At 35.0% G+C, this 42,170-nt stretch carries 29 protein-coding genes, 1 tRNA gene and 1 pseudogene (1 of these 31 only partly in view); 24 read left to right on the forward strand and 7 right to left on the reverse strand.

Annotated features, from left to right (window positions below; all coding sequences use genetic code 11):
• Nucleotides 1-1,053, reverse strand: partial view of a hypothetical protein gene (locus FA045_RS16895; protein WP_136878265.1) — the 5' portion only. 1,341 nt of this gene lie to the left of the window's left edge; 1,053 of the gene's 2,394 nt are visible here — the first part of the coding sequence; it begins with the start codon at nt 1,051-1,053; the stop codon falls past the left edge of the window.
• A gap of 401 nt (nt 1,054-1,454) precedes the next feature.
• A complete protein-coding gene (locus tag FA045_RS16900) occupies nt 1,455-4,388 on the reverse strand; it encodes a M16 family metallopeptidase (RefSeq protein ID WP_136878266.1) in 2,934 nt (977 codons plus the stop codon).
• 134 nt (nt 4,389-4,522) lie between these two features.
• Here FA045_RS16900 and surE point away from each other — a divergent pair, with 134 nt between their 5' ends.
• The 18 genes from surE to FA045_RS16990 all read left to right on the forward strand — a co-directional run bounded on the left by surE (nt 4,523) and on the right by FA045_RS16990 (nt 30,476).
• Nucleotides 4,523-5,356, forward strand: a complete 834-nt coding sequence (gene surE / locus FA045_RS16905; RefSeq protein WP_136878267.1) for a 5'/3'-nucleotidase SurE — start codon at nt 4,523-4,525, stop codon at nt 5,354-5,356.
• Between the two features lie 7 nt (nt 5,357-5,363).
• The gene (locus FA045_RS16910) at nt 5,364-5,630 is read left to right on the forward strand and encodes a stationary phase survival protein SurE (protein ID WP_136878268.1); all 267 of its coding nucleotides are present in this window, start codon (nt 5,364-5,366) and stop codon (nt 5,628-5,630) included.
• Between the two features lie 50 nt (nt 5,631-5,680).
• A complete protein-coding gene (gene lpxB, locus FA045_RS16915; RefSeq protein WP_136878269.1) occupies nt 5,681-6,793 on the forward strand; it encodes a lipid-A-disaccharide synthase in 1,113 nt (370 codons plus the stop codon).
• Nucleotides 6,794-6,857: 64 nt separating this feature from the next.
• The gene (locus tag FA045_RS16920) at nt 6,858-7,505 is read left to right on the forward strand and encodes a hypothetical protein (RefSeq protein ID WP_169305082.1); all 648 of its coding nucleotides are present in this window, start codon (nt 6,858-6,860) and stop codon (nt 7,503-7,505) included.
• Between the two features lie 71 nt (nt 7,506-7,576).
• A complete protein-coding gene (locus FA045_RS16925; RefSeq protein ID WP_136878270.1) occupies nt 7,577-8,581 on the forward strand; it encodes a LacI family DNA-binding transcriptional regulator in 1,005 nt (334 codons plus the stop codon).
• A gap of 371 nt (nt 8,582-8,952) precedes the next feature.
• Nucleotides 8,953-11,973, forward strand: coding sequence for a SusC/RagA family TonB-linked outer membrane protein (locus tag FA045_RS16930; RefSeq protein ID WP_136878271.1), 3,021 nt, complete (start codon nt 8,953-8,955; stop codon nt 11,971-11,973).
• An 11-nt stretch (nt 11,974-11,984) separates the two neighbouring features.
• Nucleotides 11,985-13,640, forward strand: a complete 1,656-nt coding sequence (locus FA045_RS16935; protein WP_136878272.1) for a RagB/SusD family nutrient uptake outer membrane protein — start codon at nt 11,985-11,987, stop codon at nt 13,638-13,640.
• Between the two features lie 212 nt (nt 13,641-13,852).
• Nucleotides 13,853-16,324, forward strand: coding sequence for a glutaminase family protein (locus tag FA045_RS16940; RefSeq protein ID WP_136878273.1), 2,472 nt, complete (start codon nt 13,853-13,855; stop codon nt 16,322-16,324).
• Between the two features lie 14 nt (nt 16,325-16,338).
• A complete protein-coding gene (locus tag FA045_RS16945) occupies nt 16,339-17,232 on the forward strand; it encodes an ROK family protein (protein ID WP_136878274.1) in 894 nt (297 codons plus the stop codon).
• 23 nt (nt 17,233-17,255) lie between these two features.
• Nucleotides 17,256-18,671, forward strand: coding sequence for a glycoside hydrolase family 125 protein (locus FA045_RS16950; RefSeq protein ID WP_136878275.1), 1,416 nt, complete (start codon nt 17,256-17,258; stop codon nt 18,669-18,671).
• A 166-nt stretch (nt 18,672-18,837) separates the two neighbouring features.
• Entirely contained in the window at nt 18,838-19,398 is a 561-nt protein-coding gene (locus FA045_RS16955; protein WP_136878276.1) for a discoidin domain-containing protein, read from the forward strand.
• A 126-nt stretch (nt 19,399-19,524) separates the two neighbouring features.
• Nucleotides 19,525-22,692, forward strand: a complete 3,168-nt coding sequence (locus FA045_RS16960) for a SusC/RagA family TonB-linked outer membrane protein (protein ID WP_136878294.1) — start codon at nt 19,525-19,527, stop codon at nt 22,690-22,692.
• A 13-nt stretch (nt 22,693-22,705) separates the two neighbouring features.
• A complete protein-coding gene (locus tag FA045_RS16965; RefSeq protein ID WP_136878277.1) occupies nt 22,706-24,538 on the forward strand; it encodes a RagB/SusD family nutrient uptake outer membrane protein in 1,833 nt (610 codons plus the stop codon).
• Between the two features lie 61 nt (nt 24,539-24,599).
• Nucleotides 24,600-25,583: a hypothetical protein gene (locus tag FA045_RS16970; RefSeq protein WP_136878278.1), complete on the forward strand. Its 984-nt coding sequence runs from the start codon at nt 24,600-24,602 to the stop codon at nt 25,581-25,583.
• A gap of 110 nt (nt 25,584-25,693) precedes the next feature.
• Nucleotides 25,694-26,686, forward strand: coding sequence for a basic secretory protein-like protein (locus FA045_RS16975; protein ID WP_136878279.1), 993 nt, complete (start codon nt 25,694-25,696; stop codon nt 26,684-26,686).
• A 40-nt stretch (nt 26,687-26,726) separates the two neighbouring features.
• Nucleotides 26,727-27,392, forward strand: a complete 666-nt coding sequence (locus FA045_RS16980) for a basic secretory protein-like protein (protein ID WP_136878280.1) — start codon at nt 26,727-26,729, stop codon at nt 27,390-27,392.
• An 83-nt stretch (nt 27,393-27,475) separates the two neighbouring features.
• The gene (locus FA045_RS16985) at nt 27,476-28,141 is read left to right on the forward strand and encodes a basic secretory protein-like protein (protein WP_136878281.1); all 666 of its coding nucleotides are present in this window, start codon (nt 27,476-27,478) and stop codon (nt 28,139-28,141) included.
• Nucleotides 28,142-28,181: 40 nt separating this feature from the next.
• Entirely contained in the window at nt 28,182-30,476 is a 2,295-nt protein-coding gene (locus FA045_RS16990; protein ID WP_136878282.1) for a GH92 family glycosyl hydrolase, read from the forward strand.
• A gap of 43 nt (nt 30,477-30,519) precedes the next feature.
• Here the strand turns inward: FA045_RS16990 and FA045_RS16995 are convergent, their stop codons facing one another.
• Entirely contained in the window at nt 30,520-30,906 is a 387-nt protein-coding gene (locus FA045_RS16995) for a response regulator (protein WP_136878283.1), read from the reverse strand.
• 263 nt (nt 30,907-31,169) lie between these two features.
• Here FA045_RS16995 and FA045_RS17000 point away from each other — a divergent pair.
• Together FA045_RS17000 and FA045_RS17005 are read left to right on the forward strand one after the other, a co-directional pair.
• Nucleotides 31,170-31,243 (forward strand) — tRNA-Ala (locus FA045_RS17000).
• A gap of 95 nt (nt 31,244-31,338) precedes the next feature.
• On the forward strand, nt 31,339-32,535 hold the full coding sequence (locus tag FA045_RS17005; RefSeq protein ID WP_136878284.1) for a tyrosine-type recombinase/integrase: 1,197 nt from the start codon (nt 31,339-31,341) through the stop codon (nt 32,533-32,535).
• 6 nt (nt 32,536-32,541) lie between these two features.
• Here the strand turns inward: FA045_RS17005 and FA045_RS17010 are convergent, their stop codons facing one another.
• From FA045_RS17010 to FA045_RS17020, 3 genes are all read right to left on the reverse strand, one after another.
• Entirely contained in the window at nt 32,542-32,859 is a 318-nt protein-coding gene (locus FA045_RS17010) for a hypothetical protein (RefSeq protein ID WP_136878285.1), read from the reverse strand.
• Nucleotides 32,860-33,284: 425 nt separating this feature from the next.
• On the reverse strand, nt 33,285-35,930 hold the full coding sequence (locus FA045_RS17015; protein ID WP_136878286.1) for a hypothetical protein: 2,646 nt from the start codon (nt 35,928-35,930) through the stop codon (nt 33,285-33,287).
• Nucleotides 35,927-36,796 (reverse strand): GLPGLI family protein, encoded by an 870-nt coding sequence (locus tag FA045_RS17020; RefSeq protein ID WP_136878287.1) that lies wholly within the window; start codon nt 36,794-36,796, stop codon nt 35,927-35,929. The genes FA045_RS17015 and FA045_RS17020 overlap by 4 nt, the downstream gene beginning before the upstream one ends.
• A 449-nt stretch (nt 36,797-37,245) precedes the next feature.
• Between FA045_RS17020 and FA045_RS17025 the strand changes: the two genes are divergently transcribed.
• The 4 genes and pseudogenes from FA045_RS17025 to FA045_RS17040 all read left to right on the forward strand — a co-directional run.
• Nucleotides 37,246-38,640, forward strand: coding sequence for a vitamin K epoxide reductase family protein (locus tag FA045_RS17025; RefSeq protein ID WP_169305083.1), 1,395 nt, complete (start codon nt 37,246-37,248; stop codon nt 38,638-38,640).
• A 558-nt stretch (nt 38,641-39,198) separates the two neighbouring features.
• Nucleotides 39,199-39,603: a mobilization protein gene (locus FA045_RS17030; RefSeq protein ID WP_136878289.1), complete on the forward strand. Its 405-nt coding sequence runs from the start codon at nt 39,199-39,201 to the stop codon at nt 39,601-39,603.
• Nucleotides 39,588-40,778: a relaxase/mobilization nuclease domain-containing protein gene (locus FA045_RS17035; RefSeq protein WP_136878290.1), complete on the forward strand. Its 1,191-nt coding sequence runs from the start codon at nt 39,588-39,590 to the stop codon at nt 40,776-40,778. Before FA045_RS17030 ends, FA045_RS17035 begins: the two co-directional genes overlap by 16 nt.
• Nucleotides 40,779-40,780: 2 nt before the next feature.
• Nucleotides 40,781-41,884: pseudogene (locus FA045_RS17040) on the forward strand (YWFCY domain-containing protein); the annotation flags it as partial.
• Nucleotides 41,885-41,988: 104 nt separating this feature from the next.
• Here the strand turns inward: FA045_RS17040 and FA045_RS19240 are convergent.
• Nucleotides 41,989-42,170, reverse strand: a 182-nt coding sequence (locus FA045_RS19240) for a hypothetical protein (protein ID WP_449415939.1), incomplete at its 5' end; no start/stop codon positions are given.

The raw sequence follows: 42,170 nt of genomic DNA on the forward strand, positions 1-42,170 counted from the left end.
GTTATTATTTTTAATAACCACTGACAAGGTATCTTTTACAACAGCTTTTTGAAGTTGAAGTGTAATACCTTTTTCTAGCGCTTTAGGTAAATAATAAACGCTATCAGCTAAACCAGAATGAATTAATTTTACACTGTAAATAGCACTTTCTTTTGGACTTAATTGAAAATTGCCAATGCCATAGCTGCTTGTTTCAACGGTGTCAATTATTTGGTTATTTTCCAATAAAAATGCTTTGGTAGCAACAGGCATTTGCTGTTGGTCTTTAATTTCCAAGCCAATTTTAGATTGTAAACCCGATACTAAATTTCCGCCCTCTGGATAAAATTTTACACTTGCTTTTTGCTTTTTTACTGGTAGTGCTAAGCTTAAAAAACTGGTGTCTTTCTCATTGCTTAACCTCACATATAAGTTTGGATCAGCCAAATCGCTTTTTGCTGGTAAAGTAATAAGTAACTGTCCTGAAGCATCTGTTTTTGTTTTTGTAGATTGATTGCCGTATTTGTAATTGATTTGAAGTGGCTTGGGTAAAAAGCGATTGTCTTTTGTGGTTGCCGCTAATAGTACCTGATGGTTGTTCTTGCTGTCTGAAACATCTTCCAAAATTTTAAGAGATGCTTTAAATGCTGGATCGATGTTGGTTTTAATGGTTATAGATTGATGAAAAACTGCATTCGGTAATCCATTAAATAGTTGATCTGTATAAGCTAAAAAATGGTAATCTCCCGTTAAAATAGAATCGGGTAAAGTGATGCTTCCAAATGCTAATCCTTTATCCATTAAAAATTTATCTTGAATAATGATCGTGCTATCTAAATCTCTTACCAGACAAATCGATAATATTTTATGCTCACTAGAAGGTGTTATTTTATCTTTTAGCAAGTAACCCGTAAAATAAACAATTTCATTGTTGGTGTAAACATTTTTGTCGAAGTGTACAAAAAGATTGGTAGTGGGTTTTGCCTTGGCTAACCAATTCATTTTAAGCGCTATGCTATCTTGGGCAAATGCTGTAGTAGAGAAAAAGAATAAAAGACAGAAGATTACTCTCATTTTTTAAAAATAAACGAATTTACCTGCAATGCCAAATATGCGTTCTGTAGGAGCTGCTTTTAGTTTATTGCACTACTTAATTAAGTTAAACCCAATGGTAGCGAACACGTAGGGGCAACCCTTGTGGTTGCCACGAAGTAAAGCGGACAGTGGGACTGCTATTGCCATAGTATGCTGACATTATTTTACGAAAAAAAAAGCGACTTCCATTAAGAAAGTCGCTTAAAGTCCTTTAAGGCTTTTTGTCAGGCTGAGCGTAGTCGAAGCCTAGTTTTATGTTAGTGTTGGCGGGGACGCCAACGCTGGAGCTTTTTTATGTTGGCGTCCCCGCCAACATTTTAACCATCTTAACTTGATGATATTGATACAGCCACGGTGGGCGGGCACTCAGAGTGACAACCTTAATACCCAAACAATTGCTCTAAGGTTAAAGTTGTTACTTCACCAAATTTTTGCATGTCTTCTTTTTTAACTTTTTTATCTGAAGCCACAATTAAATAGGTATAAGGTTTGTTGGCTACCTTTTGAGTATGGAAATCTTTAATTGATTGGAAAGTAATTGGTTTTAATTCTTTATATAAATCAATTCTCGAATCGTAATCGTAACCTAATTTTTTATCTGCAAAATAGTAAGCAAATACCTGATCCTTAATTACTCGAGTGGTTTCTAAATTATTAATAACATTAACTTTTGCACCATCAAAAGATTTATCGCTTTGCGGCAAATCGTTTAACAATTCATTCATTCCGTTAACTGCATCAGTCATTTTATCTGCTTGGCTACCTACATAAGCAATCATATTGTATTGTTTATCGGCCTTATCAGGAGAAACGTACTGCGCAAATGTAGAGTAAGCCAGAGCTTTAGATTCTCTGATGGTTTGGAAAACAATAGAGCCCATACCGCCACCAAAATAGCTATTAAAAACCTGAATGTTTGCTGCATCAGTTTTGTTGTATAAACCAGTGTTTCTTAACCAACGGATTTCTGATTGCACCATATCGTAATTGGCAAAATATACTTTGTTAGTATCTTGCTTGGTATAAGCGTAAACTTTTGCTGGTGCTGCATCCGTAAACTCTTTTGGCAATAAATGTGCTTTTTTAATATCGGCAGTAAAAGCGGTTAAATCTTTTGGCCCGTAGTAGGTGATGGCGTGCTCGTAATTGGTTAAATTTTTAATCAAATAAATCAAATCATCCGATTTCATGTTTTTCACCTCATCATTACTTAACACATTATTAAACGGATTTATGCTGCCGTATTGAGCATAAGAAGTTAAACCATTCATAATTTGAGCTTTGTTTAACTTATTGTTTTCACGGCTTTTTAAAATTGTCCCTTTTAAATCTGCCAATGCTTTTTCGTTAGGTTTAACATTTGTTAAAATGTGCTCAACTAGGCTTACTGCTTTATCAAAATTCTCTTGTAAACCGCTAATGTTAACTGTTGTTACTTCTGTGCCAACAATTAAGCTGTAAGTACAGGCAATATCATAAAATGCTTTACTAAGCTCTTCAGTTGCATATTTTTCGGTACCTAAAAACGTTAAATAGCTAGCTGCGTAAGGCAAAAGTTTGTAATTATTAGAACCAATATTAATGCGGTAGCTCATTCTAAAAATAGCGTTATCTACATTTTTGGTAGTTAATACCTCAGCTATGCCTGTTTTGCCAAAGGCGATGTCTTTTTTGTAGTCTAAAAATTTAGGAGCAATAGGTTTAACAGGCATTGCTAAAGTATTTTTTACAAAATCAGAAGTTAAACCAGCATTAGCATTAATTGGAGTAATGGTTGGCTTTTCTACTTTAACCAAGTTTTTATCTTCGCCTTTGCGTTTAAAACCAATTACATAATTGTCTTTAAAGAAAGAATTGGCGAAAGCAATAATTTGGGCTTTGGTAAATTTAGCGGTAGCATCAATATCACCTAAACTTTTATCCCATTTGGTGCCACGGTGTAAAACAAATTGGTTCGATAATATTTCTGCTCTATTGTTGTTGCTATCAAAAGCTTGTAGAAAGCTTAATTTTTGGTTAGCAACAATTGCTTTTAACAAACTTTCATCAAACTCACCTTTTTTCAATAATTCAATTTGGCCTAAAAGCAATTGCGAAGCTTCCTCTAAAGTTTGTCCGGCACGTGGTGATGCCGATAAATTGAACACGCCATAATCTTTCATTTGCTGATAACTTGCACCAGCTCTTAATGTCTTTTGTTGTTTATTTAGGTTGATATCAATTAAACCGGCTTTGCCATTCATCAATATGCTTTTAATTAAACTTAGCATTAAACTTTCTTGGGTATTGTCTGCAAAACCGCGGTAGTAAATTTCTACCATTTCTGCACTCGGACCAAAAACTTCAACTTTTTGTATCGTGGTTAAAGGTTTTTCTGGAGCAGGAGTGTAAAGCGTCAATGGTTTATTTACCATGTAGCTAAAAGTTTTTTCTACTTTTTTAATCATTTCATCTGGATTAAAATCTCCAGTAAAAATGGCTGCCATGTTATTTGGCACATAATATTTGTTGTAGTAATTTCTAATTTCTACTAACGATGGATTTTTTAAGTGTTCAATCGTTCCAATTGTAGTTTGTTGCCCATAATTATGAGTAGGAAACAACAATTCCATCATCGCCTCATCTAATTTGTTCGGGTCGCTATCTAAACTGCGGTTTTTCTCTTCGTAAACAGCTTCTAGCTCTGTATGAAAAATACGGAAAATTGGTTTACGGAAACGTTCGCCTTGTATGGCTAAAAATTTATCAACAGAGTTGGATGGAAAATCTTCGTTGTAAACCGTTTCTTCGTACCAAGTATGTGCATTTGTAGAGTTTCCTCCAATACCTTGCATCATTTTATCGTATTCATTAGCGATTGAAAAATTAGATGCTTCGCCAGATGTTTTGTCTATTTCTTTATAAATTTCTTTACGTTGTGCAACATCAGTTGTTTTATTGTACTTTTCGTAAAGCGCATCAATTTTATCTAACAAGGGTTTTTCTTTTGCCCAGTTATTGGTTCCAAACTTATCAGTTCCTTTAAATAAAACATGCTCTAAATAATGTGCTAAACCAGTTGCATTTCTAGGGTCGGTATTGCTACCCGCTCTAACAGACATTCTAAATTCTATATTAGGCTCTTTGGTATTGGGCGATAAAATAACCGTTAATCCATTTTTTAAGGTGTAAAATCTCGATTTTGATGGGTCGTTAGTTACATATTTGTAAGTATAACCACCAGAAGAGGCTGTTTTCCACTGGTAGGTAGATTGAGCCATTAAATTGGAGCCTGCAAACAGCAAGCAAACTATTAAAATAAGTTTGTTTTTCATTAGAGTTGGAGATTGATTGATTTGCTAAAAATTAGACATTAACAAGTAAATATAAGATGATGAAATGAAATTTTCATCCCAAAAGGATTAAATATATTGATTTGCCTTTAAATAATTCTCGTATTTTTACCAGTATGAATAAAGACACTAAGAAACCAACCATTTTAGTAGTTAATGATGATGGAATAACAGCACCTGGTATTAAAGCTTTAATTGAGGTGATGCAGGAAATTGGAAATGTAGTGGTAGTTGCACCAGATGGACCTCAATCTGGTATGGGGCATGCCATTACTATTGGTAAACCTTTACGATTTGATAAAGTAGATTTATACCCTGGTGTAGAAATGTACAAATGTTCTGGTACACCAGTTGATTGTGTGAAATTAGCTGTAAATATTGTTTTTAAAGGCAAAAAGCCAGATTTATGTGTTTCTGGAATTAACCATGGTTTAAATAATTCTATCAATGTAATTTATTCGGGCACCATGTCTGCTGCGGTAGAAGGAGCTATCGAAAAAATTCCATCAATTGGATTTTCTTTAGATGATTTTGCACAAGATGCAGATTTTTCACATTGTAAATCATTTATCAAAACAATAGCCTTACAAGTTCTTTCTCATGGTTTGCCAGAGGCGACGTTATTAAATGTAAACTTCCCGAAAGGAGCTAACTTAAAAGGTATAAAAATATGCCGACAAGCAAATGCCAAATGGGCTGAGGAATTTGATAAGCGTGAAGACCCGTATAAGAGACCATATTATTGGTTAACTGGGGTTTTCGAGAACTACGATAAAGGTGAAGATACTGATGTTTGGGCTTTAGATCATGGTTATGTTTCTGTAGTGCCAGTTCAGTTTGATTTAACAGCACATCACGCAATTCCTATTTTAAATTCATGGGATTTTGAAAACGTTGGTAATGATAAAAACAAAGTATCCAATAAGCTAAAGGGCGATCAGTTAGGTTAATTATCAAATGAAAATCGCTAATATTAAAAACACAGTGTGGAATGGTTTGCTTTTAGGTTTTATTGTACCCATAATTCCTGGCGTAATCGTTTGGTTGGTGATGCAAAATGTTTTAGTGCTTAAAAAAGCAGATTGGTTGTTAATTTTATGTGTTGCTTTAAACGCATGGCTGATGAATTATTTTTTCAAACAAAATAAAGATAACGTCGCCAGAGGAATTATAAGCGTTACTTTTTTATGGGCGTTTGCCTTTTTCTATTACAAAGTATTTTAAGTTATGAAGTTCAGTCTCATATCTCAAATCTCAATACTCACCCCTCATAAATGAAATACTACTTAGTTGCAGGCGAAGCCTCGGGCGATTTACATGGTGCCAATTTAATGAAGGCTTTAAAGGTTGAAGATCCGAAGGCTGAATTTAGATATTTTGGTGGCGATAAGATGCAAGCCGAGGGAGGAAAGTTAGTAAAGCACTATGCCGAAATGGCTTTTATGGGTTTTACCGAAGTGGTAATGAATTTACGCACCATTTTTAAAAACATGAAGGCTTGCAAGGCAGATATTTTAGCTGATCAACCAGATGTTTTGATATTAATTGATTTCCCAGGATTTAACCTAAAAATTGCTGAGTTTGCTAAAAAGCAAGGGATTAAAGTTTGTTATTACATTTCGCCTAAAATTTGGGCTTGGAATCAAAAACGGGTATTAAAAATTAAAAGAGATGTAGATCAGATGTTTTGCATTTTACCATTTGAAGTAGATTTTTACAAAAAATGGGGGATGGAGGTAAATTATGTTGGCAATCCGTTACTAGATGAAAAGGCACAGTTTACACCAGATGTAGACTTTAGAAAACATGAAGGACTATCTGACCAAAAAATTATTGCATTATTGCCCGGTAGCAGAAAACAAGAAATAGAGCGTTTATTGCCCGATATGTTGAGTGTAACTGATCAATTCCCAGATTATCAATTTGTAATTGCAGCAGCGCCTACATTTAATGAAACTTATTATCATCAGTTTACAGGCGATAAAAAAGTAAAGTTGGTGTTTGCTCAAACGTATAACCTATTACAAAATGCACATGCTGCTTTAGTAGCTTCGGGTACAGCAACATTAGAAACGGCATTATTTAGAGTGCCCCAAGTTGTGTTGTACAGAGGAGGAGCAATTTCAGTCGGCATTGCCAGATTAGTAATCAAAATTAGGTTTATCTCATTGGTAAATTTAATAATGGATAAAAAAGTAGTGGAAGAATTGATACAGGAAGATTGTAATACAGCTAATATCTCAATTCATTTAAAACAAATTGTGGATGGGAAAAAACGGTTTGAAATGCTCAATGATTATGAAAAATTGAGCTTATTAATGGGTAAAGAGGGCGCTTCTGAACGTACTGCAAAATTGATAGTAGAGGATACAAAGTTTTATAAATAATTTTTAAAGTATTCTTGTAATGTTTATTTGTAATGAATATCATTGCATCTTAAATAACATTTATATGATGAAAAATATCTTCTTAACACTCTCATTAATTCTATTAGCTTTTTGGGCAAACGCCCAATTTGAAGGTTCAAAACAAGTATTTGAAAGCCCCAAATTAAAATCAGAAATTTCAAGCCACAAAGTCGTTGCAATTCTGCCCTTTAACACAAAAATTACTTACAAGAAGCAACCTAAGAATTTCAATCCTGAAGCAAATAGAGATCAGGAAAAAACGATGTCTAAATCTATTCAATCTAGCATGTATACTTTTCTGTTAAGAAAGGGCAGTAATTATTCTGTCGAATTTCAAGACGTTGATAAAACGAATATCTTGCTTAAAAAAGCAGGCATGTTAGATAAACTAGATGAGTTTACAAAAGATGAAGTAGCTAAGGCCTTAGGTGTGGATGCAATATTAGGAGGGAGTTTTGAGACAGAACAGACTAAATCTGAGGCCGGTGCAATCGCATCAGCAGTTTTGTTTGGTGGGTTTGGTGGTAAAACTGGAACAGGTAGCCTCACATTAACATTAAATAATGGTCCAACAGGAGATTTGCTTTGGAGGTTCTTCAAAACAATGGATGATGGTATCACAACATCAACTGACGATTTAGTGGAAAGAATGATGCGTAAAGTCTCAAGGAATTTTCCTTACGCGAAATAATTCATAATCTCTCAGTAATCGCTTATATTTGGTTAAATGGAATCTAAATTAGCATCGAAGTTTAACCAAATATGAAAGCGCTCTCTATAAAAGATATTGCTCTAAAAGCCAATGTGTCTATCACAACGGTCTCATTTATCATTAATGGTAAAGCAAAAGAAAAATCTATCAGCGATGCTGTAATTAAAAAAGTACAAAAAATAATTATTGATAGTGGTTATAAGCCCAATCAAATAGCCCGAAGTTTACGAACAGGTAACTCGAATATCATCGGTTTAATCATCGAAGATATATCTAACTCATTTTTCTCTCGTATTGCTCGTTTAATAGAAGATAAAGCCTATAAAAAAGGCTATAAAATTATTTATTCGAGTACCGAAAATAATGTAGAAAAAGCACAAGAATTAATCAATCTCTTTAAATCAAGAAAAGTTGATGCCTATATTATTTCTCCAATAAAAGGAATAGAGGAAGATATTCAGATTTTAATGAATGAAAACAAACCAGTTATTCTTTTTGATAGAAATTTACCTCAGTTAAATACCAATTATGTTGGAGCAAATCATTTTGTAGCCTCGTATCAAGCGGTACAAAGCTTTATTAAAAATGGCAAGCAAAATATTGCTTTAGTAACTACTGATATTGATGTACAACAAATTATTGAGCGTTATGATGGTTATAAAAAAGCAATTGTAGATTATGCTTTGCCTTACCAAGAAAGTTTAGTTTTAAAAATTCCTTTTAACCAGGCCGAAGCCAGTACAATTAAACAAATTAAAACGCTGTTTAAAAACAAAGAGGTTGATGCCGTTCTATTTGCAACAAATTATTTAGCCATTAGCGGTTTAAAAGTTTTAAAAGAGCTGGATAAAAAAATTGATGAGAATTTCTCGGTAATAGGCTATGATGATCATGAAGCATTTGAATTACATACACCAAGTATATCCACCATTCAGCAGCCTTTAGAAGAAATTGCTGAAACAATTATTAGATTAATTTTAGCTCAACTTGCTGCAAAAACCAAAATCCCAGATCAGCAAATCATTATTCCCGCAAAATTAATTATCAGAAATTAATGCTTTATAATTGTCTAAATAACGATTATTATTTTGTAACAGAATAGTTACTGTCGTATTTTTTTGTAAGCTCCTAAATAATTGCTATTATTAAATTGATAAAACGATTTACTTACTTTATTTAAGCGAAGTTTTAACGATAACCAAATACTGTATGAAACATCTTAAAAAGGTTGAAAAGGCTGAACGCTTTTTTTTTCAATGTACACTAAAACGTTTTAGTGTTTATGTTTTTTCTGCGTTTAAATATTTGTATCTGCAATTTCGCTGCTCACTTTATCGTGTATTATTTAGTTCAAAATATCTTAATGCTTAACTTTTTACACCAGTAGTCTACAAATAACCTAATCCATAATTTAAAAAAACAGCTAATGAAAATTTCTTTACTTAAAACTAAAGGGCTCTTTGCAATTATGTTGCTCAGTGTGCCTGCGTTTTCAATGGAAACATGGAGTGTCATCCCCAATGGTACCATTGAATTCAAAATGCCATGGCAGCCTGTAAAAAAGGCAGGTATTGTTACTGGTACTGTTTTAGACAATTCTAACCAGCCAATACCAGGTGTGGGTGTTAAAAACATCACCAATGGTAAAAGCGCAATTACCGACGCTAATGGTAAATTTAGAATTGAAACTACCAGCGATAATGATGTATTAAGATTTACATACATCGGCTTTGCAGCGCAAGATATAAAGGTTGGTATGCAAACAAACCTTAGTGTTAAATTGGTTGAATCAGAAAACACCAAGTTAAGCGAAGTAGTAGTAGTAGGTTACGGTACGCAAACCAGGAACGAAATTACCTCTGCTATTACTAAAGTAGATACTTCTCAGTTTAGACAGAGTGGATCTAGAAATGTACTTGATTTATTAATAGGTAAGGTAGCTGGTTTACAAATTACCAGAACAGGCGGTACAAATCCTAACTCTGGAGTTGGTGTTCAATTAAGAGGGGTTACAACCATTGCAGGAGCAGCATCACCTTTAATAATTGTGGATGGGATACCTGGTGGTAACTTGGATCTATTGCAGCAAGATGATATCGAATCATTCAGTATTTTAAAAGATGGTTCTGCTGCGGCAATTTATGGTACTAGAGCAAACGCTGGTGTAATCATTGTAACCACTAAAAAAGGGAGAAGAGGTCCATCACGTTTTGATTACAATTCATTTGTAAGAACAGAAACTTTAGTGAAAAGACCAGATTTTATGACAGCCGCACAATACCGTGAGCGTTTAGCGAGTGGTCAAGTTTCGGGTACTGATTACGGAGGCGATACTGATTACTTCCAAGAGTTGATCAATAAAAACAATGTTTCTCATAACCATAACTTTGCCGTATCTGGTGGAGGCGAAAGCTCATTTTACAGAGCTGCGGTTAACTTTAGAGATGTACAAGGTTTTGCTAAAGAAAACTCAAGAAAAGAATATGGCTTACGTTTAAGCTTAACACAAACTGGGTTAGACAATAGGTTAACTGCACAATTTAATGTGGCGGCTAATTTTAACAATGCCAATTTATTAGGTGGTGGTGGTTGGGAAAATGTATTGACAAGAAACCCAACAGAGTCTTATTATAACCCAGACGGTACGTACAAATTTACCAGAAATATTACCAATGAGATTGCGAGATTAGAACAAGAAAGAAGTGGGTTGCAACAACAAACTTCATCGGTTGATGGAAAACTTGATTTTCTAATTATCCCTGGTCTAAAAGCTTCTGTTTTTGGTGCACACGTTAGAAACTGGTCCATTAACAGCGAATACAGAGATAAAGCAAGTCAGAACTCCGTTGAAAATGCACAAGCACCAAATGGTGGTTATGCAAGTAGAATTACAAATTTGAATCAAAATTTTAACGTAGAACCTACTTTAGAATACAATACCATTATTGGTACAAATCATAAAATTACCGCAGTAGCTGGTTATTTTTACAGATATGAGGTTAATGAAGGCTTTAATGCGAATAATAGAGGTTATTTAAATGATATTGTTGAAGATAATAACTTAGGAAGCGTACCTGTTGTTTTAAATCGCATAGCCATTGGTAGTTATAAAAATGACAATACATTAGTTGCTGGCTTTGCAAGAATTAGTTATGCATTCGGCGATCGCTTTTTCGCACAAGCTAGTATTCGCCGCGAAGGTTCATCTAGATTTGGAGCTAATAATAAGTATGCAACTTTTCCAGGTATATCTGGGGGTTGGAATGTTAGCCAAGAAAATTTCATGAAAAACGTGAAGTTTGTAAATAACTTAAAATTAAGATTAGGTTATGGTGAAACTGGTAATACAGGTGGTAATTTGGCTTCATTGGTAACTTTAGGTGGTGGTGGTATTTATTTATTCCCTACTGGAGAATATTTACAAACTTATGGGCCTAATAAAAACCCAAATCCAGATTTAAGATGGGAAAAGAAAAAGGAAACAAACTTAGGTATCGACTTTGCTATTTTAAATAATAAATTAACAGGTTCAATTGACTTATATAACAGGGTTGTTCAAGATTTAATTGATAATTACACTTCACCACAACCTCCTTTCATTACCAGTCAGATAACTACAAATGTTGGTACCATTTCTGCAAAAGGTATTGAGTTAACATTAGGTTACCAAGCAGTTAAAAATAGAGATTTCTCTTGGAACATTGATTTCATAGGTAGCACTACAAGAAATAGATTAGATAGATATTCTAATGATGAATATAAGAGAGATTTAAAGACTTTTAGCGCAATTGGTGGTTTTGGTGCATTAGGTGATGCGGTAAGAACTTATGAAGGTAGAAATATTGGTGAGTTTTGGGGCAAGAGATTTGCAGGTTTTACACCTGATGGCAAATGGACTTTCTTTAATCGTGCTGGAGGTGTAGTTCCAAATTCTCAAATCAATACTTCAGCATTTCGAGACATTACAGATTTAGCAGTAATTGGTAATGCAATTCCTAAATATTATTTGTCACTAACAAATAGCTTTACTTATAAAGGTTTCGATTTTAGGTTCTTTTTAAGAAGTAAGTTAGATTATGATATTTTAAATACCACAGCTTTATCTTATGGTAACAAAAATGGAGTTACGAATTTAAACTTACTGAATAGTGCTTTTGATAAATACGCTCAATTAAACGATACTTACATGTACTCAGATTATTATATAGAGCGTGGTAGTTTTGTGAAATTGGATGAACTTACCTTAGGTTATACTTTTAAAACTGGATTAAAATCTATCAGAAATCTAAGAGCTTATGTAACTGGTCAGAATTTAGCTACTATTACTGGTTATACCGGTAATGATCCTGATTTTGTTGCGGATACAGGCTTAAACCCTGGTGTGGATTCAAGAAGTCCTTACCCTGCTACAAGACAGTTTTTATTCGGTGTTGGTTTTGGCTTTTAATAATTACGAAAATGAAAAGATATAAAAAAATATTGCTTACCTGTCTAATCACTGCTCCCATATTTTTAATGAATGGCTGCAGCAAATTGGAAGAAAATGTATATGATCAGTTACTTACTGATAATTTTTACAACAATAAAAATGAAGTGTTATCGGCTGTGCTTAGGCCTTACACCCATGCAAACGCATGGGTAACCCCTTCTGGACAAGATGGTTGGTGGCGCCCTGCAGAACTATCTGGAGATCAATTGGCATGGCCAACTAAAGGTAGACACGGCGAAGATGGTGGTAAATGGAAAAGATTACATTACCATACTTGGTTAGCAGATGATGGGCCATTAAACAATGCTTGGTCATTAATGTATTGGGGAATGGGTTTATGTAATGATCCGATCGAAAACTTAGAGAAAAGAGAGATTTCTAGAATGGGCATTACTCAAGTAGAAAAAGATGCTTACATCGCAGAACTAAAATTGCTAAGAGCGTTTCACTACTTAAAATTGATGGATCTTTTTGGAAATATTCCAGTGGTTACACAAGTAGGTATCCCTGCTAAACCAGCAACTTTACCAAGAAAAGATGTTTTTGCTTTTATCGAAAAAGAGATCAAAGAAAATATTGACAAAGCGCCATTACACTCTAAACAAATGACTGGTAGAATGAGCCAAGCAGGTGGTTATGCCATGTTGGTAGAATTATACTTAAATGCTGAAGTTTGGACAGGTACACCACGTTGGGATGATTGTATCGCGGCAGCTGATAAATTAATTAATGGTGCAGCAGGCGGTCAAAATGGAGCAATGGCTTTAGATCCAAATATCTTCGATCAGTTTAAATCTACAAATGATTTATCTAAAGAAGCTATTTTTTCTATCGCCTACGAATTTAGAAATGCAACTTTTGAGCCTTCTTGGACGGGTGAGTTTTATCACTTTCAACAAGGGTTAATTTATGGTGGTAATAGAAATGGTAACGATGGTGTGGTTGTAATACCAGGTGTATTTGATACTTTCGAGAATACTGATTTAAGAAAAAGAGGTTGGTTGTTAGAAGGACCAATGGTTAGGTTTGATAACGGACAGCCAGCTTTAGCAGCAGGTGGAAACGAATATAGCGGTCAGCAAATTGTTTTTGTAGATAACATCAGAAAAAACAAAACCAATTCTACCGTTTCTAACATGAGCGAAGGTGAAGAAAACAGTGGTGTTAGGTTTAACAAATACAAGTTAGGTAACCAAATTGCTGGTGTTGTAAATGGTACAGCTGTGCCAATTGATTTAAACTACAACAATACCGATTGGAACATTTACCGTTTAACTTGGGTTTATTTTGCAAAAGCTGAAGCTTTAATGCGTAAAGCAGGTAATGTTGCTACTATAGATGCAGTAACGTTAATAAATACAACCAAAAGAAGAGCTTATGCCGCAGCAGATTTTGTTCCTTACACTATTGCTACGCTAACCATGGATGAGTTATTAAAAGAGCGTGGAAGAGAATTTATTTTTGAAGGTTTTAGAAGAAATGATTTAATTCGCTTCGGCAAATTTACCACTGCATCGTGGTGGGATCATCAACCATCTCAACCATTCAGAACTTTGTTCCCAATCCCTCAAGTACAAAGAACATTGAATATTAATTTAACACAAAACCCAGGATACCCACAATAACAATTATAACAACTAAAGGCGCTAAATTTTAGCGCCTTTTTTTATTAACCTCAAAATAAAAGGTGAAAATTGTTTTAAAATTTTACAAGTGTATCATTAAAGTTACTATCTAATTTAATTATTAAGCAATAAATGTTTTATTATTGAACTACTAAAACGTTTTACTAACCTAACCAATTCTCCTAAAGATTAACCATCTCATTAACGGCATTATGAAACAATTATTTTTGTTACTTATTTTTTGCATTAGCAATAATTTAGGCATAAATGCACAAGATATCGCTCCTGCTTATCCGCTAATTACTCACGATAGTTATTTTAGTATATGGTCTTTTGGTGGCAATTTAAATACAAGCTCAACAAAACACTGGACAGGCAAAGAACAAAGCCTTTTAGGGATTTTAAATGTTGATGGAAAAAATTATCGCTTTTTAGGTGCAGAATCTAAAAACTATAAAGATATTTTAGCAACTGCTGAAGATGCACCTCATAGTGTTTCTTATAGTTTAGATCAGCAAAATGAAAAAGATTGGTTTAATGCTAATTTTAAAGATGCCAATTGGAAAAAAGGAGAAGCTCCTTTTGGTGATGGAGAAAATGTTAAAACCAAATGGACTACAAATGATTTATACTACCGTAGAAAATTTACAGTTTCAAATCTATCAAGCCATAAAAAATATTTAAAACTTAACCATGATGATAATGTAGAAGTTTATTTAAACGGTAAACAAATCTATAAACGTAATGGCTGGGTAAATCAATATGTCTATCTGCCAATAGCAAATGGTATATTAAAAAATGGTGAAAACATTTTAAGCATCCATGTTAAAAACACTGCTGGTGGAAGATATTTAGATGCAGGTATTGTTGAAGAAATACCTCAAAATGCTAGCATTTTGTTAGCAGAACAAACCAATGTAAAATTTGATGCAACAACAACAGCCTATTCATTTAAGTGTGGTGCCGTAAATTTAGAGGTAACTTTTACTTCTCCTTTATTGCTAAATGATATTAAATTAACGGCAACCCCAGTAAGTTATATCAATTATGCTGTAAAATCATTAGATGGTAAACCGCATCAAGTAGATTTATATTTTAGTGCTTCATCAGATATTGCTGTAAATACCTCTAACCAAGCTGTAGCTGCAAGTCAGACAACGGCAAATGGTTTAGCTATTCAGAAAGTTGGAACTGTTGCTCAAGAAATTTTAAAGAAAAGAGGCGATGATCTTCGAATTGATTGGGGATATTTTTATGTTTCGGCACCAGAAAATTTTAAAACAAAACAATACATCGCACCACAAAGTGAAAGTTTAACTCATTTTATAAGTAAAAAATATCCTTTAAATAGTCAGTATCAAAATGCGAAAAAATTAGATTTAGTAACCATTGTTCCTTTTGGAAAAGTTTCTAATATAGTATCAGAAAAATACATCCTTTTAGGTTATGACGATATTAAATCGATAACCTATTTTGGTGAGCAACTACCGCCAGTTTATAGAAATGATGGCCAAACTGATTTTGTAAATGTGTTATCTCAAGCTAACAAAAACTATCAAGCTCTAAAGCTCAAATGTAATATTTTTAATCAGAAACTATATTCAGATGCCCTTAACGCAGGGGGTAAACAATATGCTGATTTATGTAAAATGGCTTATCGCCAAAGTATTGCTGCGCATAAAATTGTTTATGCTCCAAATGGTGATCTTCTTTTTCTCTCAAAAGAAAATTTTAGTAACGGTTCAATAAACACGGTTGATGTTACCTATCCTTCTGCTCCACAATACTTAATTTATAATCCAGAACTACTGAAAGGGATGTTAAACGGAATTTTCTATTATTCAGAAAGTGGTAAGTGGAAAAAACCTTTTCCTGCACACGATTTAGGAACATATCCTTTAGCAAACGGACAAACTTATGGCGAGGATATGCCAGTTGAAGAAGCAGGAAATATGATTATTTTAACTGCGGCCATTGCTAAAGCAGAAGGCAATGCAAACTACGCATTAAAGCACTGGGATGTATTAAAAATTTGGAGTGATTATTTGTTAAAAGAAGGGTTTGATCCTGCAAATCAGTTATGTACTGATGATTTTGCAGGTCATTTAGCCAGAAATGCAAATTTATCTGTTAAAGCAATTGTAGCCTTAGGAGCTTATGCTCAACTGGCAGAAACGTTAGGCAAAAAAGAAGAAGCGAAAAAAGTAAAAGATGCCGCTTTAGAAATGGTAAAAAAATGGATGGAATTAGCCAATGATGGCGACCATTATGCCTTAACATTTAATGATAAAAATACTTGGAGCCAAAAATATAATCTGGTTTGGGATAAGCTCTTGAAACTAAACTTATTTCCAGAAGAGGTATATCAAAAGGAAATAAAATTCTATTTAAGTAAGCAAAATACTTATGGCCTACCTCTTGATAGTCGTAAAACTTACACTAAATCTGATTGGATCATGTGGACAGCCACATTAACAGATAACCAAGTAGATTTTCAAAAATTTATAAGTCCCATCCATCGCTTTGCGGCAGAAACACAAAGTAAAGTGCCTTTGAGCGATTGGCATGAAACTACAAACGGAAAGATGATTGGATTTCAAGCAAGAAGTGTGGTGGGCGGGTATTTTATAAAAATGCTGGCCGATAAATGGGCAGCAACTGATAACAAGAATTTAAATAAATAGCATAGTAATAAAGAATGGAAAAACCTACGGTATTAGGTGTAGATATTGGTGGATCGCATATAACGGCTGCAATAGTAGATTTAGATAAAGGAACTTTAATTAAAGACTCTATTAAACGAAACGAAGTAAACTCACGAAATGACAAAGAGGCAATTTTAACTGCATGGTGTAAAGTGATACGAAATGCTAACGGAGGTAATTTAAACGAAAATAGCAGAATAGGGATTGCAATGCCAGGTCCGTTTGATTACAAAAATGGTATTTCTTTAATTAAAGATCAGGATAAATTTAATTCACTTTTTGGATTGAATATTAAAAAGGAATTGGCAGAGCGATTAAATATACCTTCATCCAACATCAAGTTTGTTAATGATGCTGCATCTTTTATGCACGGTGAGGCAAATTACGGAGCTGCTAAAGGATTTAATAACGCATTAGGCATAACATTAGGCACTGGATTAGGATCTGCAACCTCAATTAATGGAATAGCTAAAGATGCAGAATTATGGAATTCGAAATTTTTAGGTGGTATTGCCGAGGATTATTTATCAACCAGGTGGTTTATAAAAAAATACAAGGATTTAACCGGAAAAGAAATTGACGGTGTAAAAAAATTGGCTAGTATGGTTAAGGTAGATCCGTTTGCGAAACAAATTTTTAATGAATTTGGTAGAGCATTAGGTCATTTTTTAGCCGATTTTATAAAAAATACGGGATCAGAAGTTGTGGTTTTAGGTGGAAACATTGCAAAATCATTTGATTTGTTTGGCCCGCCATTGATAGAAAATTTAAAAGCATTTCACCTCGATACTGTTGTGAAAATTACAAAGCTAAATGAACATGCTCAATTAATAGGTGCAGCAAGTAGATGGAAAGCGATTGTTGAAGAAAAAGTTATTCAGCAATAATTTGATTTAAGAAGGCTATAGATATGAAAAGAAGAACATTTTTACAAAATACAAGTTTATTAGGAGCTGGTTTATTCGCTTCGAAATTCTCTTTTGCAGTAGCACCAGATTTTCCGGGGGTTAGAGTAGAAGCTAGTAAACGTCATTTTACAAGTGTTGCAGTAGAAAGTGCGATTAAAAAATTTCAAGCTAATGTAGCCGATAAAGAACTGGGGTGGCTTTTTGAAAACTGTTTTCCAAATACTTTAGATACCACGGTTACCTATAGTTTACAAAACGGAAAGCCAGATACTTATGTTATTACTGGAGATATTGACGCGATGTGGATGCGTGACAGCTCTGCCCAAGTTTGGCCTTACTTACAATTTGCTACCGAAGAAAAAAAGGTAAAAGATTTAATTGCCGGAGTAATTAATAGACAAACTCAATATGTCTTAAAAGATCCTTATGCCAATGCTTTTTATAATGATGAGCAGAAAGTTGGAGAATGGAAGTCGGATAAAACCACAATGAAACCAGGTGTGCATGAGCGTAAATGGGAAATCGATTCACTTTGTTATCCAATCCGCTTAGCTTATCATTATTGGAAAAAGACCGGAGATAAAACACCTTTTGATGCCAACTGGAAAAAAGCAATTGAGTTAATCCATCAAACCTTTGTTGAGCAGCAACGCAAAACCAATAAAGGCCCCTATCGTTTTCAAAGAGAAACCGTACACCCTACCGATTCACAACCCATGAGCGGTTATGGTTTTCCGGTAAAACCAGTAGGATTAATTTGTTCGGCATTTCGCCCTAGTGATGACTCGACTGTTTATCCTTTTTTAATACCATCAAACTTTTTTGCGGTAAGTAGTTTAAACCAAGCTGCAGAAATGGTTATTGCTTTACATGGTGATAAAGCTTTGGCAGATAAATTAACAGCTTTAGCCAATGAGGTAGATGCAGCTTTAAAAAAGTATGCCATAAAAGATCATCCCGAGTTCGGTAAAATGTTTGCTTTTGAGGTTGATGGTTTTGGTAGTGCGTATATGATGGACGACAGTAATGTGCCAAGTTTATTGTCTATGCCATATTTAGGAGCCATGAAAGTAGATGATCCGATTTATAAAAACACCAGAAAATTTATTCTTTCAGAAAATAACCCCTTCTTTTTTAAAGGTACAGCGGCAGAAGGTGTTGGTGGTCCGCATGTTGGGCAAGACATGATTTGGCCAATGGCAATTACCATACAAGGCTTAACTTCTGTTAGCGATGCTGAAATTAAGAAATGCATCACCATGTTAAAAAATACACACGGTGGAAAAGGTTTTATGCATGAAAGTTTCCATAAAGATGATCCAAAAAACTTTACCCGTAGCTGGTTTGCCTGGGCAAATACTTTATTTGGCGAGTTTTTATGGAAGATATATAATGAAAAACCACATTTATTAAAGTAAAATTTATGAGAAGGCATTAGATACTAAAATCAAAATAATGTCTATTTAGTAAAACGTTTTAGTTAAAATTATTTATTATAACCTATTATTTACCAATTACATAATCAATAAAAATATTAACGAGAATTTAATTTTTAACAACCCTAATCTAAACAAACAACAAAACATGACTTTTTTAAAAATCGCGAAAGGAGCTGTTGGGCTGTGTGCCTCAATAGTTTTACTCACAGGATGTCTCAAAGAAGATTATCCGAGCACAGAATTATTTACTTGGAAAGCTAAGGTAGATGTTACCGATAAGGCTGTGCTATCTGTAAACTTAGAAAATGGAGCAGGCCCAACCGGTGGAGAGGGTTCTCTTAAAGTAGTAGATAACAATTTTACAAGTAAGTTTTTGATTAACCCTTACCAAAGTAGTTTGTACATGCAACTTACTTTTCCTCAACCTCAGCAAGTAGCTTCTTACACTTTAACCTCTGGCGATGACGCTCCAGGTAGAGATCCGAAGGATTGGAAATTTAGTGGCTCAACAGATGGCTCTACTTGGGTTGATTTAGATGTGAAAACTGGCGAAACATTCTCTGGTAGAAGATTGACTAGAACGTTCAGTTTCAAAAACAAAATTGCCTATAAATTTTATCGCATCAGCATTAGTGCTGTAGGAAGTGGTTCGCTATTTCAATTAACAGAATGGAGAGTAATAGAAGTGCCAGAAGAATTACAATAATTTAAATGTTTTTCATTAATGAAGAAATGAGATCAATATTTAATCAATCTTATTAACAAACCAAAAACCATATTTATTAATAACAAACTAATTATGACAAAAAATTATACAAATTTAACCAAGCTTATGCTCGGGTTTAAAAACTGTAGATTTATTGCTTTAGCTTTTACGCTAGCTTTATGTGCCAGTTTTTACTCATCGGCTATGGCAAGTTCTATTAAATTTAACAGGGTTAATACATTAAAAAACAATCCATTTGATATAACTATACGTGGTATTGTTAAAGACACAACTGGGGCGCCGCTACCAGGGGCGGGTATTAAAGTTAAAGGACTTTCTACGAGTGCTTCAACTGATGTAAATGGTGCTTTCACCATTTCAGTTCCCAACCAAAGTTCAGTGCTGGTAGTAACTTACATCGGTTATGATACGCAAGAAATTACCGTTGGATCTAAGACATCACTTGAAGTTATCATGAAAGAAACAGTTGGCGCTGATTTAAAAGAAGTAGCCATTGTGGGTTTTGGGGTTCAAAAGAAAGAAAGTTTAGTGGGTGCACAATCTTCTGTTAGTGCGGCAGAGCTTCGCCAACCAGTTTCTAGTATGAGCCAGTTATTGGCCGGCCGTATACCTGGTGTGGTAAACGTAACCAGAAATGGTGAGCCTGGTGCAACCGGATCAGATATTTTTATCCGTGGTATATCTTCATTAACTTCTAATGATCGTGGTCCACTGGTTATTATAGATGGAGTACCAAACCGTAACTTAAATGATATTAGTGTTTATGATGTTGAAAATTTTACAGTATTAAAAGATGCTGCTGCAACGGCTGTTTACGGTATTAGAGGAGCAAACGGCGTAATTTTAATTAACACCAAGCAAGGTAAAATAGGTAGCCCTAGAATTAATGTTGAATATTTTGAAGGCGTAAGCAGGTTTACGAAAAGACCAGAATTAATTGATGGTGTAGATTATATGAATTTAGCCAACGAAGCTAAATATTCAGATTATATTAGAGGAGGAGCTGCGGGGGCATTTACCCCAGCATATTCAATTGATGCCGTACAAAAAACCGCTGCAGGAAATGACCCAATTTTATATCCTAATGTAAACTGGTTCGATGCAATTTATAATGATATCGGTAGAAACAGATCTGCAACTGCAAATTTATCTGGTGGTGTAAGTAATGCAAAATACTATGTATCATTAGGTTATTACGGCGAAGATGGGTTGTTTAAAACGGATGAAGCTGTAAATTCTGCAGTTAAACAAAATTTTAGCAGATACAATGTTAGCGCAAACTTAAACTGGGATATTACAGGTACTACTAAGTTAGATTTAGGGATTAAAGGAATTTTAGCTCAAACTAACTTCCCAAGTAATTTAGGTGCAGAAACTATTTTTAATCAAGCGTTTTTAATTAACCCAACATCATTTCCTATTCTTTATCCTAATGGAAGTTTACCAGGTATAAGTCCACAGGCAGATCAGCGAAACCCATACGGAGATGTTACTAGAAATGGTTATAGAATTGGCTATAACAATCAATTGTATTCAAATCTTCGTTTAACCCAAGATTTAAAAGAAATAACACCAGGCTTGTCAGTTACCACGATGTTCTCTTATGATATTAACAATAGTAATGCGATTGCTAGAACTAGGAGAGAAACGTTATACAGAATAAATCCAACAGATCCTTACATTACGCCAAATGATCCAGCTTCTGGTTATAAATATGGATTAATTTTACAAGGACAAGATTTCTTGAATTATGGTATAAGTAATGGTGGTGATAAAAAAATGTATTTCGAAGCTGCGGTAAACTATAACCGTACCTTTGGTAAACATGCTGTAACAGGTTTAATGTTATATAACCAAAATGATAACACAACTCCATTTGCCGGTAACTTAACACTGTCATTACCTTATAGATTTCAAGGTGTTGCCAGTCGTGCTACTTATGCTTATGATAATAAGTATTTCTTTGAGGCAAACGTTGGTTATAATGGTTCAGAAAACTTTGCACCAGATAAACGTTACGGTTTCTTCCCTGCAATTGGTATTGGATGGTTGCTATCAAATGAGAAATTCTTCGAAAAATTAAAGAATACTTTCCAAATGGTTAAGTTTCGCTACTCTGATGGTATTGTTGGTAGTGGTGGTAATGGCAACTATGTTGGTAGCGAAGGTGAGCGTTTTTACTATTTAACTAAAGTTGGTACAGCTAGTGGTTATACTTTTGGGCAAGCAGGAAACATATCTCCTGGAGGCTTAGGAGTAACTGCTTACGGTGTTGATGTTACTTGGGCAGAGACTCGTAAACAAGATTTAGGTTTTGAGTTAAAAACTTTCAATAACAATTTAACCTTAATTGTAGATTTTTATAAAGAAAGAAGAAAAGATCAATTTATTAGCAGAGGTACAGTACCAAATTACATCGGTTTAGCTAATACGCCTATTGGTAATTTAGGTATCGTAGAAAACAAAGGTATTGACGGTACTATCCAATACGATGCAAAATTAAGCAGCAATTGGTCTTTAAATTTAAGAGCTAACGCTACCTTCAATAAAGATAAAGTTATCGAGAATGATCAAGCGCCAACAGCTTTCCCTTGGTTAGAGCAAAGAGGAACTAATATTTTAGCCTCAACACGTTTTGGTTATGTAGCCGAAAAGTTGTTCGAAACTCAAGAGGAAATTAATGCTAGCCCAACACAGTTTGGTACATTAATGCCAGGTGATATCAAATACAAAGATTTAAATGGTGATGGAAAAATAGATTCATTTGATAGACAAATCATTGGTAGAGGAGATATTCCAAGCACTACTTACGGTGCGGGTTTCTCATTAACGTATAAAAACTTCGATTTTGGAATGTTCTTCCAAGGTCAACACAATGCAGATATTATCTTAAACATTCCTTCTTTTGCTAATTCGGGTGGTTTAGGTAATATGTTAGCAGTAGCTACAGATCGTTGGACACCTAGTAATCCACGTCAGGATGCAGTATATCCTCGTTTATCTTATGGCGGTACCAATAACAACAATTACCAAGCAAGCACTTGGTGGCTAAGAGATGTAAATTTTTTAAGGTTAAAAAATGCAGATTTTGGTTATACACTTAAAGAAGGAATTAAGCCTTTAGGAGTTAAACGTTTAAGAATTTATGCAATGGGTTATAACCTGTTAACCTTCAGTAAGTTTAAACTTTGGGATCCTGAATTATTAACAAGTAACGGTACGAGATATCCGTTAACTTCAAACTACTCATTAGGTTTAACTGCTAATTTTTAAAATTTAAAAAAAAATGAAAAAAATATCAATATATGCAGTTGCAGTTTTGCTAACAGTTAGCAATTATGGCTGTAAAAAATTTCTAGATCAAGTACCTGATGATAGGCTTACTTTTGAGCAAATGTACGAGAGAAAGAATACCGTAGATCAAGCCTTGGCAAATGTTTACTCTACTTTACCAGATCAAAATCAAGATCGTTCGGCAAGCGGAAGCGGAAATATTGGCCCATGGACAGCAGCATCTGACGAAGCAGATTACACGCTACCAAATTTCACAGAAAATGTAAATACTGGAGCATGGGATGCAACTAGTGGACAAGTAAATTACCATTGGCAAAATTATTACAGAGGCATACAAGCTGCAAGTACTTTTATGGCTAATGTATCAAGATGTACAGATTGTAATATCGGAGGAATAGATCTAGTAAATCGTTATTTAAATGAAGCTAGAGCATTAAGAGCAATCTATTACTATCATTTAGTACAGCAGTACGGGCCAGTTGTTTTGTTAGGTAATGATCCAATTGCTTCTGATGCGCCACTTGCAGAAATTAGTAAACCTCGTAATTCAATGGATGAGTGTATTGATTACATTGTAAGTGAATTAGATGCTACAATTCCATTGTTACCTCCAACGCCACAAGCTAACGAAGATTATGGTCATATTACTGCTTCAGTAGCTGAAGCGTATAAAATTAAAGCATTAATCACAGCAGCTCGTCCGTTATTTAATGGTAACACAGATTATGCATTATTAAAAAACAAAGATGGGAAACAGTTAATTAACCAAACTTTTAGCGCTGCTAAATGGACAAGAGCAGCTACTGCTGCTAAGGCTTTTTTAACAAATGCGAACTATTCAAACTATGCATTATACACAGTAGGTTCAACACCAACAGGTTTGCCTAACACTGCCTTTAACAGAGCATTTATAGCTACAAGAGATGTAATGTTAAATGGATGGAATAATGAAATTATTTTTGCTAGAGGAGGAGATGTAACTTTTTATCAATATTCTTTAGCTCCAAATCATTTAGGCGCTTCTGGCGGAGATAAAGGCGGTTCGTTTTTGTCGCCATCGCAGCAGTTAGTAGATGCTTTTTTTACAGCTAATGGCTTGCCAATTCAAGATGACCCATCTTATAATGCAACAGGTACATCAGCTTATCAAGCTCCAGATCCAAATGATCAAGGTGTAGCTAGAACAATTAGCAATATGTATGTAAATCGCGAACCACGTTTTTATTCAAATATCACCTATACTGGTCGTAAATGGATCAATCCACAATCTAATATTGTTACCGATTTTACAAATAATGGTAATGCTGGTAAAGGTAATATTGCCAATAACGATTATACCAAAACAGGATATGCTTCTAGAAAACATCTTACGGTAGCTGGTTGGACAACAGGAAGACCAGTTTTTTCTAAGATTAGATTAGCAGAAATTTATTTAAATTATATAGAGGCACTACAAGAATCAAATCCTTCAGATCCAGATATCTTAATTTATTTGAATAGAATTAGAACCAGAGCTGGTGTTGCACCTTATGGTTCAGGTAATGGTGCAATTGCAATTCCTACAAATATGAGAGAAGCAATTCGTAGAGAAAGAAGAGTAGAATTGGCTTTTGAATTAGATCGTTACTTCTATACTCGTGAATGGAAAATTGCGGAAACAACTGATACCCAAATTAGAGGAATGAACATTACTCAAAATGCACCAGGATTTTATACTCCAGTTGTTATTGAGAATAGGGTTTTCCAAAAGAAACATTATTTATGGCCAATTCCAAACGCTGAAGTTCAAAAAGTACCTGTTATTGTACAAAATACAGGTTGGTAGTTAATTATAGCACCGTGAAATTTATTCACGGTGCTTATTTTAAAATCATACACTAAACATTATGAAAAATATTTTCTTATTTTTTGGATTAGCGTTAACAGCTGTAATAATTTCATGTAATGCAAAAAAGCAAGACTTAAATGTAGTTACTCCAGCACCTCCAATTGTACAAGTAATTGATCCGCCAGGTGCGCCACCAAAAACTTGGAAAGAAAATTGGTTTGAGCACGTTCAACTGCTAAACCGCGTTCACTATGATACCAGCGTTGTTGTGTATTACGATGGAGATGTTAAGCCAGCGGTTACTTGGCCAAAAACCTATATGGCAGAAGCTTGGAACTATACAAAAAAGCATTACGGCAAATTTGGTGATGACAGCCGTTTATTTGTGATTTATCACTCGGGTAAATATGGTGGTGGTCATCCAGGTACGTATTTAAGCGACCGTCATGGTTTTAAAAACGTAACCGATTGTGGAGGTAATGGTTTAGATGCTTGGGTTTTGGGGGTAGATAATGACATTGATTTATCAACTCATGAAATTGGTCATATTGTAGAAGGCGCCTCTAAAGGGGTAAAGGAATCTCCAGCCTTTGATATTTGGCATGATAGTAAGTGGATGGAAATTTATCAGTATGATGTTTATCTTGGCTTAAATAGAACAGCCGATGCCGAGCGTTGGTACAATAAAATGATGGCGGGATCTGATACTTATCCTAGACCAGGAACGCAATGGTTTAAAAATTGGTTTTTACCAATTTACAATAATTATGGTCAAGTTAAAGTGCTAAATGGTTTTTTTACCATGCTATCTTTACATTTTCCCAAACGCTCTATAACAGTTCAAGGAAAATCTTACCAAGAATATACTCGTAAAATGAACTTTGGTGAATTTGTTCATTTTTGGAGTGGTGCTGCAAAGGCCAACTTAGAGCCACTAGCTTTATCTGCTTTCGGTTCGAAAGATGAAAAAGGAGCTGATTGGCTGCCAATGTTGGCAAAAGCTAAAATTGATTTTCCAAATATCACTTCTATCTATCAATAATTATAAAAAAATTACACATTACGTTCTCCCTATAGTTAGTTAGCAAAACGCATGCTTTATTTAAAGCTTGCGTTTTTGTACAAAATTCAAAACTCAGTAAACACACACAAATGACCAAGTCAATTTCCATATTAGCAACTTTTTTAACGGTAATTTCATTTACAAGTAAAGCTCAAACAGAAACGATAAAACGAGATAGGTTTACTTTAAATATTACAAATCCATCAGAAATTAAAACGGAGCAGACAAAAAATGAATTAGTTGATGCTTTTTTCGAAACTTATCCTCAGTTTGCTCGTGCCGATGGATATAGAACTAAACGTGATGTAACTTTAACAATTAAGCCAGATTTGAATAAAAATGTGATGGCGAAAGAAGGTGAAGTGATATTAAATGGAAATTGGATAAACAGTGCTCCAAAAAATATAAAAAACACTATTCAGTCGGCACTTTCATCCAACTGGGTTTCATCAGATACTACCACAAAAAAGGGATACACTTTAATATTTGTAAATAAAGACCCTGCTATTGCTAAAGATTTACAAAGTAGATTAACACAAACTTTTTTTGCTGTTTATCCAAAATTGGTAAAAACATACAATAAAAAAGCTAAAAGAGAAGTGCTGTTTGTTGTTGATACTGCCTACAAAGCTGTTGCCGAAGCAAGTGGTGGACGAATATTGTTCAGCGCTGGTTACATGAAGAAAAATAACACCGATGTAGATGTGGTAACACATGAAGGCATGCATGTGGTGCAAGAATATGGCTACGGATCTGGTCCGGTTTGGCTAACAGAAGGTATTGCAGATTATGTAAGATACAAATTCGGATATGATAATATCGGTTCTAAATGGAGTTTGCCAGCTTTTAGCGATAAACACAGTTACAAAAATAGCTATCGGATTACGGCTAGATTTTTTGTATGGTTAGAAGACAATGTAAAAAAAGGCATTATCAAAACTTTAGATGACCAGTTAAGAAGAAAAGCATATACAGAGAATAGTTGGAAAGAAATTACTGGGCAAACACTTGATGAACTATGGTCTAGTTATGCTAAATCTCCAGATGTAAAATTAACCTATCAGAAAGCAGTTTGGAAGTAGTTATTTCTTATACTTATCAATTAATCAAACCCAAAAACACATGAACAAATCTATTTTATTTATTTTGTTATTTGTTGCTTTTACAGATGTAAAGGCACAAAAAGAGCAGCTAATTAAACGAGGCGATTACAGTTTGATTTTCATAAATAATGATCACATGTTAAGTGAAACATTAGCTCAGGATATAGCTAATACCTATTTTGGGGTGTATCCAAAAATGGTTGCTAAGTACAATCAATCAGCAAGTAAAATTGTAACCATAAGTATTGATACAAACTATAAAAGAGTTGCTATTTCTGGGAATAATAAAATTACCATTGGTGCGCTTTGGATGCAACAACATAAAGAAGATACGGATTTGATAACCCATGAATTGGTACATGTTGCTAAAGGTTTTAAATCTATAGGTCCAGAGTGGTTAATAGAGGGCATAGCAGATTGTGGTAGATTTGAATTTGGTTTAAATAATGCAGCTGCTGGATGGTCTTTACCCCCTGTAGAACAGTGGCAAAGTTATAAGATGGGGTATAGGGTAGCTGCTAGATTTTTATTATGGATTGATAAGTATCAACAATCGGATACAATTTTACAATTAAGTAAAAGATTGAAGGAGGATACTTACACTTCTCAGGCATGGAATGATATTACAGGTAAAAGCCTTGACGAACTCTGGGCATTATATCTTAAAAATACTGACATGGATTAATATAGATGGTAACAAGTCATTCAATTAATATGTTTTTTAATATAATATTAGATAAAAGAAGCCACACAATAAAATAAACACATATGAAAATAATTTTTGTTATTGCGATAGCTTTTCTATCATCAGCTTCGCTAAAAGCACAAGAACCCGAAACTTTTAAAGAAAAAGGTTATACCTTAATATTTAAAAATAATGATGCAAACTTTGATCCTGTTTTGCAGAAAAGGATGATTGAAACATTTTTTAAAGTTTATCCAGTATTAGCTAATGATTTTAATACGAACACGGATAAAACAGTAACTTTTCATATCGATACAGCTTATAAAGGTGTAGCCGCTACAGGTGGAGGAAGAATTGTATACAACCCAGATTGGTTTAGAAAACACCCAGGAGATATTGATGTAGTAACACACGAAGTAATGCATGTAGTGCAAAATTACGGTAGAGGCGGTGGCCCAGGTTGGTTAACCGAAGGTATTGCGGATTATGTTCGTTTCAAATACGGCGTCGATAATCCAGGTGCTAAATGGGCTTTGCCTACATTTAAACCAGAGCACAGCTATAAAAATGCGTATAGAATTACCGCTCGTTTTTTAAATTGGTTAGAAATTAATGGTAATAAAGGTATTGTTGTTAAATTAGATTCAGCTATGCGTAGTCATACCTATAAAGAAACCATTTGGAAAGATTTAACTGGCAAAACCATAGATGAACTTTGGACTGCTTATGCCGCTAATCCGGGTGTTTAATAAACAAAATACAAACAGATATAAATTAAATATAAATCAAATGATTAAAAGAATATTAACCGTAGCATTGGTTTTTGCTGGTTTCGGTTTATCTGCACAAACTGTTGGTAAACTTACTGACCCGGTAGAGTGGGTAAATCCCCTGATGGGAACACAATCTAAACCATCTTTGTCTAATGGAAATACCTATCCAGCAATTGGTGTGCCTTGGGGTATGAATTTATGGACACCTCAAACTGGAAAAATGGGAGATGGTTGGGCATATACTTATGATGCTGATAAAATTAGAGGCTTTAAACAAACACACCAACCTTCACCGTGGATGAATGATTACGGTGCATTTGCAATTATGCCTGTAACTGGAAAATTAAAGTTTACAGAAGACCAAAGAGCAAGTTGGTTTACGCATAAAGCAGAAGTATCTAAACCTTATTATTATAGCGTTTATTTAGCAGATGCTGATGTAACCACAGAAATTACACCAACTGAAAGAGCTGCACAGTTTCGTTTTACTTTTCCTAAAACCGATAGTGCTTTTATCGTAGTAGATGCGTTAAATAAAGGCTCTTACATTAAAATTATTCCTTCGGAGCGTAAAATTATCGGTTATACTACCAAATATGCTCGTGGACCACTACCTAGCAACTTTAAAAACTATTTTGTTATTATTTTCGATAAAGATTTTGCCATCTCAAAAACTTGGTCGGGCGCTCAATTGAACAATACAGATTTAGAATTGCAAAGCGACCACACCGGAGCAGTAATTGGTTTTAAAACTACCAAAGGCGAAAAAGTACATGCAAAAGTTGCTTCTTCTTTTATCAGTTTTGAACAGGCAGAAATTAGTTTAAACAGAGAAATAGCTAAAGATAATTTTGATGTTACTAAAAATAAAGCTAAAGATATTTGGAATAAAACTTTAAATAAAATATCAGTAGAAGGTGGTACGGTTGACCAAACACGTACTTTCTATTCATCGTTGTACCGTGCTGTTTTCTTCCCTAATAAATTGTATGAAATTGATGCCAACAACAAAATTGTACATTGGAGCCCATATAATGGAAAAACTTTGCCAGGTTACATGTTCGCAGGTACAGGTTTTTGGGATACATTTAGAGCCTTGTACCCTTTCTTAAATTTGGTTTATCCTGGCATTAATAAAGAAATGCAAGAGGGCTTAATTAACGACTATAAAGAAGGTGGTTGGTTGCCAGAATGGAGTAGCCCAGGTTATGCAAATATTATGATTGGTAATAACTCTGCTTCTGTAGTGGCCGATGCCTACATTAAAGGTTTGCGTGGTTACGATACCGAAATACTTTGGCAAGCATTAAAACATGGTGCCAACAATGAAGGGCCAATGGAGGCTGTAGGTCGTTCTGGTGTTAAATATTACAATGAGTTAGGTTACGTTCCATTTGATGTTAAGGTTAGAGAAAATGCGGCTAAAACTTTAGAGTATGCTTATGATGATTTTGCTATTTATCAATTTGGTAAAGCCTTAGGCAAGCCAGCAAGTGAAATTGATATTTATGCGAAGCGAAGCATGAATTATAAAAATTTATTTGATCCAGCATCTGGTTTAATGAGAGGTAAAAATGCTGATGGAACTTTCCAATCGCCTTTTAGTCCGTTTAAATGGGGTGGCGCATTTACCGAAGGTAACAGCTGGCACTATACTTGGTCTGTTTTTCAGGATGTGGCTGGTTTAGCAAAGCTGATGGGAGGCAAGGAGAAGTTTGTAGAGAAACTTGATTCAGTATTCTCTATGCCTCCAGTGTTTGATGAAAGTGCTTATGGAGGTGTAATTCATGAAATTAGAGAAATGCAAATTGCAAATATGGGTCAATATGCCCACGGAAATCAGCCCATACAACACATGATTTATTTGTATAACTATGGCGGTGCACCTTGGAAAACACAATATTGGGTACGCGAAGCGATGAACAGGTTATATGCTGCTACACCAGATGGTTATTGTGGCGATGAAGATAACGGGCAAACTTCTGCCTGGTATGTGTTTTCGGCTTTGGGATTTTATCCAGTTACGCCAGCGGTAGACCAATACGTTATTGGAGCACCATTGTTTAAAAAGGTAACCATTACCTTAGAAAACGGTAAAACGATTGTGGTTAATGCACCATCAAACAATGCAGATAATAGATATGTACAGTCATTAAAAGTTAATGGCGCTACTCATGATAAAAATTGGTTAAGTCATTCAGCTCTGCTTAAAGGAGCAGTTTTAGATTTTAGCATGTCGGCAACACCAAATAAAACAAGAGGAATTAACGAAAGTTCATTCCCCTATTCATTCTCAACAGAGAAAAAATAATTTTCACATAAAAAAGGAGACAAATTTGTCTCCTTTTTTATGTTTATAGCTTAGCTGCAATTTCTTCTAGTTTTTCTTTCAATTCATCGGGGTTAAATGGTTTCGATACAAAATCATTGATGCCAGCTTGGGCAATTTTTTCTCGAGCATCTAAGGCTACCGAAGCAGTTAAGGCGATGATGGGTGTTTTTGCTTTTAATTGATTGGCGTCATTTCGTATCAGAGCTGTGGCTTCAAAGCCATCTAAAATAGGCATGTGAATGTCCATCAAAATTAAATCATAGTTATTGGTGCTAAATAATTTCACGGCATCTTCTCCGTTAGCAGCAAAATCAGGTGTGATATCCCACTTGGCTAATAATTTTTTCATTAAAAGCGTGTTCATTGGATTGTCTTCGGCTACTAAAATTGAGAGGCTGCTGATATTCATGATAGAGGTTGAATTGAAGGGCTGAGTAAATTATTAGCAAAATTATGTAACTTATAGTTAATATCAAACATAAAAGTTGTAGCACCTTATTTAAATTATACTTAAAAGTTTATTTAAACGATATTAAATTTGTTTGGCATAAAGATTTGGTTATTTTTGCTTGCAATCTGGGGGATTAAGCTCTCCCGATGTTCATTGGGTTGGCTAGAGCGCTTAGCTCGGCTTGAAAGGGATGATTGATTTGAATAACAAATAAATAAAAAGGGGGATTAGCTCATTTGGCTAGAGCGCTTCGCTGGCAGTGAAGAGGCGGCCGGTTCGAATCCGGCATTCTCCACGAATGCCTGTAAAACATCTGATAATCAGTCTTTTAGACGATTGTCAGATGTTAATTTAGTCAGAAGTCAGCCACAATTCTTATCTTTAGATTACATGGCAGCTCCAGAAATACCTTATACTATTCCTAAACTGGTCAAAGGAAAACGGGTCACAACCGTTCCAAAGGGCAGCACATGGGCAAAGGAAGAGGCCAAACAGAACTGGTATGTAGAATTCTTTTTCCATAATGCTGAAACAGATAAAATGGAACGTTTCAGACCGACCAAAAACCTCAATAGGCTCAAAGACCCCAAAGAAAAGCTAAAACAGTTTACCAGATTATGTGATGCTTACAAGATTGCATTAGAGGGCGGATGGAGTCCGATTGATGAAAAGGCGAACGATAGACTGAAAAGGCAGGTATCCTCTCTGACCCTAGAAGCCGCCAAAGATCTTTTTGAAGAATACCATATTGCAAAGGGAACAAGAAAGAAATCCCGTCAATCTTATCTATCAAAGATCAATCAGTTCCTTGCCTATTATGGACCTGATAAAAGGGTAAGTGAAATTTCAGATTATGAAATTACCGAGTTTCTAAACTTCATGGAAAGGAAACGCGAATGGACTGGAGTTACCTATAACAGCTCAAGGATCATCCTTAACAATTATTTCAGGTACCTAAAGATCAACAAATATATCGCTGAAAATCCCGTGACCGATATCGAGACCAGAACAAAAATCCCGACCGAATCGCATCAGGTGTTTTCCGATAAGGACTTTAAGGCTATTATGAAATGGCTGAATGAGCACGACCAGTATTGTCTTTTCTTTGTGAAGATGATATACTATACCTGCATTAGGCCTAAAGAACTGCGATATCTTCAATTGAAGCACATCAATCTTGCTCAGCGTGTGATTACCGTTCCTGCAAGCATTTCCAAGAATAAAAAGTCCTTGCCTGTTAGTATTGATGAAAGCCTGAGCCGTGAACTGAAAGCACTTAAATTATCTTCCCATGAAGACACTGATTATTTACTGGGCTCGACCGAAACGATTATTAGCGAAAAGAGGATAGGGGAAAATACACCTTACAACCGTTTCCAGAAATGCTTAAAGGCCACAAAGCTCGATAAGAAAAACTACACGCTATATTCCTTCAAGCATTTTTCCAATGTAAAGAAATTTAAGGCGGGATGGACGTTGGCCGAAATCTGTGCTGCCAACAGACATGGAAGTCTGGTCGAGACCGAAACTTATCTAAAGGATCTTTTGAAGTTTGTAAAGAACGATAAAACTATCCCGAAAATTTAGACAACGCTATTTTTTGCGTTTTCTTGGTATGCCGAGCAATATTTCCGCGAGAAATTTTTCCGTCAGGTTTTTTTCTTTTTCAAGTGCATCTTTTGGAAAGTGCAGTGCATGTATTTCGTTGATTTTTTTGTTTATGTATTCAATGCGATTAAACCTTTCATCCAGGATATCCAATTTTTGCGAGAGGATGGTGATAAGGTCTGTCAGGCCTTCAATAATTTCCTCAATGCTCTTCTCCCTATCCCCGCAATAGCATTTTTGTGATGCCTCTTGGCATAACGGTTGGGAATCTTCGGCTAACTTGTCAAGGCATTGGGTTTCCATCTCATCTCAATATCTAGCAAAGATTACAATCGTAACTTTACCGATTGGTGGATGAACCGGGTTATAACCCAATGTAATTGAGTTTGACTGTTAATCAGAGGGTCGCTGGTTCGAGCCCAGCAGAGGGAGCTCACAATCAGTGAGTTAGCCCCACTTCGTCCGAGTGGGGCTTTTTATTTGCACACGATTTGCACACGAATTTGACTAAAAAATTTAATTATTTTGGAGAAAATGATTTTTGGGAATAACTTAGAAAGTTCATTTATCACTTAAAACCTGATGAACTCGTGAAGACGGATGTTATAATGGATCCATATAGACTAGTTAAAATGAGGATGAAATAGTCAATAATCTATAAGTAAAGAAGAGAGTAACGCTTTCTAAAGCTAAAAAAGGATTAAAACTTATTTCTAGAATAAGAATGCTTAAAAGTTAAATAGGAAACTTAGCAAAAATATTCTACCAGGAATAGTATAAGTATTGAAAGTGGTGGTATTTTGTAACTGATTTGAATAAACAAATGTTTTGGTATTCAATATGTTATTAGCCCGTAACTCAATTTCAAATTTCTTCTTATTAAACTGATATCTATTCGAAAGATCAACAAAAGTATAAAATTGCTCTTCTACATTAGACTGTTTAATATTCCCTCTTTCAGACGATAATTTAAAAAAAAGGTTTTTTAGGGGAATGTAATTTACAGCAAACTTATGACTAATCTGTCTGTTAAATAAATCTTTTGATATGTCTACGTTGCTAAACTTACCATTATAATTAAAAGATATTTTATCATTTATTTTAGTCTCGACTCCTAAACCTAAACCTGCAACATTTGTTTTAATGGGGAGAAAGACTCCGTTTTGCAAAATATTCTGTGAAAATGAAGAGAAGAACGGACTTGCAGTTAATGTTGAAGATAGTGGAAACAAATACTTACTAAAATAAGTATAAATAGATATGTTTCGATTATTATTTTCAACTGGTAACATTTCTTGACTTAGGAAGTTTGTATCTGTTGTATTTGAGCTAATTATATTTGATCTTGACAATAATAATTGTAAGTCAACGCTCATGAAGAATAACTTTTCTACTTTGGACATTTTATAGTTCAAATTGGTCATGTGGGCAGTACGTTGATTTTGGATCCCCGAATTTGAAATTAAAGTTCTATAATCGGTTAAAACTTGCCCGCTGAACAAATCGCTCACTTCTCCAAAATCATTGGATAACCTATAAGTCAACTCTACACTTTTCTGAACATCTAATTTATATCTCAAACTAACTTTCGGGGTAGAGAATACTTGAGAATTTGTTGTTTCAACGTTATTGGTTCTTTGCGAGAATTTGGTTGTTTGAAAAAAGATCGGAAGTTCCAAGTCTACTATAAGCTTTTTGCCCGCAATTTGTAAACGGGGTTCGAGGTACGCCTTAGTTTGTCTCCAATAAACGTCATTTAAACCATTAGGAAAATTTACTCTAATAGATGAACCATATGGCAGGAAAGAAAGAGTAGAGTTATAATTTTGTTGTTGAAAATTCAGTCCTGTTTTAAAGTCTATCATTACACCTTTTATGGGGTATTTGAAAGTTATGTTGTTATTGAAATTCAGGGTTGGTATTGAGACACTTTGTTCTACATTGGAATATGGCATACCGTTATTGAAAATGCTTGCGCTAGGAGCGGGCGTTATTGATAAGATCTCAGGAGCCTTATAAATACTTATTTGGGAGTAAGAGTTTAAAATTAATCCAGAATTCAAGATAGTCATATGATTAATTTCATTAGATAAACTTGCTGGCAAATTTGATAGATTTTGATCTGTGACCCGATTATTGGCAGCGAGGGTAGACCTGCCAATATTTCTGTTAAAGTCAGATTTCAATGTATTATTCAAATATATATTTTTTTTATTAATATTTAAATTTGCTTGTAAATGTACTAAATCTAATCTGGCCTTTGTAACCTGGGTTTCGTTATAAGAAATCAGGGATTGTGGTAATTGAACAATGGTCTCAGATTCATTTTTTCTAGATTGAGTGTCATTTAGATAAGATACGTTGAACTTGAACTGAATGTCCTCGCCCCATTTTATTAAATTATTGATATTCAATAATGTGACCTTATTGAACAAAAAACGCTCAGAAGGAAGGTTTGGATCGCCAGTGCTTCCAATGGATAATTGATCGACAGGATCTCCAAACATTGTAGGTCTTTCATCATTTGTTTTATGGGAGATTATGTCAGAGGATACATCATTTCCAATGTTGTTGGCTTTTATAGAATTTATTGCTTTAAACTTGTTTTTAAACATCATTAGGTTCAAATCTCCATCGTATTTTTCAGGAGTTCCTAGCGCCGCCTTTGCTTGTCCAAGTAGTTGTACCTTTGAATTATCTTTAAGTTTAAGATTTAAAACTAATTTATCGCTTAGTTCCTTGCCTTGGAGCATCTTAATTGCTTGGTGATTTTGTAATATTTGAATCTTTTCAACTGCAGAAGCTGGTATTGATCTGGTTGCTATATTGTAGCGGTCATCTAAAAGATCGTCACCTTCAATGTAGAAACTAGATATTTGTTTTCCGTTAAAACTTATCTTCCCATTTGCATCAACTTTAATTCCGGGCATCCTTTTTAATACATCGCCTATAACCATATCTTGTTCAGTACTAAATTTTGAAACCAGGTAATCGACAGTATCACCATTCAATGAAATGCCAGATTTCACCTTTGTAATCGAAACCTCTTGTAAATGGTATGCATCTTCTGTTAATTTGAAGTTATAGAAATTTTCGAAACCAGACATTTTTCTTAGAATAGGCTTATACCCTATACAACTTATTCTAAACATTAGGTTTGTTGTATCAGTATTTGCAGGCAATGTTAAGTTGAACCTCCCATTTTCGTCAGTAACGGCATAAGAAATGATTGTTCCACTGCTTCTGATCAAATTTACACTAGCGGAAAAAATATTTTTTGATAGACTATCGGTCACTTTTCCCTCAATCTTTTGGGCTAAACTAATCGTCTGGCTAGTTAATAAAATAAAGGCAATGAATGCAATTTGCCTCATTTAATTGAAGGTAATTCTAAAGGGTTGTTTATAACATTACTAAAGGAAGCCTTAGGTTTTTTAATACTAATTGAGCTAATTTTGCTTCTATCGACATTAGCAAATGGTCCAGTATTTTTACCTGGTCCTACCATCTTAGAGAAAGCTGCAGGATCTGTTCTTTCAAGCTTCTCTAATTTCGCAAACTCTTCTGGGGTAATTTTAATAACATCGTCAGGTAACGTAAGTAAGATATTTTTGCTTCTCACATCACTAAATGATTGAAGTTTAAAACTTACTTCATTTTTAGTATCGTATACCGAAATTATTAGTCCAGGGAGCCCATTGAACTTCCACGGGCCAGTTTGGAAAGGCATGTCTGCGCAGAACCAAGCATTATAGTCTCTGCCACCAAAGACTGTTGTTGCAAGTTGACATTTTAATCCCTTAATAGTTAAGGTATCCCCTTTTATCTGCCAATTCATTTTTGGTAGGCTTTGTTCAATTAAAAAGGGGTTTCCTCCTAAGAGTTGCTTTACAAATAACTTTTTCTCAGCAAGAAACTGAAAGTATTCGCTTGTCGTAACTTGCCTACTTCCAGAAATATTAAAGCTCACTTTATTTGGATCAACAGCGTTTTTCAGCTGTTCTTGAATCTGATTGTCGATCATTGCTTTATCTTTAACTGCATCAGCACTACTGTAAAAACTTGAAGTCTTACTTATGAATAGATTTAATTCTTCTTCATATGGTTTATCCCTTTGTGTAGTGTCTCTTAAATGAATAAAGTTATAAATAGCATGCCCGACAGCGAGCTCTGATTTTTGAGCTAAGCAGATATTGTAATTCAATACTGTTAGAGAAATTAATATAATGATTTTTTTCATATTAGTTAGCTTAGTAGTGGTTGATGTTTAGTGACAAAATAATTTTTATCTAAAATATAAAATAAGATGTCTTATAACAAATTTTTGGCAGCATTTCATAAGCACCTCTTCCTGGTTGGAGATCTTTTTAAATATCTCGGATTTAATTTTAGTTTGATCGGAGACATTAGATAATGATCATTTGCGCTATCTTACGATAAATTTTTAGACAGACGTCTGCAATTTAGGTATACATACTTGTAATGTTCCATAATACCAATTAGATTGTTATTGATATAAGGTCTGATTATATTAATGATTTTTATTAAGTAGATAAATAAAAATAGCTCTTGTCGAATATCTTTTTTTGGAAATACAAATTAAAAAAAATACATTTACTTAGGGTTTTTTGTTGGAAAGCGGGTGTAAAAAAATTATAATTTAACTGATGAATTTAATTAATGCTTTATATGTTTGCTTTAAGTGGTCTTGAAAACATAGAATTCGTTTTAATCAATTTTCTTAGATCCTACAGTGTCAAGGCTAACGAAAAAGAAGTAATTAATGAGCTCCAAATGCATCCTGAGTACGGAAGCTTTCTTTCAATTAGCGATGTACTTAACAGTTTTCAAATTAGAAATTATGCTTTAAATATAAAAGCTCAAGAGCTCGAGAATCTACAATTTCCTTTCATAGCACAAACTAGCGAGAATAATGGTGAATTTGTTATAGTGCATGATATTGAAGGCAAACATATAAAATTATCAAATGAAAGATGGAACAAACGTAAAATTGATCTAAGTGTCTTTCTAAGAACCTTTACCGGTTATGTACTGTTCAGCGACATGGCTCCTGTCACAAAAAATGTGTTGCGCTTCGAAAAAATAAAAATGAGTTTTATGCTGCTCTTCGCTGCAATTTTGGCATTTAGTTTAATTTATTTAAGCGGGTTAACTGATATATCAAAATGGGAGGTGCTTGGTCTTTTATTTTTTAAAACTATTGGACTCTGCGCATCCATATTATTGTTAGTTCATAGCATTAATAGAAATAATTCCCTAATAAAATTAATCTGTGAAAGTGGTAAAAAAACAAATTGCAATGCAATTCTTTCATCGAAAGCAGCTAACATATTTAGTTGGTTAAGTTGGAGTGAGGTTGGATTTTTTTATTTCTTCGGTAGTATTCTTCTTTTTCTTTTCAATTTGGAATCTGCTTCAATGTTTCAAGTGCTTTTTTTGATTAATTTGATATCTCTACCTTATACATTTTATTCAATTTACTACCAAGCTTTAGTGGTGAGAAATTGGTGTATTTTATGCTGTACAGTCATGGGCGCACTTTGGGGAGAGTTTTTTACATTAACAAATATCATATCTGGCCCATTAGCTATTCCAGATAATGATATTATAATAGCGTTGATTGTGGCTATGGTCATACCTGCCTTTATATGGTTTTCGACCAGAGATTACTTTTATAGACTATCCCAATTTAAAGCTGTTAAAGTTCAACTTAGAGAGTTTAAATATAACAAGGAAATTTTCGATATGTTGTTGGTGAAAAACGCAAAATTTGTTTCTCCTGACAAGGAATGGTCAATTGTTATCGGCAATGTCATTTCGCCGACACATATCATTACTATGGTAAGCAATTTGTACTGCGACCCTTGCGCAAAAACTCATTCGATTATAAAAGAAGTTTTAAGCGCTAGAAAAGATGTCGAGTTTAGGATTATCTTTAATACTATGGTTTCAGAAGGAGACCCAAGGTTTAAGGCAACTCAGCATATGCTTAGACTGAATCAACTTGAAGATAAAAATATTGTACACCAAGCGTTAGTCCAATATAAAAAAATACGTTGTTAACAAGAAACTTCTAACAACAATATTCAATTATCTTTAATTCACTAGAATTTTTTATCATTACAATTATAGAATATTGTTATGGAAAAATATTTTGGTTTCCACTTTAATCTTTTTCATATCTCCATATTATTTTACTATATTAATATTGCACCTATTTCAAATGGAATTTTTTTATTGGTAGAATGTTTTAGAAACTAGACTCTTGTAATTGTAAATGTGCTGGCTAATGCTTTTTTACATTTAATCAGTTTATGGAATCAAGGCTTTACTTCATGTCAAATCATTACAAGAAAATTATCAAATTGATTAATTTGTAACATTATAATTTAAGGTTATAACCTATATCATACACCTATCAAGAAAATGTAATTTTTCATTTTTGTTATCAAATAATACAAACATCCGGCAATATATTTTAGCCAATCAAAAATGTTAGGAGTATGAAATCTAGCAAACCCATGTTTGCAGCAAGATGTACCAATGCATGCGCATTGGAAATCTTGCCGTCCTTGTGGCCGGAGAATTACTCGGAACTCGTAATTCTAAAAGTAATGAGAAATGTCAAAGAAAAAGACCAGCGAAGATGAACTTTTAAAGCATAACCTAATCATTCGGGTAAACGACGGGCTTCATCAAAAGCTGAATAAACTATTAGTTGAAAGCGACTGCCAGAGCCTGGCCGAGGTGGCTAGGAAAATCCTGACCAGCCAAAAGATCAACTGCTTTTACAGAGATGCTAGCATGAACGGACCGATGGAAGAAATGGCGCTGATCCGAAAAGAGCTGAAGTCGATTGGGGTAAATATTAATCAACAGACCCGCTACTTTAATGCCTGTAAAACCGATGCCGAAAAGAAGTTTCATAGTGACCAAACTATCCTGCTTTTTACCAAAGTTGAGGGCAAAGTAGAACGGCTTTTTGAACTCATTTCCAAACTGGCGGAACGATGGTTGCAAAAATAAAATTTGGGAAAAGCATGCGGGGGATTTTGATCTATAACGAAAACAAGGTAGAGAAGGGCGAAGCGAAAATTATTTTGGCGAGCGGGTTTGCTGTGGACATAGACAGAATAAACCTTGATCAAAAAATCCAGCGCTTTAAAAACCTCACCGATCTAAATCCTACCGTCAAAACCAATGCGCTGCACATTAGCCTAAACTTTGATGCCGCCGACAAATTGGACTTACAGAAGGTACAACAGATTGCCCAGAGCTACATGGAGCAGATCGGTTTTGGCGAGCAACCCTACATCGCCTACAGGCATCTGGATGCAGCCCATCCACATATCCATATTGCAACCACTCTGATGCAAAAAGACGGCAAACGTAAGTACACTCACAATATGGGTCGGCTTGTTTCCGAGCCAGCTAGAAAGGCGATCGAAACGGAGTTTGGCCTCATCAAGGCTGAGGGCAGAAAACAAGGCAATCCGCTCACGATCAAGCCTGCTATATATGGCCAGAAGCCAACCAAACAGACCATCAATTCCATTGTGCTATCGGTCAGACAGGGATACGCTTTTACGTCACTTGCTGAATTCAATGCCATACTCGGGCAGTTCAATATCAGGGCAGATCGTGGACGGGAAGCGACGACCATGTTCGAAAAGAAGGGATTGCTGTATTCTATACTTGATGAAAAACTAAACCCGATTGGCGTACCGATCAAGGCAAGCAGCTTTCATGACCAGCCGACACTTAAAAATCTGGAGAAGGATTTTCAGGAAGGTATGGATAAGAGGAAACCATTTAAGGAGAATTTGAAGAAACGGATCGATTGGGTGGTGCAGAAATACAATAATCTTACCAGAAGCACCTTGGTCAATGAACTGGCAAAACAGCAGATCGGTGTGGTATTCAGGCAGAACGATAAGGGAATGATCTATGGATTGACTTTCGTCGACCATAAACTTAAAACCGTTTTTAACGGCAGCGATCTTGGTAAGGATTATAGCGCAAGGGCTGTAACCGAAAAGTTTGCGGCCCAAGATCAGATCAGAACCTATCTCAAGCCTAACCAGGCAACCCACTTTTTCGGAAATCCTTTGGAGCCTCTACTTGAAAAGGCCGATTATGATGCGCCAACTGTCATCGGCAAAAAGAAGAAAAAGAAAAAAGATAACCAGCAAAACCTATAAGCATGAATACAGGTGAAGACATACAGGGGCTAAGGAAGATCATCGATTTTACAAGGCTCATCAGTTTATTTATTCTTTCGATCCACTTTTACTTGTGCTGCTATCAGGCATTTGTACATTGGGGATTTACGGCAAGCATTACGGACAGGATCATCGAGAATATTTCTAGGACAGGACTTTTTTCTGGAATGTGGTGGGCGAAGCTTGCGTGTTTATTGCTGCTAATTATTTCGCTCATCGGGGTAAAAGGCAAAAAGGATGAAAAGATTGAAATCAGAAGCATTGTTTCATTTTTATTGACGGGTCTGCTGCTTTATTTCATTGCTGCTCTTGTTTTTTATTTACCAGTAAGTCCGCCCATTATTGCCGTTTGTTATATCGGCATCACCTCAATTGGATACATGCTGATCTTGACTGGAGGTGGGCAGTTAAGTAGGCTCATCAAAGAAAAACTGAACAAGGATATTTTCAATGAGGAAAATGAAACCTTTCCACAGGAAGAACGCTTGCTCGAAAACGAATATTCGGTCAACCTACCGGCAAAGTATAGATTGGGAAAACAGATTCGAGATAGTTACATCAACGTGATCAATCCCTTTCGGGGGCTTTTGATTGCGGGAACACCAGGTGCTGGGAAAAGTTATTTTGTAATCCGTCACATCATTGACCAGCATATCAAAAAGGGGTTTTCGATGTTCCTGTATGATTTTAAGTTTGATGATTTGAGTAAGCTGGCCTACAACAAACTGTTGAAATATGCCAAGAATTATCCCATCAAGCCCAAGTTCTTTGTGATCAATTTTGATGATCTCAACCGAACCCACAGGTGTAACCCATTGCATCCAGAAAGCATGGATGATATTACCGATGCGACCGAAGCTTCTCGCACGATTATGATGGGGCTGAATAGGGATTGGATCAAAAAGCAGGGAGATTTCTTTGTGGAGTCACCAATCAATTTTTTGACGGCCTGCATCTGGTACCTGCGGAAATACGAAAATGGCAAGTTTTGCACCTTGCCCCATGTGATCGAGCTGATGCAGTCGGACTATGACCAGCTGTTTGCAGTGCTGGAAACACAGGACGAGATCAAGGTGGAGATTTCGCTGAAACTGACCACCCCATTTCGGTTTAAACTGACCACCTATTCCGCTGGAAACTGACCACCTGATTTCGGACTAAACTGACCAGTTTGGAACGGGGCCAAATGCTATTGGAGCAACCCTATTTTTGATGGATATATAATCCCTCCGAAATGGCCAATTCCACGATTAGCATGAGCAAGATAAGACAGATACTCAGAATGTACAGCCAAGGGCGGAGCAAACTTTCCATTGCCACCCATACCGGTGTTTCCCGTAATACTGTAAAAAACTATATAAACGCATTTTC

Origin of the sequence: Pedobacter cryotolerans (assembly GCF_005116475.1) — a bacterium.
In the GTDB taxonomy this organism is placed as follows: domain Bacteria; phylum Bacteroidota; class Bacteroidia; order Sphingobacteriales; family Sphingobacteriaceae; genus Pedobacter; species Pedobacter cryotolerans.

What these genes read in the sequence shown, in the direction of transcription:
- FA045_RS17035 (WP_136878290.1), top strand. Translation starts at nt 39,588, where the DNA reads ATGGTTGCAAAAATAAAATTTGGGAAAAGCATGCGGGGGATTTTGATC.
- FA045_RS16980 (WP_136878280.1), top strand. Translation starts at nt 26,727, where the DNA reads ATGAACAAATCTATTTTATTTATTTTGTTATTTGTTGCTTTTACAGAT.
- FA045_RS16945 (WP_136878274.1), top strand. Translation starts at nt 16,339, where the DNA reads ATGGAAAAACCTACGGTATTAGGTGTAGATATTGGTGGATCGCATATA.
- FA045_RS17025 (WP_169305083.1), top strand. Translation starts at nt 37,246, where the DNA reads ATGTTTGCTTTAAGTGGTCTTGAAAACATAGAATTCGTTTTAATCAAT.
- FA045_RS16925 (WP_136878270.1), top strand. Translation starts at nt 7,577, where the DNA reads ATGAAAGCGCTCTCTATAAAAGATATTGCTCTAAAAGCCAATGTGTCT.
- FA045_RS16935 (WP_136878272.1), top strand. Translation starts at nt 11,985, where the DNA reads ATGAAAAGATATAAAAAAATATTGCTTACCTGTCTAATCACTGCTCCC.
- FA045_RS16985 (WP_136878281.1), top strand. Translation starts at nt 27,476, where the DNA reads ATGAAAATAATTTTTGTTATTGCGATAGCTTTTCTATCATCAGCTTCG.
- FA045_RS17015 (WP_136878286.1), bottom strand. Translation starts at nt 35,930, where the DNA reads ATGAGGCAAATTGCATTCATTGCCTTTATTTTATTAACTAGCCAGACG.
- FA045_RS16975 (WP_136878279.1), top strand. Translation starts at nt 25,694, where the DNA reads ATGACCAAGTCAATTTCCATATTAGCAACTTTTTTAACGGTAATTTCA.
- FA045_RS16910 (WP_136878268.1), top strand. Translation starts at nt 5,364, where the DNA reads ATGAAAATCGCTAATATTAAAAACACAGTGTGGAATGGTTTGCTTTTA.
- FA045_RS16900 (WP_136878266.1), bottom strand. Translation starts at nt 4,388, where the DNA reads ATGAAAAACAAACTTATTTTAATAGTTTGCTTGCTGTTTGCAGGCTCC.
- FA045_RS17020 (WP_136878287.1), bottom strand. Translation starts at nt 36,796, where the DNA reads ATGAAAAAAATCATTATATTAATTTCTCTAACAGTATTGAATTACAAT.
- lpxB (WP_136878269.1), top strand. Translation starts at nt 5,681, where the DNA reads ATGAAATACTACTTAGTTGCAGGCGAAGCCTCGGGCGATTTACATGGT.
- FA045_RS17030 (WP_136878289.1), top strand. Translation starts at nt 39,199, where the DNA reads ATGTCAAAGAAAAAGACCAGCGAAGATGAACTTTTAAAGCATAACCTA.
- FA045_RS16970 (WP_136878278.1), top strand. Translation starts at nt 24,600, where the DNA reads ATGAAAAATATTTTCTTATTTTTTGGATTAGCGTTAACAGCTGTAATA.
- surE (WP_136878267.1), top strand. Translation starts at nt 4,523, where the DNA reads ATGAATAAAGACACTAAGAAACCAACCATTTTAGTAGTTAATGATGAT.
- FA045_RS16950 (WP_136878275.1), top strand. Translation starts at nt 17,256, where the DNA reads ATGAAAAGAAGAACATTTTTACAAAATACAAGTTTATTAGGAGCTGGT.
- FA045_RS16940 (WP_136878273.1), top strand. Translation starts at nt 13,853, where the DNA reads ATGAAACAATTATTTTTGTTACTTATTTTTTGCATTAGCAATAATTTA.
- FA045_RS16955 (WP_136878276.1), top strand. Translation starts at nt 18,838, where the DNA reads ATGACTTTTTTAAAAATCGCGAAAGGAGCTGTTGGGCTGTGTGCCTCA.
- FA045_RS16995 (WP_136878283.1), bottom strand. Translation starts at nt 30,906, where the DNA reads ATGAATATCAGCAGCCTCTCAATTTTAGTAGCCGAAGACAATCCAATG.
- FA045_RS16960 (WP_136878294.1), top strand. Translation starts at nt 19,525, where the DNA reads ATGCTCGGGTTTAAAAACTGTAGATTTATTGCTTTAGCTTTTACGCTA.
- FA045_RS17010 (WP_136878285.1), bottom strand. Translation starts at nt 32,859, where the DNA reads ATGGAAACCCAATGCCTTGACAAGTTAGCCGAAGATTCCCAACCGTTA.
- FA045_RS17005 (WP_136878284.1), top strand. Translation starts at nt 31,339, where the DNA reads ATGGCAGCTCCAGAAATACCTTATACTATTCCTAAACTGGTCAAAGGA.
- FA045_RS16930 (WP_136878271.1), top strand. Translation starts at nt 8,953, where the DNA reads ATGAAAATTTCTTTACTTAAAACTAAAGGGCTCTTTGCAATTATGTTG.
- FA045_RS16965 (WP_136878277.1), top strand. Translation starts at nt 22,706, where the DNA reads ATGAAAAAAATATCAATATATGCAGTTGCAGTTTTGCTAACAGTTAGC.
- FA045_RS16920 (WP_169305082.1), top strand. Translation starts at nt 6,858, where the DNA reads ATGATGAAAAATATCTTCTTAACACTCTCATTAATTCTATTAGCTTTT.
- FA045_RS16990 (WP_136878282.1), top strand. Translation starts at nt 28,182, where the DNA reads ATGATTAAAAGAATATTAACCGTAGCATTGGTTTTTGCTGGTTTCGGT.